Consider the following 56605-nt stretch of genomic DNA (forward strand, 5'->3'; position numbering starts at 1 on the left):
CAGGGCCGAGGAACTCGGTTTCGACGTGGTCGGAGTGGCTGATCACCTGGAGTTCTCCGCTCCGTTCCCGGCAATGGTGCTCGCAGCCGAAATGACCGAACGGGTGCGGCTGAGCACGTTCGTGTTGAACACGCCGTTCTACAACCCCGCCCTCCTCGCGCGGGACGTGGCGAGCACCGACCAATTCGTCGACGGGCGTATGGAACTCGGGCTCGGCGCGGGCTACGTGAAGGCCGAGTTCGACACCGCGGGGATACCGTTCCGCAGCGGCGGAAGACGGGTCGAACAGCTGGAACAGACCGTCACCACGTTGCGCCGCCTGTTCGCGGACACGGAATACCAGCCGCGTCCGGCCCAGCCGTCCGGGCCGCCGCTGCTGATGGCCGGCTGGGGCGACCGGCTGCTGCGGCTGGCCGCCGCGCACGCCGACATCATCGCCTTCCCCGGAGGCTGGGCCAGCAGCACCGGTGACGAACTCCATCTGGCCGGAGTCGCGCAGACGGAAGAACGGGTCGCCTACGTGCGCGGTCTCCTCGGTGACCGTGCCGACGCCGTGGAGCTGAATCTCCTGGTGCAGCAGGTGATTCCGCCCGCCGAACGCGCCACGGTACCCGACAGGTTCGAGCCGCTGCCGCCCGACGCCGAGCACAGCCCCGAGGAACTGCCCAGTGTGCTGATCGGCACCCCGGCGGAGATGGCGCAACAACTCAAGGAACGCCGCGAACGCTACGGCTTCACCTACTTCACGGTCATGGAATACAACATGGAGAACTTCGCGCCGGTCATCGCCGCACTTCGCTGAACCACACATTTCGCCCCAGTGCCGCCGGCGACGGGGGCTCCGATCGAAAGGGGTGACCCGATTCTTATCGGCTCCGGAACCGGTCGTGAAACGGTCGGCGTGAATTGCGCGCGCGCCGGACAGGCCACCCCCACGACCCTTTTCCTGCTACGCCACGGTGAGACGGCTTTGACACCGGAGAAGCGGCTGTCCGGCAGCGGCGGCTCCGACCCGGAATTGTCGGAGACCGGACGACGGCAGGCGGAGGCCGTCGCGAGAACGCTCGTGGCGCGTGGCGCGGTGCAGGCGGTGGTGTCCTCACCGCTGCGCCGAGCCCGGCAGACGGCCGAGGCAGCGGCACGGGGGCTGGGCCTGGAAGTCGACATTGACGAAGGGCTCACCGAGGCTGATTTCGGCGTCTGGGAGGGGCTTACGTTCGCCGAGGTGGGCGAGCGCTACCCGGACGAGCTGGCAGCGTGGCGCGCCTCTCCGGCGGCGGTTCCGGGCGGAACCGGGGAGACCTTCGCCTCGGTTGCGCGCCGGGCCGCACTCTCGCGGGACCGGCTCCTGGCGCGGCACGCGGGACAGGCGGTGCTGGTCGTCTCGCATGTCGGGGTGTTGCGGACGCTGGTCCGGCTGGCGCTGGGCGCGCCGCCCGAGTCGCTGTTCCGGATGGAGCTGTCGGCGGCCTCGCTGTCGGCCGTGGCCTATTACGGGGACGGGAATGTGTCGGTGCGATTGCTGAACGACACGTCGCACTTGGCGGACAACCGGTGACCCCGGCAGCCGAGGAGGGCGCTGCCCGGCGCAGCGCCCTCCTCGGTCAGCGTCGAATCGTCTTGGTGCGCATGAGGAATTCGGCGAGGTAGCCGTCGTGCGGCAGTCCGTGCTCCATCCACGGGGTCGGATGGTCACCGACGTAGACATTGGCGATGGTCGGCTCGGCCACCAATTCCTCGATCAGGTTTTCGTCGGTGGTGACGGCAGTGAGGACGAGGGTGCCGCGCAGCGGCCGGATTCCGGCGTCGCGGTCCCACGGCGCGACCCACGCGCAGGGGAAGCCCAATTCCATCCCGAGCTGTTCGGCGAACGGGCTGTCGAGCTGGTGCACCGCCGGCCTGAGCACCGCGGAACCGTCACCGAGATCACCGACGATTCCGTCACCGCCGAGCCACGCCCTGGTGCCTTCTGCCCGCTGCCGCAGGTACTTCTCCCACCGGCGGGCGGGATCGACGGGCATCACGGGCAGGACCGCGCGTTCGTCCGTCGCGGGAAGGCTGGGCAGCGCGGCGAGGCGTTCGGCGATCGCCGCGGCCACGGGGGAAGGGTCGCCCTCGACCAGTACGCCGGTGGCGTTGACGCAGCCGACGCCCCCGCCGCCGCTGATCGACTCCACGATGGTGTCGACGATCGGCTCCCAATCGGTTTCGGCGGTGACGAGTATCTTCGAGCGCCCGGGGCCCTGCGGCAGAATGCGTCCGTCGCCCGCATATTTGCCCACGACATCCGCACCGCCGTACACCATTCCGAAGTCGGCGTGCCTCAGGATGTCGTCGGCCACCTTGTGGTCGGAGGGCAGCAACGCGATTCCCTCGTCGCCGAAACCGGCCTCGCGCAGGGCAGTGATCAGCCGGTGCGGGGTGAACGGCTCACGCCGGGAGGGGCGCACGGCAACGCGGTAACCGAGCGCGAGGGCATCGAACCAGCCCTGGTGCACCGCGGGGTGATTGCCCGCCGCGTGGACGGCGAATACCTCACCGCGCCGCGTCCATACCGCCGCACCGCCCCGGGTCCGCGGGTCGCGCCACGAACCGACGGCGGCGGCCGGCCGCGCGTTCTCCACGGTGCGGTGGACCTGCCCGGCGGCCCGCGCTATATCCTCGGTGGCATTGCGCACCACCGTGATCGGTATCCCGGTGGTCGCGCTGACGGTGTGCTGGTATTCCTCCGGTGTCAGTCCCGCGACCGGCTGCGTGGCGAAAGCCCGGCCCGCCGCTGCGAACGCCGCGATCCGTGTGTCGACGGGTAGCGCCGGCGCTCGGCGCAGGGCTTTTATCGCGCGGGTGATGTAGAGCGAGGGTGCGAGACTCAGCGTCGCGACCGGGTTTCCGCCGATATCTCGAATGCTCTCCTGGCGCCGGGACCGGTAGGGACCGCCAGGGCCGAGAACGTCCAGGGACAACATCAGTACACGCCCTCGATCACCTTCGTATCGCCGAAGGACGCCACGGGTGCGACGTCCGCGACCGAATCGCCGAAGCCGCCGTCCACCGGCGCGCTCCGGGTTGCGTAATCCCGCTCGACATTGTTGACCAGCAGGGCGGTCCGGCTCATGTGATGCACGACGATCTGACCGCGCTCGCCGTACGGAACGGCCTGGCCGGTGTCGGGGTCGATCACCCGGAACGTGGTGTACGGAGCGAAGGGGTCGAACACGCAGGGCTCGTCGTCACCGAGGCCGGGCCGCTCCACCGATGTCCCCAGCATCATCGTGCCGCCATATCCGCCGACGAACTTGGCGCTTGGGAACACCTCGTCGCGCAGCAGGTCCCGGGTGTCGGCGTCCAGGTGCGTACCGCCCCAGATGATTGCGCGTACCTTCCGGTACACCGACTCGACCAGGTCGTCGTGCTGTGCGAGGCGCTCCAGCATCGGCGGGGTGGCGAAGAGGACGCCCACATCCTGGCTGGTGAGGATGTGCCCGACCTGTTCGATGAGGTGATCGGTGTAGGCGTCGGCCACGTCCGTCCGGCCGTCCGCGAGCAGCTTCTTCACCCATCGCGGGTCCAGATCGATGCTGAAGTTCAGCCCGCCCCGGATCATCGCGGTGTCGACCGCCATCGCTCCGACATTGTGCGGCCCGGTGGGCACCGCGCTGAGCCAGTCGACGTTTCGGGGCACGCCGTGGGCGTCCAGTCGCTCACTGAACCATTCGACGCTGCTCCGGTGCCATTCAGCGGCGTACGTCACGCGCTTGGGCTGCCCTGTGGTGCCGCCGCTCTCGTAGACGGACGCCTTGTGCTCGTCACCGTAGCCACGCGGGATCAGCTCACGGACGCCGACATCGCGCAGCTCGTCCACCACGTTGGGAAACAAGCCGAGATCCTCGAATTCCCGGACGTCGGTCAGCGGGTCGAAGCCGAGGCGCTCGGCCCGTTCCAGCCAGAACGGTGACCCGGTCTCCGGACTGAAGTGCCACCGCATCATCTCCCGAACGAACTCTCCGCCAGTGCGCTCGACCATGGATTTCCCTCCCGAATGAATGGAACAAATGCGTTGCAGCGGCGCCACCGCACCGCCGGCACGAGCTACCCGGTCTGCGCCGAAAGACCGGGGCAGCGGGCGGTGGAGAGGCCGGCCGTTTGGGTCCAGGACTCCTTGCCGAGCACGAGGTCTCGGATGATCTCTCCGGCGGCAGGTGCCTGGCACAGTCCCTGGCCGGAGAAGCCGGCCGCGTAGAGGAACGGACGGGAGTGATCGCGGCCGATGAACGCCATACCGTCCGGACTGACATCGAGGTTCCCGCTCCACCCGTGTTCAAGGCGATTGCCGGCGAGGGCCGGGAAGGCCGTACCGAGGTGGTCCGACACTCGTTGCAGCCACGCCTGCCGGGTTTCGTCCGGAGCGGGGCGGCCCATCCCGACCAGGATGCGGTCTCCCCAGCTTCGAATCCGCAGGCTGGACGGGTGCATGGTCATCGGCAGCGGGGTGCGCGGGGCACCGTCGGGTGCGCCGGTCAGGAGCATTTCGACGGGATACGTGGTCACCGGCAGGCGCACGTCCGCCATGGCGGCGACCGTGCCCGCCCAGGGGCCTGCCGCGCAGACGATGGTGTCGGCGCGGATGCTGCCCGCGGGCGTGTGGACCCGCCCGTCCGGGTCGATGCCGGTGACGGGTGTTTCCGTACGCAGGACGGCGCCGGCCTGCCGGGCGGCTGTGGCATAGCCGCGCACGATCGCGGCGGGATCGCAGGCATAAGCCTCGGGCGACCAGGCTGCCGCCAGGATGGCTCGCTCGTCCACCAGCGGGTTGAGCCGCGCCGCCTCGGCAGCGGTCACGAGTTCGACGTCCACTCCGGCCGCATGCTGGGCGGCTTGGGTGTGCCGGAAGTCCCGCACTTGCTGTTCGTCGGTGAACAGCACGAGCAGGCCGATACGCCGCAACCCGAGGTCGGTTCCGGTCCGTTCGGTGAGCGCCTGGTAATCCGCCAGGCTCCGGACGGCAAGGCCGCTGATGAGCGCGTTGCCGGGGAAGTAGGTACGCACAACGCCCGCGGTGGTCCCGGACGATCCCGATCCGAGTGCGCCACGCTCCAGCAGGACGGTACCGACGCCCGCCTCGGCGAGCCGGCACGCAGTCGAGGCGCCGATGACGCCCCCGCCGATGACGACGACGTCCGTGCGTTCGGGCAGTCGGCTCACGACTGGCCGACCGTTTCGTCGGGGCGCAGCTGGCGCAGGTGGTCTCCGGCGTCCCATGGGTACAGATGCAGGTTCCAACCACCCAGACAGTTGACGTAGAGCGCCAGTTGGCTCGTCACGCTCAGGAAATCGTCGCGGTCGAGCCGGTCGAGGCAGGCCAGGAAGCGCTGGGTGAAACTCCACAGCTGCTCCAGGCCGCAGTAGCCCAGGAACTCGGCCGGAATACCGACCAGCAGGCGCGTCATGTGACGCAAGGAATCGATCGGCATGCCCTGGACGGCGGCCCGGACCAGACCGCCGTAGGTGGCATACCCCAGCGGACGGGTCTCACCGTTGACGAACAGCAGCGTGGGCAACACCGTCTCGAAGCTCCCCGCCCCGGAGGGAATTACCCCCTCGTGGAGATCGGCGAGCTCCTGTGGCGGGGACAGCCAAGCCCGCTCGGTCGCGGTGTACACGTCGTGGATGAGACGGTTCGCTTCGGAATCCGCGGCGGTCAGCCGCGGAATACGGTGGCCGCCTTCGGACCCCGCCTTGCGTACCTCCACCAGGATCGGCTTCTTCGTCGAATAGACCGAATCCCAGACCGCCTGCCCGGCCTCCAGCAGTGCGGACATATCCTCCTGCCGGATACGCCCCACCGGGGATGCCGGCATCGGCTCGGTCAACGTGCCGTACTTTATGCCTAAGTGCTGTAGCGCGGAGCAGAATACGGTCCCGTCGGGCGCCTCGCGCCGGTCCGCGATCCGGGTGGACGCGGACAGGTGCAGCAGCGACGGGATCGGTGCCGCGTGATACAGGTGCTGTCCGGCCACCAGCGCGTGTCCCTGCAGACTCTGGTAGGGCAACGCCTCCCACAGCGCGTCGGCGAGTTCGGCGTTGCGACCGTCGAGTTCCGCGGTCACGGTGATACCCAGGTCGGGCCAGACGATCTCTACATTCCGACCGGAAAACGTCTCGGTCAAGATTTTCCCTTTCGTTCAGTAAGCAGATCTCAGCTGCGTCGCACCAGCTTTTGAGCAGGACAAAGGGCCGCTCTGCGGGGGGGGGCTCGCAGGCGTGCAAGGGCGGTGCAGACCGACGCGGCGAGGGCATCAACACCCTAGGCAATGCGCTAAAAAGCACGAACGTAAAACACCTCAGCGAGTCTCACCGCGCCCCGTTCACGCGAGAGCGGTCACGGCAAATTCCCGTACTCCACATTTCCTGGGCACATCTGTGCACGACCACCCCTCAGATATACCCACCGAAGCCGTCCATAACGATGCCGTCTCACCATGGGAGACTACATGCCACTGCCAACGGGTCAACCCTTTACATCGGGTTCACCCCAAGGGCACACGCAACACTGGTGAATTCATGAAAGAAACCGTCCGGCAGGCCGCGGCGACTGCCGTGGTGCCGTACCCGGCGCGGCGTCCCGGCGTACCGGCTGTGCACACCACTGCCCCGACCGGGCAAGCTCAACTACGCTGCCAGGTATGCCGGGTCTGCCACAGCACCCCAATGTCGAGACAGCCGTCCGCTACCACGAGGCGGTCTCCCGAGGAGCCGTGGGCGAGGAACTCGCCCGCTACTTCCAAGAGCACGTGGTGCAGGAGGAGTTCCCCAACGCCCTGTTTCCCGACGGCGTACGACGCGATCTGTCCGACGTACTGGAGAGCGCCGAGCGGGGCCGGGCGCTCCTCGGACACCAGCAGTTCGAGGTCCACAACGCGGTCGCGGCCGGCGACCAGGTAGCCGTGGAGGTGACATGGACCGGAACCCTTGCCACCCCGATGGGCAACCTGCCCGCCGGCCATGTGTTGCGCGCTCACATCGCGGTCTTCCTTGAGTTCCGCGACGGCAAGATCTGCGCCCAGCGCAACTACGACTGCTACGAACGGCTGGTCAGGGACTAAGGGGCTGTCCCCTATGGGCCTCGGAGTCACGGGGCCGGTCCCGCGCCTCATCGTCCGCTCCGGATGCGTCAGCTGGTCAGGCCCGCACTGGTCAGCCAGATGTGTTCGCAGGTCGAGGATGCCTTCTGCAACTCGTCGCGGGATTTCTGTGAGGCGTGGTAGAAGGTCCGCTCGATCATCCAGCACAGGGCGCGTGCCATCGCCGACGCCTGGTCCGGTGCGGCACCGGCCTGGATGCCGGCGCGTTCCAGGACGGCGGTGATGGCCGCGATGAACAGGTCAGCCGTGTGATTCCACAGCTCGCCGATCTCCGGCACGGTCAGGGAGAGGTCGATCGCCGTACGCATGACCAGGCCGTGCTCGTTCCACAGTTCGACCGTGCGCTGCATGGCTGCCGCGATGGCCTGGCGCGGCTCGTCGGTCTGCGCGGTGGCCCGGGACCGTTCCCACAGGTGCTCGACGGTCCGGGCCACGAGCGCCGTGACCGCTTCTTGTTTGGAGCCGAAGTAGAAGTACAGGGCGCCGCGTGTGATGCCGGCGCCCCGGGCGATGTCGCCGACGGTTATGGCGTCGTAGCCCTTCTGCGCCAGCAGGGCTTCGCAGGTGTCCAGGATGGCCCGCTCCCGGACATCGCCCTTGCGTTCGGTGCCGCGCCGGCTGCGCGCGGGGTGCTGGCTGGGCATCAGAGCTGAGCGCCCTCGGCGAAGTCGGTCGTACGGGAGAGGGGCTCCCATGCGCGGATGTCCTCGTCCACGGCCGTGCGCGCGGCGGTGACCAGTCGCAGTGCGTCCGAGCCCAGGACGAGGTGGGCCGGCGGCTGATCGACCGACGTGATGTGCACGACGGCGTCCCCGGCCTTGGCCGGGTTGCCCAGTTGGTTCCCGCTGGCCTTCTGCCGCGCTTCGCGGATGGGGGTGAACAGCTCGTCGTAGTCGTCGGCCAGCGGGGTTTCCTCGAAGGTGCCCTCCAGGCCGTAGCCGGCGTTGGCGATGACCACGTCCAGCGGACCGACGCTGCTCTCGACCTCCGCGACCACGCCGGAGACGGCGTCATCGTCCGTCACGTCCAGGATTCGGCTGTGAGCGCGCCCGGGGCCGAGCTCTTCGAAGGAGCGCAGGTCCGCTTCGGAGCGGACGGTGCCGACGACGGTGTGCCCGGCGGCCAGGGCGGCCTGGGCGAAGGTCCGGTCGCCCCTGCCTGGAAGGTGCGCGCGGGTCAAGGCTTGGACGAGTGGTTCCGATGTGGCTTAGGGGGAGAAGGCGGACCGCAGTGGGTCAGAGTGGGCCGGGCTGAGGAGAGTGGTGGGTGGGGTGTGCTGGCTGAGATTGCGTAGCTGCCCAGGTGGCGAGGGCTTTGAGCCGGTCCTCGGATGCGGTGCCGGGTTCGGCGGTGTAGATGATCAGGTCGTGCACGGCTCGGCCCGGCAGGGGCAGGTCGAGGGACTGGAAGGCCAGTTCCAGGTGGCCGGCGTCGGGGTGCCGGAGCCGCTTGACGCCGTCGTGGCGCATCAGGACGTCGTGCGCGGTCCAGCGGCTGCGGAACTCCAGTCTGAGGGTGGACAGTTCGCCGACGAGTTCGCGCAGGGCCCGGTCACGGGGCTCGCGCCCGGCCTCGGCGCGCAGCAGGGCGGCGGTGGCGGCGCCGGCGGCGTCCCAGTCGACGAAGAAGTCGTGTGCACCAGGGTCGAGGAAGATGTAGCGGGCGATGTTGGGGCGGCCGCGCTTGTCGGTGGTGGCGCTGTCGAACATCGGCGCGAGCAGGGCTCGGGCCAGGGGGTTGCCGGCGACGATGTCCGTACGGCCGTTGCGTACGAACGCCGAGGACATCGTCATGGAGTCCAGCAGCCACTGGACCCGGGGCGGGACCTCGACGTCCCTGCGACGTGACGGTGTGCGGTTCGCGTGCCGCGACGACCGGGCCAGGTCGAACAGGTAGGTGCGTTCGTCGTCGTCCAGTCGCAGGGCACGGGCGACCGCGTCGAGGACGTCTTCGGACACGCCGCCGATGTGTCCCTTCTCCAACCGCGTGTACCACTCCGTGCTCACGCCGGCGAGGACGGCGACCTCCTCGCGCCGCAGCCCGGGGACCCGGCGACGGGTGCTGGTCGGCAGTCCGGCCTGCGCCGGGGTGATCCTGGCGCGTCGGTTGGTGAGGAAGTCCCGGATTCGCCGCGGTTTCCGGGCTGCTGGTCCATGCCGTGGATGGTAATCGCCGGTCACGGCGTGAAGGGGGTTGAGGTTGTACCCCCCATGGACGCGGCCTTTTCCGGTGGCGGTGATCGCGGTCTCCTGGGGTTCGATCGTTCCGACACGATCCCGAGAACAGACACCGACATACAGACAACGGAGTCATGACATGACGAGCAAGGCGCTGACGGTGCCGGCGGTGGCGTTGGGCACCTGGGCCTGGGGAGACAGCGGCGAGGCGGGCGACGGGTACTTCGGCAGCCGGCTGAGCGAGTCCGGCCTGCGAGAGGTCGTCGAGAAGGCGCAGGCGAACGGGCTGACCTTGTGGGACACCGCCGTGGCGTACGGCATGGGCCGCTCGGAGACCGTCCTCGCCCGGGCTCTGACGGGTTATGACCGCAGCGAGTACCAGCTGTCGACGAAGTTCACCCCGCAGCTCGCGGGCGACGGCGACGATCCGGTCGCGGACATGCTGGAGCAGAGCCTCGACCGACTGCGTACGGACTATGTGGATCTCTTCTGGATCCACAACCCCGCCGACGTGGCACGGTGGACTCCGCCGCTGATCCCGCTGCTCAAGAGCGGCAAGATCAAGCATGTCGGCGTCTCGAACCACAACATGGAGCAGCTCGCTCTCGCCGATCGGATCCTCGGCGAGGCCGGCTTCCGCGTGGAGGCGGTCCAGAACCACTACAGCCTCCTGTACCGGAGTTCCGAGCGCGCGGGCATCCTCGGCCACTGCCGCGAGCACGACGTGCGGTTCTTCTCCTACCTGGTCCTCGAACAAGGGGCGCTGACCGGCAGGTACAGCCCGGCGAATCCGTTGCCGGAGGGGAGCAGCCGGGCGACCGTGTACAACGCCGTCCTGCCGCAACTGCGGGCGCTGACGGACCGGATGGAGGCGATCGGCAAGGACCGGGGCGCGTCCGCCGCCGAGGTCGCCATCGCCTGGGCCATCGCCAAGGGGACCACCCCGATCATCGGGGTCACGAAGGCGGACTACGTCGACGGGGTGGTCCGCGCTCGCGGCATCGGGCTCGCCGACGAGGAGATCGCGGAGCTGGAGGCGCTGGCGGATGCCGCAGACGTCGACACGCGCGGCTGGTGGGAGCACGAAATGTAGCAGTGGCCGGGTGCGAAGAAACCGGAGAAGGGGCCGCGTCCGTTCCGGGCGCGGCCCGCGAAGTCGGTCATGGTTGCCGGCTTGCCTCACGGTCGCCGCAACGCGCGCGCTCGGCATGCGAGTGGTGCGCGCTCGGCTTGCGGGTGGTGCGCGGGCGCCGGCCTCGTACGGTCAGGCTGGTGGCCGAGCGGTACTTCACCGGCTTCGCGTGCGCCGGGCCGTGGCGTCGTCGCGGCGGCAAGTCGGCGCGGAAACGCCGACACGGATAGCCCGTGGGCCATTGCCGAGTGCGATGATGGGTTCAGGGGAAGAAGGTCTGTGATGCCGCCCAAGCGGAAGTTCCCTGAGACCGTGCAGCATCCCGTCGTCGCCTTGGTGGCCTCCGCCGGAGGAATCGAGGCGCTGAGCCGCGTCTTGGAGCCGCTGCCGGCCGGTCTGCCCGCGACGGTGCTGGTGGCGCTGCATCAGGACCCGCGGCGGGGCAGCCTGTTGTCCGAGTTGCTCGGCCGGCGTACCGCGCTTCCCGTCAAGCAGGCCGCCGACGGGGACGCGCTGGTGCCGGGCACGGTGTTCGTCACGCCGCCGGGTCATCACATGCTCATCACGTCGCCGACCCGGCTGGCGCTGATCGCCTGCGGGGCTATTCCCCCTGCCCGGCCCTCGGCGGACCTGCTACTGGCCACGCTGGCGGTGTCGTGCGGACCGTCGGCAGTGGCGGTGGTCCTCTCGGGGTCGGGTACGGACGGGCAGGCCGGCATCCGGGCCGTCGCCCGCCAGAAGGGCACCGTCTTCGCCCAGGATGTGGCCAGCAGCAAGCACTCCGCGATGCCGCACGCCGCGGCCGAGACCGGTGTCGTCGATGCCGTACTGCCGCTCTCCGCCCTCGGTACCCGGATCCGGGACCATGTGTGCGGGGTGCTGCCCCGGCCCACCGGCACCGCCTGACCCCGGGCCGCCGTCCCGGGGGAACCGGCTCTTTCAGCGCGCGGTCTGCCGCCGGGTGGCGGCGAGGGTGCCGAGGAGGGCGAGCGCCTCGGCGGCGGGGCTGCCGGGTTCCGCGTGGTAGATGACGAGCTGCTGGCCCGGCGCTTCGCGTACGTCGAAGGACTGGTAGGTCAGCTCCAGGGCGCCCACCTCGGGGTGGATCAGTTCCTTGGCGTCGCGCGTCTTGCCGCGCACGGTGTGGGAGCGCCACAGCGCGTCGAACTCGGGGGCGGCGCAGGTCAGTTCCCGTACGAGCGCCGCCAGCCGCTGGTCCCGCGGATCGTATCCCTCCGCATATCGCAGGTGAGCCACCGTCGCCTGAGCCGCCCGCTCCCAGTGTGCGTAGAACCGTCGTCCCGCGGGGTCGGCGAAGACCATCCTGGCGAGGTTGTCGGACCGCTCGAAAGGGGAGAACAGCGCGTCGGCGAGCGCGTTGGACGCCAGGAGGTCCAGGGTCCGGCCGAGCACGAAGGCCGGGGTGTGGTGGTAGCCGTCGATCAGTTGCCGCAGTGCGGGGGCGACGGTCTCCTCATGGTGCCGCGGGCGCTCCCCCGGTACGAGGCCGACGAGGCGGTACAGGTGGTCGCGTGCGTCGTCGTCGAGCAGCAGTGCGCGGCCCAGGGCGTCGGTCACCTGGTGCGAGGGGTTGCGTTCACGGCCCTGTTCGAGCCGCGTGTAGTAGTCGGCGTTCATGCCGGCCAGGACCGCGACCTCCTCGCGCCGCAGCCCTGCGACCCTGCGCTGCCCGTAAGTGGCCATGCCGACGTCCGCCGGCCCCACCTGTGCACGGCGGGCCCGCAGGAACGTACCGAGTTCGTTGCCGGTCATGCGGCCAGGGTAGGCCGTGGCGCCGGGCCGAGGGTGGGTGCGGTGCACCCAGGCACGGGCCGTCCTGGTGGGGAAGCACGGCGCGGCGCAGCCTCTTGGGTGAGCACTTGAACGCCTGGGAGGCACAACATGAGCACGGATAAGCACACCAACGAGAGCGGTCGTCAGGACGCACACGCGGCGGCCTCCAAGGTCGTTCTGATCACCGGTGCGAGCAGCGGCATCGGCGCGGCCACCGCCCGGCTGCTGGCCGCCGGCGGGCACCGCGTCTTCCTCGGCGCGCGCCGCACCGACCGGCTGGAGGCACTGGTGGGCGAGCTCGTCGCCGCCGGCCACTCGGCGGCTTACCGGCGCCTCGACGTCACCGACGCGGCCGACGTGCAGTCCTTCGTGGACGTGGCGCGCGCCGTCCACGGGCGGGTGGACGTCCTGGTGAACAACGCCGGAGTGATGCCGCTTTCGCCGTTGGAGGCGCTGCGGACGGAGGAGTGGGACCGGATGCTGGATGTGAACGTACGCGGGGTGCTGCACGGCATCGCCGCCGCGCTGCCCGTGATGCGGGTCCAGGGCGGTGGGCACTTCGTGAACATCGCCTCGGTCGGCGCGTACGAGGTGTCGCCCACCGCCGCGGTCTACTGCGCCACCAAGTTCGCGGTGCGCGCCCTCTCCGAGGGGCTGCGCCAGGAGTCCGCCGGCGACATCCGCGTCACCGTCGTCTCCCCCGGTGTCACCGAGTCCGAACTGGCCGACGGCATCGGCGACCCGTCGGCGCGGCAGGCGATGCGGGACTACCGCTCCGTCGCCGTTCCGGCGTCCGCGATCGCGGACGCCATCGCCTACGCGATCGGCCGGCCCGCCGACGTCGACGTGAACGAACTGGTGGTCCGCCCGTCCGCGAGCGCGAGGTGAGGCCCACTGGACCGCATGACCGCCGTGGGGCGAGGGTGATCGCGGCACTCACCCTTGGAGGTCCGGACCATGCAGCTCAGCCGTGCCCGGCGCGCCGTTGTCGGGGCGCTCGCCACGCTCGTCCTCGTCCCGCTGACGGCCTGCGGCCCAGGCGGTTCCCCTGCCTCGGCGTCACCGCCTGCCGGGAAGACGCGGCCGGGCGCGGCCGAGAAACCGTTCGCCCCCGAGTTCGAGAAGCTGGAGCGCGCGTACGGCGCACGGCTGGGCGTCTACGCCGTCGACACGGGCACCGGGCGCGAGGTGGCCTACCGCGACGGCGAACGGTTCGCCTACAACTCCACGTTCAAGGCGCTGGAGGCCGCGGTCGTCCTGAAGAAGTACACGCTGGGCGGGCTGGACCGGCGGATCACGTACTCCGCCGACGACCTGATCGCCAACTCCCCCGTGACGGAAAAGCACGCCGGGACCGGGATGACACTCGGCGAACTGTGCGACGCCGCCGTCCGCTACAGCGACAACACCGCGGCCAACCTGCTGTTCGACCAGCTGGGCGGGCCCAAGGGCCTGGACGCCGCGCTCGAAGGGATCGGTGACCACATCACCCGTATGGAGCGCTACGAGCCGGAGTTGAGCCGTTGGGTCCCGGGCGAGCAGCGGGACACCACGACGCCGCGGGCCCTGGCCGAGGACCTGCGCGCTTTCGTGCTGACGGACGTGCTCGGCAAGGGCGAGCGCGCACGGCTCACGAAGTGGCTGCGGACCAACACCACCGGGGACGAGCTGATCAGGGCGGGGGTTCCCGGGAGCTGGGTGGTCGGCGACAAGACGGGCACCGGCAGCTTTTATGGTGCCCGCAACGACATCGCCGTGGTGTGGCCGCCCGGCGCCGCCCCCATCGTGATCACGATTCTGTCGCACCGCGGGAAGAAAGACGCCCCGGTCGACAACAAACTGGTCGCGCAAGCGGCATCCGTGGTCGCCGGCACGTTGTCCTGACCGGCGGACAGCGCCCGGGTACGGAGGCGTCGCACGCGGTGTGCGGCGCCCCCGTACCGTACGGTCGGCGGGCGTTCCGGGACCGTACGGTCAGCGGCCGGCCGCGGCCGTCCCGACTTCCGGCAGCGCCTTCAACGCCGGCGGCAGCGCGCCCGCGTATATGACGCCCAGTCGCTGGGTCGCCCGGGTGAGCGCGACGTACAGGTCGCTGGCGCCGAACGCGTCCGGCTCCACCACGAGCACCGTGTCGAACTCCAGGCCTTTGGCCTGCCGGGGGTCGAGCAGGACGACCGGGCGGGTCAGGTCGGGGGCGTCGCCGGCGGACGCGTCCGGCAGCGCGGCGGTCAGGGCCCGGTGGTGGGCCCGCGGCGCGATGACCGCGAGCCGGCCGCCGTCCGCGCCGCGCTCCGCGTCCGTCTCCCGGGCGACGGCGTCGGCGACCGCTTGCGGCTGGGCGCCCTCGGCGACCCCGAGCGCCCAGGGGCGTACGCCCGTGGAGCGGATCGAACTCGGCGGTTCGAAGGAGGGGTCGGTGGCACGCGGCACCGCCGCGGCGATCTCCATGATCTCGGTCGGCGTCCGGTAGTTGACGCCCAGCCTGACGTGCTCCCAGCGGTCGCCGACGTGCGGCGCGAGGATCGCCTCCCAGGTGCCGCAGCCGCCCGGCTCCGCGGTCTGCGCCGGGTCGCCGACCAGCGTCATCGAACGGGTCGGGCAGCGGCGCATCAGCAGCCGCCACGTCATCGCGGACAGCTCCTGCGCCTCGTCCACGATGATGTGGCCGAACGCCCAGGTGCGGTCGGCGGCGGCCCGTTCGGCGGCGCTGCGGTGGTCGGCCTCCTCGTGGCGGTCGGCGAGCCGGTCCGCGTCGATCAGGTCGTGCGCGGCCAGCACCTCGGAGTCCTCGTCGTCCTTGTCCTCGAACTCCTGGGTGCGGGAGCCGTAGGAGAGGTCGAGCACGCCCTGCGCGTACTTGATCCGCTCCTGGCGCTCGGCCTCCTCGGCGGCGCGGGCCGCCGAGTCGTCCTCGCCGAGGAGTTCGGCGGCCTCGTCCAGCAGCGGGACGTCCGCGGGCGTCCACGCGTCCGCCTCGGGCCAGGGGCCGCTGTGGCCGTTGGACCGGCGGATGGCGTCCGCGTCGGCGGCCGGGAGGTGGACGGGGTCGGCGAGGAAGTCGGCGACCAGGCGCTGCGGGGTGAGTTCGGGCCACAGTTCCTGGATCGCGGCGTGCACGTCGGGGCTGGCCGCGACGGCCTTGCCGAGCTGGGCGATGTCGTCCGGACCGAGCAGGTTCGGGCCGCCGTACGGGTCGGCGCCGATGCGGTCGGCCAGCTGCGCGGTGAGCGCGTCGACGACGTGGAAGGCGAAGTACGGGCGGGCGAGGTTGTGCGGCAGCCGCGTGGCGCGCGCGTGGTCGCGGGCGGCGGCCGCGATGTCCGCGTCCAGCAGCAGTTCGCCGTCCTCGTGGTCGATGACGAGGGCGGGCTCGGGCAGGGCCTGCCGGTCGCGTACGTACGCCGCGAGCGCGTCCGCCATCGCCGCGCCGCCCTTGACCTCGGCGGCCCTGGCGGTGTCGGTGCCGGTCGCGGTCACGCCGGGGAACAGCTCGGCGGGCGTGGCCAGCAGTACTCCGGTCTCGCCGAGCGAGGGCAGCACCTCCTCGATGTAGCCGAGGAACGCGGGGTTGGGACCGACGATCAGCACGGCGCGGCGGGCGAGCCGCTCGCGGTGCGCGTACAGCAGGTACGCGGCGCGGTGCAGGGCGACGACGGTCTTGCCGGTGCCGGGGCCGCCCTCGACGACGAGGACGCCGTGGTGCGGGGCGCGGATGATCTGGTCCTGTTCGGCCTGGATGGTCTGCACGATGTCGTGCATCCGGCCGGTGCGGGCCGCGTCCAGGGCGGCCAGCAGCACCGCGTCGGCGTCGGTGCCCTCGTGACCGGTGCGTTCGGTGTCGGCGAGGTCCAGGATCTCGTCGTGCAGTGCGGTGACCCGCCGCCCCTCGGTGGTGATGTGGCGCCTGCGGCGCAGCCCCATGGGCGTGTGGCCGGTGGCGAGGTAGAACGGGCGCGCGACGTCGGCCCGCCAGTCGACGACCAGCGGCGTACGCTCCGCGTCGTCGCGGCGGATGCCGATGCGGCCGATGTGGTGGTCGCTGCCGTCCCGGAACGCCAGCCGGCCGAAGCACAGGCCGTTCTCGCCCGCGTCGAGGGCCGCCAGCAGTCCGGACTGCTCGGCCACCCGCACATCGCGTTCGAGCCGTGCCTGGAAGTGGTTCCCCTCCAGCGGCAGTGCCTCCAGTACGGCCGTTTCGGCTCCGGTCCGCAGTTCGGCGAGGCGCTCGTAGAGCAGATCGGTGAATTCCTGCTCCTGCCGCAATTCCTCGTTTGACAATTCAGCTCCGCTCGGATACCGTGTCCTGTATTGGTGGGCCATGTTTTGAACTCCTCAAGACATGGAAACGCCCAATATACCCAGAGAAATGCCCCGGCCGTCAATCGGTCCGGGGCATTTCTTTTTGTCCGAGCGAGGTGCTCGCCAACGGGGCGTGGTGGCCGGCCATGTGCTCAAGGCCGGTTTCCAGCAGCGCTACCGCCCGCGGCGGCCCCTTGTTCCGTACCCGCCCGCACCGACTTGGTCCAGACCTATTGACGGCCCACCGGGGTCACCCTACGGTTCGGGCAGCGTGACGCGCGGGTTTTGGCCATCGTCCCCGCGCGTCACCCCCACCCATGCTCCACCGGGCCCCCTCAGTCACCGCCGGTCACGGCCGGAAAGGAGCACACCATGTTCGGTCGAAGATCCCGCCTGCTCGGCATCGGCCTGGCGACGGCATTCGCCGCGCAACTGCTGGTCGCAGCGGCACCGGGCACGCCACGGGACACCACGTGCGCACTCAAGCCGAAGCCGGCGGGCAAGGTCCTCCAGGGCTACTGGGAGAACTGGGACGGCGCGGCCAACGGCGTACACCCGCCGTTCGGCTGGACCCCGATCACCGACTCCCGCATCCGCGAGCACGGCTACAACGTCCTCAACGCGGCCTTCCCCGTCATCCGCTCGGACGGCACGGTGTTGTGGGAGGACGGGATGGACGCGACCGTGAAGGTCGCGACACCGGCCGAGATGTGCGAGGCCAAGGCGGCGGGCCAGACGATCCTGATGTCCATCGGCGGCGCGGCGGCCGGCATCGACCTCAGCTCCAGCACCGTCGCCGACCGGTTCGTGGAGACGGTGGTGCCGATCCTCAAGAAGTACAACTTCGACGGCATCGACATCGACATCGAGACCGGCCTCACCGGCAGCGGCAACATCAACACCCTGTCGGCCTCGCAGGCCAACCTCATCCGCATCATCGACGGCGTGCTCGCCAAGATGCCGCCCGGCTTCGGCCTGACGATGGCGCCCGAGACGGCCTACGTCACCGGGGGCAGCGTGACGTACGGCTCGATCTGGGGCGCGTACCTGCCCATCGTGAAGAAGTACGCGGACAACGGCCGCCTCTGGTGGCTGAACATGCAGTACTACAACGGGAGCATGTACGGCTGCTCCGGCGACGCGTACTCCGCCGGTACCGTCCAGGGCTTCACGAAGCAGACGGACTGCCTGAACAAGGGGCTGGTCATCCAGGGCACGACCATCAAGGTCCCCTACGACAAGCAGGTCCCCGGGCTGCCGGCGCAGACGGGGGCGGGCGGCGGATACATGTCGCCCGGCCTGGTGGGCCAGGCGTGGAACACCTACCGCGGCGGCCTGAAAGGGCTGATGACCTGGTCCCTCAACTGGGACGGCTCGAAGGCGTGGTCGTTCGGCAACAACGTCAAGGCGTTGCAGGGACGCTGATCCGGTACGCGGGCGGAGCCGCGCAGGTGGCCGGCTCCGCCCGCGTACCGGATCAGGCGTCGCCCTCCTGGGACGGGTGCAGGCCCAGCATCTCCAGGAGCATCTTCAGCTCGTCGGCGTCGCGGGCCTGACCGGCCAGGGTCAGCCGGGCCTGGTGCCGTACGGCGTTCGCCTCGTCGTCCTCGGTGGCGGCCGGTTCTGTCTGGTTCTCGGTGCGCTGGTCTTCCTTAATCATCACCGCCATTGTCCCATCACCCGCAGGCGTGCCGGTGCCCCGGGGCCCGTCCCGGCCGGAAACGGGCGCGGGGCCGCGCCGCCGTACCGGAGAATTCGAGGAGACGGTCGTTGTGCTCTGCGGCGATCCTCCCGGTCTCGCTTGCCGCCGCTCCCGCTGACCGGACCCAGCGGCCCGCAGCCCCCCCCGCCGGGCAGTGACCCCGTGGCGGCCGCGCGGGTCTTCGCCTCCGGACCTGCACGGCCGAATGCCGTGTTTGTCCGGTCGCGTCGCCGGACACCCAGTGTGCGTACCCTCTCCCCACGATCTTCCAGGAGGCGTCCATGACAGCGCAGGTCGGCGACGAGCTGTGGGACGAGTTCCACAAGGCCGTCAACATGACCTCACGCGAGCTGCGGGAGTGGCTGAGCGTCGAGGCCGCGGGCGAGGACAGCGAAGAGGTCCCCGACCGGGCCGGGCGGCCCGTCGGGCGGCACGTCCTGGAGATCCTGGGCAAACGCCGCACCGACCTCACCGACGGTGACGCGGAGGTCATGCGGCGCGTCGTCGAGATCGTCCGGGACCAGCGGGCGGACGCGAGTGACCCGAAGGCCGGTGGCGGGGACTGGCGCCGCGGTCTGATGGACATCGGGCACGACCCGTTGAAGCCGGAGTGACGGCACGGCCGCACCGCCGCGCGGCCGGCCCGCTCACCTGCGCAGGGCGCGCGTACGCAGCGCCAGCAGGGCCTCGAAGCGGAAGCCGGGGTCCGCGAGCCGGCCGTCGAAGAGCGCGTCCAGCTGCCGCAGGCGTTTGCGGGCCGTCTGCGGATGGATGCCCAGCGCCCGCGCGACCTCGGGGGCGGTGCGGCCCCAGGACATGAGGAGCGCTTCGAGCGTCTCCGCAAGCCGCGCCGCCCGGCCCGCGGGCAGGCCGTCGAGCGCGCCGAGCACACGGTCCCCCAGCAGGCGCCCGATGTGCGCGCCGCCGAGCAGGTGGACGTCGGCCAGCCGGTCGCCGACGACCAGGAGGCCGTCGTCCGGCGCGCCCGTGTCCCGGTGGTGGTTCAGCGCCAGGCGGGCGCACACCAGGGACAGCCAGGCGTCGTGCGGCGCGGCGGCCGGCCCCAGCGCGGCGGTCCGGCCGCGTACCGCCGCGCGGATGTCCTCGGTCCCGGCCTGCCCGCCGCTGTCCGGTTCCGGCAGCACCACCACGAGGTCCGCGCCGCGCGGCAGCGTCAGGAGGTCCCGGCCCTGCCCCGGCAGGGCGAACCGGCCGCCGGCGGCATTGCGTACGAGGAGGCAGGCGACCCGGGCAGGCAGCGGCCAGCGGGCGCGCGCCGCGAGGGTTTCCAGCGGTTCCCTGGGCGTGCCGCGCGGCTGCTCCAGCAGGGCCTGCGCCAGCGCCCGCCGGTTGCGCTGCATCTCGCCCTCGGCCCGGGCCTGGGCGGCGACGAAGCCCTTGACCGACTCGTTGGCCAGGGCGTTGATGTGCGTCAGTACCGCTTCGTGCAGCGGCAGGACGATCTCGGTGGGCAGTGCGGCCGTACGGGCGACCTCCGCGTAGCGGCGGCTGCCCACCCGCGCGCCGACCCGGAAGGCGGCCTGGATGCCGTCGGTGGTGCGTCCGTTGAGGAACTCCACGCGTCCCAGGTGCCGGAAGTGGCTCACGTGGTGGTCCTGTGCGCTCTCCGGTGCCTCCGTGAGCTCAGCGAACTGGCGCATCGCGCGGCACACCGCGTCGACCAGGTCCCGGCCCATGGCGGAGTCGAGCGGGCTCCGGTAGGCGGGCACTTCCTGGTGGATGGCCTCGACCATGTCGGCGGCGATGGCGTCGATCCGGGTGCGTATCAACGTGCCGAGCGCCGCGGGCAGTTCGTGCCACGGGCCGCGCGCGAACGTGTCACCCGGTGAATTCTGCATCGCGTGACTCCTCCGCACCGTGGGCAACGGGACACACGTGTGTCCCCGGGCCGGGAATCGTGCCCCCTGGGAGCCCCGCGGGTCCAGCCTCGTGCAGCCACCTCGGGCGCCCGCCCTGGTGAGCGCCCCCGTCTCCGCACCGCCCGCCGGGGCTGCGCCGGCTGACCCGGCGGGCCTTCCAAGTGTCACGCGCGTGACACATTTCCCTTGCGTTCGCCCCTCCCTCTGGTGCGCCGCGGTCACGTCGAGCGAGCGTTGGTCCCGACGTTACGCGCCGGTAGCATCCCGGACCCGGCCCGGCAACACGCGGCCCGGGGCCCGGTCCGGCGCGCTGACGTCCGCCCTTCTTGTGTCCGTACCGGAACAACGGCAAGAGGAGAACCCTTCATGCGCAGCAACGGGACCAAGCGCGAAAGACACCGGAGACGGCCGGTCGCCTTACTCACCGGACTCGCCGTGGCGGCCTGCCTCGGCCTGGCCGGAGCGACCGCGGCACCGTCACCGGCAGCGGCAGCGGCACACCCGGCGGCCGAGACGCGGGCCGGCTCCACCACCTCCGCCGACCCCGTCGGCCCTCCGCAGACCAACTTCCTGTCCGCCTTCCTCTACTCCGCCACCAGGCCGTCCGTCGTCCCCACCGGCGCGAACGACTGGTCGTGCAAGCCGGACCGCGCGCACCCCCGCCCGGTCGTCCTCGTCCACGGCACCGCCGAGAACCGGTACGCCAACTGGGCCGCCCTCTCCCCCACACTCAAGGACGCCGGCTACTGCGTCTTCGCCCTCGACTACGGCGGCACCCAGGGCCCGATGCTGGCCACCGGCGACATCGCCAAGTCGGCGGCGCAGCTCGGCGCGTTCGTCGACCGGGTGCGGGCGGCGACCGGGGCGGCCAAGGTCGACGTGGTCGGCCACTCGCAGGGCGGCATGATGCCCCGCTACTACATCAAGAACCTCGGTGGTGCGGCGAAGGTCGACAAGCTGGTCGCCCTCGTCCCGTCCAACCACGGCACCACGCTGATCGGCATCGGCCTGCTGGCCCGGCTGATCCCCGGCGCGGACGTCGTCGTCGGCGCCGGCTGTCCCGCCTGCGAGCAGCAGGTCGTCGGCTCGCGCTTCCTCAAGGACCTCAACGCGGGCGCCGAGACGCACCCGGACGTCACCTACACGGTGATCTCCACCTGGTACGACGAGGTCGTGACCCCGTACACCTCGGCCTTCCTGGACCCGGCCCGCAACGTCACCAACGAGACCCTCCAGGGCCACTGCCTGCTCAACACCACCGCCCACATCAACATCACCTACGACAGGACCGCCACCGGGCTCGTCATGAACGCGCTCGACCCGGCGCACGCCCAGCGTCCTCCCTGCTGAGGCGGCACGGCCCCGGGCGCGCGGCCGGGGGCCGCGCGCCCTCGGCCGGTTTACCGCTCCGAACGGTGGTGATGGCAGTATCGGGGGATGGCAGAACAGATCACAGCCGCGTGCGACGGGGCGTCGAAAGGCAATCCCGGGCCCGCGGCCTGGGCGTGGGTCGTCGGGGACGCCGAGGGCGCGGTGGAGCGCTGGGAGGCCGGCCCGCTGGGGACCGCCACCAACAACGTCGCGGAACTGACCGCGCTGCAAGAGCTGTTGGCGGCCACCGACCCCGCCGCGCCGCTCCAGGTGCGGATGGACTCCCAGTACGCGATGAAGGCGGTCACCACCTGGCTGCCCGGCTGGCGGAAGAAGGGCTGGAAGACCGCGGCGGGCAAGCCGGTGGCCAACCGTGACCTGATCGTCCGGATCGACGAGCTGCTGGCGGGGCGGGCGGTGGAGTTCGTCTACGTCCCGGCGCACCAGGTGGACGGCGACCCGCTGAACGCGGCGGCGGACGGGGCGGCCAGCGCCACCGCCCGCACCCAGCAGGCCGCCGGCAGCTCCCTGGGCTCCGCCCTCCCCGCGCCGGAGCCCGCCGGCGCGGCGGCCGGCGGGCGGACGCGGCAGCCGGGCGGCGCCCGGGTCCCGGCGGCGCGGGCGGGCAAAAGCTCGCGTCCGCGCGGCTCGGTCAAGGCGCGGTTCCCCGGCCAGTGCCGCTGCGGGCAGCCCTACGGAAAGGGCGAGACGATCGCGAAGAACCCGGACGGGTGGGGTCACCCTTCGTGCGCCGCGGACGCCCAACCGGCCGGCTAGTCCCGTACGCGCCAGACCATCCCGTACGCGCCAGACCATTCCGTACGTGGCAGTCCATCCCATACGCGTCGCCCCCGTGGAACATCCGCGGGGGCGGCACGCCTTTCCCGCATAACCCCGTCCGCCCCGCCCACCAATCCACCCAGTACGCCAAGTACATAAACAGCTCAGCACACTTGACGGGCGAGAACGTGGCAGCACCGGCGTGAACTCCGCTCCGTATCCCTCAACCGAGTGAAGTACCAGCCTGTTGACGCTGATGTACTCCTATATGGCCGCCGGGCAGTGCCATTCTCCATTCCTGTGAATCAGGGAGCTGCCAATCGGGGAGCCCCGTGACTCTGCGCCTCCCGCACCCCGCCACGCGCCGGCGCGCCGCCGTGCGCGGCCATTCCGGGGACGGAGGTGCCGAAAGAGTGGCTGGTAGAATTGAAGTTTTCTCGGTGTACGGCATTTGTGGCCGCCGTGGGCTCCCTGGCGGCCGCCCTCACGGTCGGCGCCCCGGCGGCAACGTCACAGGAGCCGCCGTCGGCCGCCGCCGCGGACTCGCTCCGCTACTCCCACGAGGGTGAGCAGCGCGCCTTCCGCCACGAGCAGCGCCCGCAGAGCGCGATGCCGGGCGGCAGGTCCAGGAGGGTCATCACGCCCATCGGCCACCAGGGCTTCCGGCTGCGCTACGACGGTTCGGACCGCGGGCGCGTGCTCGCCAACGAACGGCGCCACCCGGCGCTGCGTCCCGCCGGCCTGACGTCCTGGCTGAGCAGCGGCCCGCGGCACGCGGTCCCGCTGTCGCAGTGCCCGACCAGGGTGCCGCTCAGCGGTGCCGACGGCTTCTGCTGGCAGCGCAGGTCGGCGGACGACCTGGGATGGGAGTACGTCCCGCAGGGGCTGACGGGTTCGGGCGAGGCCGAGCCGCGTTCGGGCCGCTGGCAGGGGCGGCGCATCGTCGCGGCGAGCTGGGCGTCCAGCTACAGCCACCCGAGCGCTCCGCGCAGCCCCAACAACCGCCCCTGGCGCGGCGCCAAGCAGATCGACCAGTTCATGAAGGTGTCCTTCACGGACGTCACCGACAGCGGGCGCCCGCGCTACCGCAGCGCCCTGCTCGTCATCCCGCGGAGCAACGGCGGTGGTTTCACCGCCCTCAAGGGGCACGGCGACACCCTGTCCTGGTACGGCCCCTACCTGTTCCTCTACAGCAGCGAGCGCCTGCGCGTCTTCGACGTGCGGCACCTGTGGGCCACGAACAGGTCCACCGGCCGCGTGGGGGTGCACCGCGGCGCGGTGAGCGCCAACTGGCAGGAGGCCGCGCTGCCGCAGGTCGCCAAGTACACCTTCGTCGGCCGCCACGGGTGCGGGAGCAGTTCGGGCGAGACGCCGTGCTTCAGCGGCGCGTCCATCGACCACAGCTCGTCGTCCGCGCCGTCCCTGGTGACCGTCGAGACCAGTTCGCCCAGTTCCCGGGTCGTGCGGTGGCCGCTCAACCCGTCGACCTCGCTGCTGGACGGCGACCGCAACGGCCTGGTGCACGCCCGCGCCGGCTACCGCGTACCGCTGGCCGGCCCGCAGGGCGTGGTCCAGCTGGAGCAGCGGTTCTACTTCTCCGCGATGTGCCCGGACGCCCGCCGGCGGTTCGGCGAGCCGTACTGCCTGTACCGCGGTGACTCCGGCGGCCCCGTCAGCGTGTGGAGCCGCACGCCGGCGGCCGCCGAGAACCTCTCCTACTGGCCCTCGACCGAGCAGCTCTGGGTCGCGAACGAATCCCCGTACCGCAACTACGTCCGCCCCCGTCCCGAGCTGAACGGACGCGTCGTCTACAACGTGCCGCTCGACGACTGACGCGTCGGCCGTCACCTTCCCCGGCCGGCCGGCCCGAGCGACCTCCGCGCGGCAGCAGTCCCGCGCGGAGGGCGCGTCGGGGTCCGGCCGGCGCCGGAGGGTACCGAGAACTGTGGAAGGCTCCGACCGAGGATTGGTATGGCATGAGCGAATACGAACGTTCCCGCACGATGCCCGCACTTCCTGAGCACGTGTTCGACCAGGCGGGCAACGTCGGCCAGCTCGACACCTGGCTGCCGCGCGACCTGCACGTCCAGGCGCAGGAGCTGCCGGCCGTGACCGTGCACGAGGACCGTACGGGCGAGGACGCCGCCGCCCTGTTCCGCGCCCAGCGGGAGCAGATGCGGCTGGAGTGGGGCACCCGGGACGACGGCAGCTACGCCGGCTGGCTCCAGGTGTCCGGCATCGGCAGCGGCGCCAGCGAGGTGACGGTGCACCTGTCCTTCTTCAAAGAGGAGCACGACCCCGGCAAGGAGTCGGTGGAAGCCGAGCTGGACCGCAGTCTGGAGCGTCTGGACGAGCTGGTACGGCTGCGCATCGACGACGGGGCCGCCGGCTGACGCACGTACGCGCAGGGCACCGCGTCCACGGCCGGACACGGTGCCCTGCGCGGCGCCGGTCAGCGCTTTAGCCGGAAGGTCTCGCCCTTGTGCGCGCCGGCGGAGCACGACGCCTTCTCCGAGGCCGTCATCTTCCTGGTCTTGACGACGACCGCGTTGGCGACCCCGTCCGTACCGTTGGCCGCGGGCCCGGTGACGGTGTCCGGCACGAACCAGTAGTAGTGGCCCCACTTGGGGCTGTCGTAGTGCGTCTGCCAGGTGCCCGACACGGTCTGCATCACCTGGGCGCGCGAGACCCAGCCCACCTCGCCGGGCTGCACCGTCATGTTCAGCGAGCTGTCCTCGGTGTGCGAACTCGACCAGGTGTGGCTGTACTGGGCCGTGACGCTGACGTCGACGATGCCCGCGAGCTTCCCGCCCGCGGTGACCGAGACGCCGGCCGAGTCGGTCGAACCCACCGTGTCCGACCAGCCCATCGACTGGGTGGCGGGAGAGGTGGTGCAGTTGTAGAGCGAGTTGGACACCTGCCGGAAGCCGCCCAGGTACGCCTTGCCGAGGACCGGGTCGTTGAAGCTGCACCGGCCTTCGCCGGAGGCGCAGTCGGCTATGAGCTGCTTGCGGTCCGGGCCGTCGGCGGCCGCGGCGGACGCGGCCATCACCGCCGTCAGCCCCGCGGCGGCCGCCGCGAGTACCACCATGCGTCCTCCGTGCCGCACGGCGCGGTTCTTCGCCATATCGCTGCGTCCTGCCTCTCGCCTTGCCTTGTGGGTGCGGCCGGGCCTTGGCCTGCCAACCGGCCTGGGGCCGCCGCTTGTTGTCTGAGAGGCTGGTGTAAAACACTGTTACAACAACACCAAGCGTCGGCAAAGTTGTAGTTGATCCTGAAACGTACCAATTGGTCTGGATCAATGGCCCGGCATCCGGTACAGGCCGGTGTCAGCAGCCCGCCGTACGCACCAGGAGAAAGACGGAACCCATGCGTGTCATCGCCTTCGACCACCTGGTCCTCACCGTCGCGGACGCCGAACGCGCCCTCGCCTTCTACTGCGGCCCGCTCGGCCTCGAACCGGTGCGCGCCGAGGAATGGCGCGCGGGCAAGGCCCCGTTCCCCTCCGTCCGCGTGAGCCCGGAGACGATCATCGACCTCGTCGAAGGAGAGCGCGGCGAGTCCAACGTCGACCACATCTGCCTGGTCGTCGAGCCGCTGGACTGGCAGCAGGTCGTCGACTCCGGCGTCTTCACGGTCACCGACGGCCCCGGGCAACGATACGGCGCCCGGGGCGACGGGCAGTCCCTCTACGTACTGGACCCGGACGGCAACACGGTCGAACTGCGCTGGTACCCGCAGGACACGGACGCCTAGGCGCTCCGGCCTGGAGCACAGTCCGGCCCGTCCCGGCAGATGGACGGGCGGTGGCCCGGCGGGGGTTCCGCCGGGTCACCGCCCGGGACTCCGGAGTGAGTGCTTCACCTGCGTCGGAGACAGTGCAGAGGACAATCGCGGATTACGTCCGGGACGTCACCGCTTGAAAGCGTCCTTGGCCTTCTGGCCGGCCTCGCGTATATCGCCCTTGGCGCGTTCCGCGCGGCCTTCTGCCGTCATCTGTTCATTGCCCACCGCGCGGCCCACGGTTTCCTTCACCGCGCCCTTGGCGCGCTCGACCTTCGTGGAAGGCTTCTTATCGGCAGTCATGGTCGCGCTCCTTCGCTGTTCGAGCCGTTTCCTTGACAGTCGGTCGCGTGCCCGCACATCCGGCCCTTAAACCGGTGCACGGCATGGACAACGCGATTCGGAGCCTTACCGCAGGGCACCCGCTATTCGCCGGCCGCCGCCCGCTCGCGGGGCGCGCCAGTGGTCGGAGTAATGAATCCGGACCGGCACGGAACAGGGGTGTACTCGGACGGTGAACTGGTATCCGATGCGATTGACCACCCCGGTCAAGCAGCATGTGTTCGGCGGCCGGGACATTCCCGGGCGGCTCGGCCGGACCGCGCTGCCCGACGGCCCGGTGGCGGAGACGTGGGAAGTCAGTGACGTCGAGGGCGAGGCCGCCCACGTGATGAACGGCTCCCTGGCCGGCCACACGCTGCGGCAGCTGGCGCTGGACCACCCCGACGAGCTGGTCGGCCGCGGCTGGCGCGGCCCCCGGTTCCCGCTGCTAGCCAAGTTCATCGACGCCCACCGGCCCCTCCCCGTCCATCTGCACCCCGACGACAGGGCCGCCCGCGACGAGGAGGGCGAGCCGAACGGCAAGACCGAGGCCTGGCACATCCTGCACGCCCCGCCGGGCACCACCGCCCTGGCCGGCGTACGGCCGGGCGTGGACCGCGACCGGCTGCGGCAGGCGCTGCTGGACCAGGACTTCGACGCCGTCCTGCGGCGGCTGCCCGTACGCCCCGGCCAGACCCTGTACGTGCCGGGCGGCACGCCGCACTCCTTCGGTCCCGGAACCCTCGTGTACGAGATCGAGCAGACCTCCGACCTCCAGCAGCACGCGATGCGCCACCGCATGGAGGACGGCGCGCCGATCGACGACGCCGAGTGGCACGCCAACGTCGAGGCCCTGCTGCGGCAGTGGCGGCCGGAACACCGTCCGGACTTCCACTCCGGTCTGCGGCTGCCGCCGGAGAGCGGCGCGGAGCGGCGGATGCTGTGTGCCGGGCCGTACTTCGCGCTGGAGAACTGGCGGGTACGGGCGCCGGGGTCGGCCGTACCCGCTTTCGACACCTGCGTGGTGCTCAGCAACATCGGCGCCGGCACCGACGTGACCTGCGGGGCGGTGCGGGAGACCCTGGGCCCGGCCGAGACCCTCCTGCTGCCGGCCGCCGCCCTCGGCGGCATCCGCATCCACGGCCCCGCCGACGTGCTTCTCGGCTACCTCCCGGACCTGGAGCGCGACGTCCGCGCCCCGCTGCTCGCCGCGGGCCACGACGCGACCGCGATCGCCGCTCTCGGGGAAGGGCTGGGATAGCGGCCGGGCGCAGCGCTGGCACGGTCAGTAGCTGACCGTGACGACGCCGGTGAGGAAGGCCAGGAGGCAGGCGAAGAGGGCAACCCCGATGCTGACGAACGTCCACAGCTTCGCCTTCTTCGCCGCCTGCTCGGCTCCGGCCCAGTCGCCCGAGCCGGTCTTCGCGTTGGCCTGCGTGGCGTAGACGATGGCCGCGATGCCGGTGGGCAGGAAGCAGAAGAGCGTCACCAGGATCGCCGGGATCAGGTGGCTACGGGGCGGTTTGGCGTACTGCTGGTACGCGGGGGCGTAGGGCGACGGCCCGTGCCGGTACTGCGGTGGTGGTCCGGCCGGTGGCGGCTGGGCCTGGCCGCTCCAGGGGGCCTTGTCGCCCCAGTCCTCGCCGGGCGGACCTTGCGGGTAGGCCATGACGGCCTCCTTCGGTGGGTGCCGTTACGAGCCTCTCGTCAGCGCCTCCAGGGCGCGCCGGGTCTTGGTTTCCTGTCCGAGGTCGGGTTGCAGGTCCAGCTGCCGGAGCAGGGCCAGCAGCGAGGCCCGGACGACTTCGGCGCCGTCCGGCTCCACCCGTTCGGAGATTTCCAGCCAGTCGAGCGGCGGGCCGGCAGGCGGGGCCAGTGTCCAGCGCTCCACGGTCAGCTCGTGGTGACGGCGGCGGACGCCGCGCCAGCGCTCGGCGCGCACCGGCCCGTGCACGGTCAGCTGCCGGAAGTCGACCGTCAGGTCAGCGCAATCGGCCAGGAAGCGTTCCTGGGCGTGCGAGAAGGCGGTGCGCAGGGGCCGGTGCCCGGCGGCCACCGCGTCGATGTCGCGGCGGTCGCGGGTGTGCGTCAGCGCGGCCGACAGGACCCTGCGCTCCCCCGACCAGTCGCTTTCCAGGCGGAGTTCGTCGTTGCCGTGCTTGCGGAAGTCCAGCCAGTGGCCGGGCACCCGGGCGCGGCGGCAGGGCCGGAGCCTGACCGTGGCGTCGCCCGTCCCTCCCTGGCGTGTCCTGAGCCGCAGGATCAGCCCGGCTTCCAGCAGCGGCAGCTCGCCCGGGCGGTGCTGGCGGGGCGGGCCTTCGCAGAAGAAGACCTGGCACCAGACGCCCCCGTCGTCCGGTGCCAGAGCCTTGGCGGCCACCTCCGCCCGCGCGCCGGAGAACGTGGCCTTGATCTCGACCGCGTCGAGCCGAAGTGCGGACCCCGCGGAGCTGGTCATGACGCGCCCCCCAAGTCCTCCGTCCGCGCGTGGTGCCACTCAACTCCTCTTTGCGCGGCGCCGCTTCGGGGATCTCCCCACACCTGCCCGCGGAACGCGCGGAGCCCTTTGGGGGCGCACTTCGGGGGAGCATGATGGTCCCGGCGCCTGAGTACGAGCCGCACACGGCACCTGCGAGCGCCCAGGGGGCGACATGGACGGCAGGCAACGGACTTCCGGCTGGTCCCGGCTCCCCCGCCCGGCAGGTCCGGGCCTCGTGGGCCGCGGGCGCGAACGGCGGCTGATCGACGACCTGCTGGCCGCCGGCTCGGACGGGGGCGCGGCGCTGCTGCTGTGGGGCGAGCCCGGGGTGGGCAAGACGGCGCTGCTGGAGTACGCCGCCGAGCAGGCCGGGGACGCCGTGCTGTGGGCGCGCGGCATCGAGTCGGAGACGGTCCTGCCCTTCGCGGCCCTCGCCGACCTGTTGCTCCCGTTTGGTTCGGAATTCAGGGAACTCCCCGGGGTGCAGCGCGCGGCGCTGGAATCCTGCCTGGCCCTGTCCGGGGAGCCGCTGGCCAACCCGTACGCCGCCTGTATGGGCGCGTTGAACGTGCTGGCCGCGCTGGGCGAGAAGCGGCCGGTGACCGTCCTCGTCGACGATCTGCACTGGGTCGATCCGTCCTCGCAGCGGGTGCTGCTCTTCGTGGCGCGGCGGGTGGCGGGCGAGCGGGTCGCGCTCGCGTTCACCTCGCGGGAGGACCACGGCGGGCCCGGCGTACCGCACAGCCTGCCGTCCGTCGAGGTCACCGGCCTGTCGCGCGCCGAGTGCGGGCAGCTGCTGCGGCAGCGGGGCGTCGTGGCCGCGCCGGCGGTGGTGGCGGACCTGGTGAAGGTCAGCGGCGGCAACCCCCTCGCCCTCCTGGAGGCCGCGCGCTCCCTCACCCCGGGGCAGGCACGCGGCGAGGAGCCGATGCACGACCCGCCGTCGCTGGGCCGGCACCTGGAGCGCGCCTGGTCCGCCCGTATCCGCGGGCTCCCCGAAGCCACCCGCCAGGCGCTCACGGTGCTCGCCGCCCACCGGTCGACGGCGCTGTCCGGGCTGTGCGAGGCGCTGGCGGTGCTCGGCCTGTCGCTGGAGGCCCTGTGCCCGGCCGAGGAGGACGGCCTGGTCACGGCGACCGGCGACGGGCTGGACTTCCGCCACCCCGTGCTGCGCCCGCTGGTGCTCGGGCGGGCGCCGCTGGCGCACCGGCTCGCCGCGTTCGGCGCCCTCGCCGAGGTCACCCGCGGGCCGCTGCACGCGTGGTACCGGGCGGCGGCCGCCACCGGCCCCGACGAGCAGGCCGCCGCCGCGCTGGCCGAGGCGGCCGAAGAGGCCCGCAGGCGCAGCGCGTTCGAGGAGTCCGCGCTCGCCTGGCGGCGTGCCGCCGAACTCACCGAGGACCGCGCGGACCGCGCCGGCCTGCTGCACCGCGCCGCGTCGGACGCCTTCCTGGGCGGTTCGGCCTCCAGCTCCCAGTGGTGCGAGGAGGCGCTGCGCACCACGGCCGACCCCGCCGTACGCGCCGACATCGAGCTGCTGTTGGGCCGCATCCACACGTGGAACGGCGAGCCCGCTCGCGCCTACGAACTCCTCGTCGAGGCGGCGCGGGCCGTCCGCCGCACCGATCCCGTACGGGCGTGCGTGCTGCTCGCCGAGGCGGTGGTGCCCGCCAGTATGGACGGCCGGGTGGCCTCGGCGGTGCGCACCGCCGAGGACTCGTTCCGCCTGGCCTCGGCGGAGGGGCCCGACCGCTGGCTGAGCATGGCTCTGCTCGGTACGGCGCTGACGCTGGCCGGGCAGACCGGCAGAGGTGTGGCCATGCTGGGCGCCGCCGACGGCCACTGCACCGGCGATCCGGTGCGCAACCAGCAGTTGTACGCGCTGGCCGGGCAGGCGTGGAACTGGGTGGAGGACCGCGACCGCAGCCGCCGGCTGCTCGACTCCGCCGTGGAGTCGGCCCGCCGGCACAGCGCGCCGGGCGTACTGCCGTTCACCCTCGCGGTGCGCAGCGCCCTGGAGGCCCGCGTCGGCCACTGGACCGCCGGGTACGGCGACGCCACCGAGGCGCTGCACTGGTCGGAGGAGCTGGGCCAGATCAGCTGCGTCGGCTACAGCCTGGCCTGCCTGGCGCGGCTGGACGCGCTGCGCGGCGACCGGGTGCGGTGCGAGGAGCAGGTGAGCCGGGCCCGGCGGGAGACCGGCGGGTACGGCATCGGCTGCCTGGAGATGCACCTGACCGCCGCGCTGGGGCTGGCGGCGCTGGCGCACGGCGACCACGGCGGCGCGGCGGACCAGTTGGAACAGAGCTTCGCGCTGCTCACGGCGCAGGGGGTGGGCAATCCGCTGGTGGTGCCGTGCGCGGCGGACCTCGCCGAGGCGCAGGCGCGGGCGGGCCACGCCGCCCGCGCCGCTGAGGTCACCGGCTGGCTGGAGGAGCGGGCGCGGGCGACCGGGCTCGCGGCGCCGGCGGCCGCCGCCGCTCGCTGCCGCGGCCTGCTGGCCGGGTCGTACGAGGAAGCGCGGGCCGCGTTCGCCGCCGCGCTCGCGGCGCACCAGCGCGTACGCGACCCGTTCGAGCAGGCCCGCACGCTGCTGTGCGAGGCGGAGCTGCTGCGCCGGTACCGCCGTCCCGCCGCCGCCCGCGGGCCGCTGACCTCGGCGCTGGCGCGCTTCGAGAGTCTGGGCGCGGTGCCCTGGGCGCGGCGTGCCGCCGGCGAGCTGGCCGCCACGGGCGCGCCGCTGACGGCTCCGGCCGCGCGGGACGGCGTCTGGCAGCAGCTGACGCCGCAGGAATTCCAGGTGGCCCGCGCGGTGGCCCGCGGCCTGAACAACACCGAGGCCGCGGTCTCCCTGTTCGTCTCCCGCAAGACGGTCGAGGCGCACCTCACCCGCGTCTACCGCAAGCTGGGGGTACGCTCGCGGACCGAGCTGACGCGGCTGATGGCCTCCGGCGAAGTGGTCGACTGAGGCGGTCCCGGGCCGGGCCTGTGCCGGGCGTCCCGTGCATGGGTTAGGTTCACACTGCGGGGCGTCGAGAGGAAACCATGCACGAATCAGCGGACTCGCCGTCGGCAGGGCGGGACGAGGAGCAGGCCGCCGGGCCGGACGGAGGCGGCGCGCGGGACGCCCGGGAGGAGGAGCTCGATCGGCTTCGCCGGGAGGTGCGGGACCTGCGGGGCAAGTTGCTCGCGCACCCGCTGATCTCCCATGCGCAGGGCATTCTCCAGGAGCGCTATCTGCTGCCGGACGCGCAGACGGCGTTCGAGCTGTTGAAGCGCAGTTCACAACGGCACAACCTGAAGCTGCGGACCCTGGCGTCCGGTGTGGTGTCCGTCCCACGGCCCGACGACGAGCGGGGGCCGTGGTTTCCCTCCCGCAAAGGCCGCACGCCGCCCGCGCTGCGCTTCCTGCCCGGCCACCGGCCGGACAAGGTCAACCGCAGTACGGTGTTGAAGCGGGTGCTGCACCAGGCGCTGGCGTGCACCGACGCGGAGATGGGCGACCTCCAGTCGGCCGAGCCGTCGGCGGGCCTGCGGATGGAGCACCACTACGGGCTGAGCCAGGAGTTCCGGGACTTCTTCGCCCTGGTCGACGCGGACAACACCTCCTGCTCCCAGGCCGCCCGGCACCAGGAGCGTGTCATGGCCGACATCGCCACGGACCCGGTGTTCACCGAACCGGCCCGGGAGATGATCCTCTCCGTCGGCAGCCGCACCGCGCACAGCATGCCGATGGTCGCCGCTTCGGGCCGTACCGTCGGCGTCTTCTCCCTCCACCTGCCGCGCCGCAAGCAGGCGTTGACGCGCCCGCAGGCGGCGGCCCTGGACGGGATGGCCGCGCAGGCGGGCCGGTGGCTCGAATGGCATGAGCGCACGGTCCTGCTGGACGCCTTGGAAGACGTCCACCGCGCGGGCACGGCCCTGCGCGCCACCCGGGCCCGGCGGCTGCCGGACTAGGGCGTCACCAGCGCACGAAGCTGACCACGAGCACGGCCAGGGACAGCAGCAGCATGCCGAGGCAGTTGATCCAGAACGTGGAGTTCAGGGCTTTGGCGCGGAGGTGGGCCGCGGTGACCGCGAGGAAGTAGACGACGATCGCCGCGGTGGTCGTCATGGCGACTCCGGGTACCCGGAGTCCGACGGCGAGCCCCGCGACGGAGGCCGCCTTGGCGGTGGTCAGCACCCACCACCAGTCGCGCGGGAACCGTACGCCTTCCAGGCAGTCGGCTATGAACTTCGGCGGGCGGAGCATCATCAGGGCGTCGCCGGCCTGGATGACGAGCAGGACCAGGACCGGCCAGGCCGGGGACGGGAGTTCGGAGAGAGTCATCGGTCACGGCCTTTCGTGCGAGGTGACGAATTCGGCAGTGCGCCGGATCCTGGCCGCCGCCTGGCGGAAGTCGGTGGTTCCCGCGGCGAGCAGCACCAGTTCGCCCAGGTAGCCGGCGACCATCACCTGCGCGCCGAGCCTGGCGCGGTCCTCCGGCATCCCGGTGTTGACCAGCGCGGCGGTGAGGTTGTTCTCGGCCAGCGTGCGCAGGCCGCCGAGGGCCGCGTTCTCGGGGCGGCCCCGGGTCAGGGCGCGGAAGTAGGCGCGCGCCAGTTCCTCGTTGCCGGCGAACAGGTCGAGGAACGGGTCGAAGTACCGGGCCAGGTAGCCGGCCGCGGACGTCGTGGACCCCGCCGCCGGCGGCGGGGGGATGCGGGCGGCGATGGCGTCGTCGTAGACCAGGCTCAGCAGGGACTCCTTGTCCCCCACGGCCATGACCGCGCCCACGGAGACGCCCGCCTCCGCGGCGATCTGCCGCACGGTCGTGCCGTGGAAGCCGTGCTCGCGGAAGAGCCGTGCGGCGGCCTCGGTGACGCGGGCGGTGGTGCGTCGTTTCTGTTCGGCACGGGTTGGCTGAACGTGTTCAGCGAACATGTTCAGAATATAGGGCGTGCCGCCGCGTCACGCTAGAGACAGACCGCCCCGCCCTCCCCCGTGCCGTGTTCGACGAGCATCGCGCTCCACGCCGCCGCCGGGCTCATGTTGAGGACCACGGCCAGCCCGCCCTCGGGGAGCTGGCCGCGGTCCACGGCGGTGGCGAGGTTGAACAGGGCGTCGTTGGGGCCGAGGTGGCCGTTGTCGCGGAGGTTGTCGGCGCAGGCGTCGGAGAGTTCGACGTCCAGCGACTCGGCGACGATCCGCAGGGCGGCGGTCGACAGGTTCTGCCCCACGTAGCAGGAGACCGCCTCCCTGTCGACGCCGTTGCGCTCCAGCAGCCGGCGGGTCAGCTCCGCGATCCGCTTCCTGGACTCCACCGCGAGCCGGAAGGCGTAAGTGGGGATGTCGGTGCACTCCTCGCGCCACCGGTCAGGTTCCCTGCCGCGGTAGTCGACCCGGAACAGGTCCCAGTACGCGCCGCTGGTCTCCAGCAGGATGTCCCGGACGCGCAGCGGCCCGTCCCTGGACACCAGGACCGCCTGGCCGCTGTCGCCGTTGACGGTCACCGGGTGCCGGTAGCGGCGGGCCGCCACCGGCTTGCTGCCGTGGACGACCAGGACGTCGGCCGCGGACGGGTCGGTGGCCAGCTGCCCGGCGGCGGCCAGCAGGGCGGGCACCACCGAGGCGCACCCCAGGCCGCCGACCGAGAACGCCCAGGCCCGGTCCGCGCCGACGAGTTGCTGCAGCCGGGTCGCCTCCGAGGTGGAGAACGCCTCCGGCGCCCGCGGCTCGATCATGATCAGGCCGGCCAGCCGGTCCGGGGCCAGCCCGGTGGCGGCGAGCACCTGCCGCCCGGCGCGGGCCGCCAGGTCCACCGCGGACAGGCCGGCGCCGACCGCCACCCGCTCGATGCCGAGGCCCAGGCACGCCGCCCGCTCCCCGGCGGGCAGCGCGGCCAGTTCGGGCAGGTCGGCCAGGGCCGTCCGGCCCGGCAGGTGGGTGGCGGTGGCGCGCAGGGCGATGTTCATTCCCCGATCCCCGCTTCCAGCTGCTCGATCTGCTGCTGGCTGAGCGCGACCAGCGGGAAGTCGGAGGGGACGTGCCCGCCCGCGCCCGGCCGGTCCGCGTACGCCGCCAGCCCGGTCGACAACGCCGCCCAGCCCTCGCACAGTTCGCGCAGCGCGCTCTCGTCGATCAGGTGGCGCGAGCACCACAGGGACAGGTGCAGCTCCGGCCCGTCCGGGCCGTGCCGTACCGATCCCGCCGCCTCCAGGGTGTGGGCGAGGGCCGTGTCCTCGGCCGTCTCGCCGCCCAGGCCGAGCAGCCGCCAGCCGTCCGGGGACGCGCCGTTGCGGCCGGGGCCGCCGTCGGCCAGGCCGCCCACGTAGTTGAACCCGATGGACGCGGTGGGCAGCGCGGCCAGCGCGGGGCCGGTGCCGGGGTCGAGGTGGCGCAGGACGCCGTAGCCCAGGCCGTTGCCGGGTACGGCGCCGAGCTGTTCCTTGATCCGCTTGACGAGGCGCCCCGCGGCGGGCCCGCCGGCCCGTATGTCGCCGGTGTCGGCCGGGCCGGGGTCCAGCCGTACCGGATACGCGCAGGTGAACCAGCCGACCGTGCGGGACAGGTCCATGTCCTCGGTGAACGGCTCGCGGCCGTGGCCCTCCACCTCGACCACCACAGGGCCGGGGCCGGTGCCACGCGCCGCCCGCCATTCGGCCACCGCCGCGGCCAGGGTGGCCAGCAGGAGGTCGCCGGTGCCGGAGTAGAAGGCCGCCGGCACCTCCGTCAGCAGCCCGGCGGTCACCGGGGGCGGCAGCGTCGCGGCCACCTGTACGGCGTTCGCCGGGGTGTCGCGGTCCGGGTCGAGGGGCCGCCCGCCGAGCGGCGGCTCGCCGGGGGCGAGGATCTTCTCCCAGACCGGGAGTTCGGCCCGGCACGAGGAGGTGCCGGCGGTCGCCGCCAGGGTCCGTGCCCACTGCCCGAAGGAGGTCGGCACGGGCGGGAGTGCCGCGGGCCGTCCGGCGGCGAGTGCCGTGTACGCCGCTTCGAGGTCGCGCAGCAGCGCCTTCCAGGACAGGACGTCGACCACGAGGTGGTGGACGGCGAACAGCAGCCTGCCCTCCTCGGCCGTGCCCCGGTCCAGCAGGACGAGCTGGGCGGTGACGCCGGCGCGGGGGTCGAGCCGCCCGGCCGCCGCCCGGCTCTCCCGCTCCGCGAGGCCGGCCAGCTCCCGGTCGTCCAGCCCCGCCGCGTCCACCCGGCGGACCTCGGCGCCCGTACCGTCCGGCGCGGCCTCCGGCAGCGTCAGCGACCAGGTGGCCGGATCGGTGCCCGCGTCACCCGAGAGCCGGGCCCTGAGCATGTCGTGCCGGTCCAGTACCGCCTGGTAGGCGGCCGTCAGCGTGGGGTGGTCCAGCCCTGCCGGCACGGCCAGGGCCGCCGACTGGGTGAACCGGCCCGGCATGCCCGAGCGTTCGGCGAACTCCCGCATCACCGGGGTGAGCGGGATCCGGCGGTCCGTCCCGGTGTCGGCGGCCGGTGGCTGCGGCACGGACCGGGCGCCGGCCGCCGCCGCGATCGCCGCGGCCGTCCGGTGCTCGAAGACGTCGCGCTGCGAGATCGGCACGCCGGCCCTGCGGGCGCGGGCCACCAGCTGGATCGACATGACCGAGTCCCCGCCGACGGTGAAGAAGTCGTCGTCGGCGCCGACCGTGTCCGTGCCGGTCAGCTCGGCGAACAGCTCGCGCAGGATCGTCAGCGCGTCGGGGTCCGCCGCCGGGGCGGCGTCCTGCGCGTCGGGCGTTCCCACGGCGGCAGGAGCGGGCGCCTCCTTCTCCGGGCGTGCCGCTTGCCCACCGGAGGCGTCGAGTTCCCCGATCGTGCTGCCCGGCGCGGCCATCGCCGCCGCGACCAGGGCGGGGAACCACCGTACGAGACGGTCGGCGGTGGCGCGGCCGAACAGGGCGGTCGCGTAGTCGAGTTCGCCGGTCATCGGCCCGTCCCCGGCGTCCACGACGGCGAAGGACAGGTCGAACTTCGCGGTGCCGGGCACCACGCCGCCGACGTCGGTGTCGGCGTAGCGGGAGATCCGGACACCGGCCAGGCCGCCTTCGTACTGCGGCACGTTCTGGTAGGTGTACGTCACGTCGTACAGCGGGTGCCGGGCCAGGTCGCGCCGGGCGCCGCTCGCCGAGACGATCCGGCTGACCGGGATCTCCTCGTGGTCCAGGACGCCCGCGACGGTGCGGGCACACCGGCGGACCAGCGCGTCGAAGGACAGGTCGGGCGTGGTGGCGGTGCGGAACGGCGGGAGGTTGTTGAAGTAGCCGACGAGGTCCTGGACGTCGGGGTGCACCCGCCCTGACGTGGCGACGCCGATGACGATGTCGCGGTGCCCCGACCACAGGTGGACCAGCGCGTCGAGGGCGGCAAGCATGGTGACGAAGGTCGTGACGCCGTGCCGGCGGCTGTAGCGGCGTACCTGTTCCGCGGTGGCGGCGGCGATGAGGAAGGGGAGCACTTCGCCCTCGTACGACTGGACTTCCGGGCGGGGGTGGTCCAGCGGCAGTTCCCTGCGGTCCAGCCCGTCGAGTTCCGCGCGCCAGAATTCCAGGCTGCGCTGCCACCGCCGGCCGGCCGGCAGGGTGCGCTGCCAGGCCGCGTAGTCCTGGTACTGGACGGGCAGTTGGGGCAGCCTGGCCTCGGTGCCGGTGCTCCGCGCCCGGTAGAACTCGGCGAGGTCGCGGGCGAACAGCGCGGTGGAGCCGCCGTCGAAGACGGTGTGGTGATAGGTGAGGACCAGGATGTGGTCCGCTTCGGCCCGCTTGATCAGGAGCACCCGCAGCAGGGTGTCGCACGTGAGGTCGAAGGGCTGGGCGACCGCGTCCCCGATGAGGGTGCGGATGCGGTGGCCGCGCTGCTCCTCGGGGATCCGGCTGACGTCCATGACCGCCATGAGCGGTTCGGGGGCGGTGAACGCCACGTACGGTGCGCTGTCGTCGTCGGTCAGGAAGACGCTGCGCAGCACCTCGTGCCGCCCCGCCATGTCGGCCAGCGCTTCCTGGAGGGCGGCCGGGTCCAGCGGCCCTGTCAGGTGCAGTTGCGCGGGGACGTTGTAGAGGGGGCTGCCCGGGTTGACCTGGTCGAGGTACCACAGGGGTTCCTGGCCGAACGAGAGCGGCAGCCGGATGTCGCGCCCGGCCGGCGGGATCGGCCGGTCCGCGGGATCGGTGGCGGCTTTCTCCGCCTCCCTCGCCTGCCCCGCCTCCTCGGTGAGGGCGTGCAGCCGTCCGGCGAGGGCGCGGACCGTGGAGTGGGCGTAGAGGTCGGCGAAGGTGACCTCCACGCCGAAGTCCTGGTGGAGGCGGCGGAGCAGGCCGACGCCCACGAGCGAGGTGCCGCCGAGCATGAAGTAGTCGGAGTCGGGGCCGGTGCCGGGCTGGTCGAGCAGGTCCGTCCACACCTCGGCGACGCGCCGTTCGATCTCCGCGGGGCCGGGCGCCGCGGTGACCGGTGCGGCGGGGGCGGTGGCGGGCCGTCCGGTACGGGGGCGGCCGAAGCTGCACCGGGTGGGCTCGAAGGGGTACGTCGGTGCCTCGATGCGCCGGATCCCGGCGCCGCGGTAGCGGCGTTCCCAGTCGAGGGTGGCGCCGAGCGCGTACAGCCGGGCGATGCCTTCCAGGACACCGCTCCTGGACCCGTCCCCCGCCAGGTCCACCACGGGCCGTTCGGGGGCCGCCGCGCCGATCTCGCGCGTGAGGACGCCGCCCGCGGCGAGTTCAGCGAACAGGGCGCCGTCGCGGGCGAGCCCGGCCACCACCGTCTCCAGCCGCGCCCGGTCGGGTACCGGGTCCGGCTGCTGCCGGACCGCCTCGGCGACGGCGTCGGCGAGCGTGAGCTTGCCCCGTACGGCGCGGACGGCCAGGTTGCCCGCCCCGGAGCCGATCAGGGCGACGTCCGTCAGCCCCAACGCCTCGGCCACGCGGTGGAGGGCGTACTGCCGTACGACGGTCCGGCCGGCCCGGTCCGGGGTCGCGGCGTCCAGTTCCGCACACTCGGCGGGCACGGGGAGCTGCGCGCACAGCCGCGCCCACGCCGCGTCGTCCAGGAGCGCGTCCCCGGAGAAGAGCAGGACCGGCCGCGGCGCGTCGGGCGCCGGGGCCTCGGGGACGGCCGCCGTCCGCAGCCGCGCGGCCAGTTCACCGGTCGTCCCGGCGGTCACCGCGAGCCGGTACGGGTGGTCGTCGCGGCCCCGGTTCAGCACGTGCGCGACGGCTCGCAGGGGCTGGTCGGTGTGCTCGGCGAAGTCGGCCAGCCGGGTGCGGTAGCGGTCCAGGGCGCCGGCCGACCTGGCCGACACCGTGACCAGTTCCGCGTCCGGCGCGGCGGTCTCCGGCGCGGGGGCGTCGGGGGCCTGTTCCAGTACGGCGTGCACATTGGTGCCGGTCATGCCCCAGCTGCTCAGCCCGGCGCGCCGCCGGGAGGGCGCGTCCGGCTCCCAGGAGCGCGGCGTGTCGTTCACGTACACCGGCCCGTCGAAGTCGATCAGCGGGTTGGGGGAGGTGAAGTTGACGGCCGGGTAGTGGGTGCCGTAGCGGAGCGCCGCCATGACCTTGAACAGGCCGGCGATGCCGGCCGCGTTGCCGAGGTGCCCGATGTTCGCCTTGACCGAGCCGATGGCGCACTGCGGCCCGGCCACGCCCGCGCCGGCGAACGCCCGGCGCAGCGCGTCCACCTCGACGACGTCGCCGAGCGGCGTGCCCGAGCCGTGGCACTCGACGTAGCCGATCGTCTCGGCCGCGACTCCGCCGTCCCGCCAGGCCGCGGCCAGTACGTCCGCCTGGGCCGCCTGGCTCGGCGCCGCCATGCTGGCCGCGCGGTAGCCGTTGTGGTTGACGGCGACGCCTTTCAGCACGGCCAGCACGTGGTCGCCGTCGGCGACCGCTTCGGACAGCGGCTTCAGCACGACGACGCCGCCGCCCTCCCCCGCGGTCATGCCGTTGGCTTCGGCGTCGAAGGGGCGGCACCGCTCGTCGCTGGACTCCAGTCCCGGCAGCGGCACCCAGTCGGCCCGCCGGACCGGCGGGGGCAGGACGTTGACGCCGCCGACGATCGCCAGCGGCACTTCGCCGTGGCGCAGTTGCCGGACCGCGAGGCTCAGCGCGGTGAGCCCGCTGCTGCACGCGGTGTCGACCACCAGGGCGGGGCCGCGTAGATCGAAGAGGTAGCTGAGGCGGGCGGCGAGCGCGGCCGACGAGGTGCCGAGCATCCGCTCCACGTCCCGGTCGGCCTCCGCCGCCTCGCCGGGCCCGGTGCCCACGGAGGCGAGCAGCACCGAGGCGGCCGAGCCGCGCAGCGCGGCGGGGGCGTATCCGGCGGACTCGATGGCCTGGTGGGTGAGCTGCAACAGCAGCCGCTGGTGCGGATCCAGCAGTTCGGCCTCGCGCCGCGGGATGCCGAAGAGCTCGTGGTCGAAGAGGTCGACGCGGTCCAGGTAGCCCATGGAGACGTACCGTTCGCCGGGGTCGTCGCCGGCCGGCAGCCGTTCGGGGCCCGGCTTGCCGACGCTGTCGCGCCCCGTGCGCAGGTTGTCGTGGAAGGTCTCCAGGGCCGCCGCGTCGGGAAAGATCCCGGCGGCCCCGATGATCGCGACGTCGCCCGTCCTCATCCGTCTTCTCCGATTCCGCCGCTGCCCGGGCCGGCCCGGGCTACAGCTCGTAACTGTGGTCGGCGGTGGCGGTGACCGGCCGGCGCCGGTCGACGGTCTCCGCCATCGCCTCGATGGTCGAGTGTTCGAAGAACAGGGCGACCGGCAGGTCGTGGCCGCAGTACCGGGCGAGTTCGCTGCGTACGGTCATCAGCTTCAGCGAGGTGCCGCCCGCGTCGAAGAACTTCTCGCGCATGCCGAACCCCGCGTGCCCCAGCACCTGGCGCCAGATCCGGTGGACGGCGGCCTCGGTCGCCGTGCGGGGGCCGCGGTCGGCCGGCGGGCGTGCGCGGCCCGGGGCGGGCAGGGCCGCCCGGTCGATCTTGCCGTTCGAGGTCAGCGGCAGCGCCGCGAGGGGCACGATCACGGACGGGACCAGGTGGGCGGGCAGGACCCGGGCCACGTGCTCGCGCAGGAGCCGCGGGTCCGGGGCGCCGTCGCCGTCGTGGCGCCCGCCGGGGACGACGTAGCCGACCAGCTGCCGGTCGCCGGCGCCGTCCTCGCGGGCGGTCACCGCGGCCTGGGCGACCGCCGGGTGCGCGGCGAGCACCGCCTCGACCTCGCCCGGCTCGACCCGGAACCCGCGGACCTTGACCTGGTCGTCGGAGCGGCCCTCGAAGTACAGCCGTCCCCCGGCGGTCCAGCGGGCGCGGTCGCCCGTCCGGTACATCCGCTCCCCCGGGGCGAACGGGCAGGCCACGAACCGTTCCGCGGTCGGTCCCTGTTGATTGGCGTAGCCGCGGGCCAGGCCGGGGCCCGCGATGAACAGCTCGCCCGTCACCCCCACCGGGGCCGGCCGCAGGAAGCCGTCGAGCACGAAGAGCCGGACGTTGGCGACGGGGCGGCCGATCGGCGGCGCCTGGTCGCCCGGTGCGATGTCCGGCTCCACCCGGCCCGTCGTGGTGACCACGCTCGCCTCGGTGGGGCCGTAGGTGTTCCACAGCCGCGTCCGCCCGGCCCACCGGCTCGCCAGGTCCGCGGTCAGCAGCTCGCCGCCCAGGACCAGGTTCCGTACGCCGGGCAGGGCCGCCGGGCCCAGCGCGCTCAGCAGCGAAGGGACCAGGGACACCGCGCTCACGCCGCAGGCCCGGACCATCTCCTCCAGCGCCTTCGGGTCGGCCCGCTCCTCGCTCGTGGCGATCGCCAGGGTGCCGCCGGCGGCCAGCGCGACCGCCACGTCCAGCACCGCCGCGTCGAACCCGAACGACGCGAACTGCAGCCCCACCACGCCCTCGCCCGCGCCCAGCGCCGGCCGCAGCGCCTCGGCCAGGTTCACCACGCCCAGGTGCGGTACCGCCACGCCCTTGGGCCTGCCGGTCGATCCGGACGTGTAGATCACGTACGCCGACTGCTCCGGCACCGGGCGCGCTCGCGGCGGCGCGGCGGACTCGGCGGCCACGGCCTCCGCCGCCCCGTCCAGCGCCACCACGAGCGCCGGGTCACGGGGCAGTCCGGCCGACACCTCCGACGTGCTCAGGACGACGGCCGCGCCGCTGTCGGCGACCATGAAGGCGAGCCGGTCCGCGGGGTACTCGGGGTCCAGCGGGACGAACGCGCCACCGGCCTTCCACACGGCCAGTATTCCGGCGACCATGTCCGTCCCGCGCGGCAGGCACAGCCCCACCCGGCTCTCCGGGCCCACCCCGAGCCCGGTCAGGTGACGCGCCAACCGGTTGGTGCGGGCGTCCAGTTCGGCGTACGACACGGCCTCGGGGCCGCAGCGCAGCGCCACGGCGTCCGGTGTCTGTGCAGCCCGGGCCTGGAACAGGTCCACCAACGTGCCCTCGGGCAGCGGCTGCGCGGTGCCGTTCCACTCGTGCAGCAGCAGGGACCGTTCGGACTCGGCCAGTACGTCGATGTCGCCGAGCCGTACCTCCGGGTCGTCCGCGACCTGGTCCAGCACGCGCACCAGGCGGTCGGCCACGGCGCGTGCCGTGTCCTCGTCGAACAGGTCCGTGGCGTACTCCAGATGGCAGGCGAGGCCCGCCGGGGTGCCGTCGGGGTCGTGCAGCTCCCGTATCAGGAAGGACAGGTCGAACCGCGTCGAGGAGATGCCGAGCGGCTCGTACCCGGTGGTCAGCCCGGGGAAGGAGAAGGCGGCGTCGGGTGTGTTCTGGAAGGCGAACCCGACCTGGAACACCGACTGCCGGGACAGCGAACGGTCGGGGTTGAGCACTTCCACCAGCCGGTCGAACGGCAGGTCCTGGTGGGCGTAGGCGGCCAGGTCGGCTTCGCGGACCCGCCGGAGCAGCCCGGCGAACGTGGGGTTGCCGCTCACGTCCGTACGGAGCACCAGCGTGTTCAGGAAGCAGCCCGCCAGGTCGTCGAGGGCCTCGTCGACGCGGCCGGCGACCGGCGCGCCGAACGGGATGTCGTCGCCCGCGCCCAGCCGGGAGCAGAGCGCGGCGGTCGCCGCCTGCGTCAGCATCGACATGGTCGCGCCGCTGTCCCGGGCGGTCTCCAGCAGCCGCCGGTGCGTGTCGGGCCGGGTACGTGTCGCCAGCATCCGGCCGCGGTGGCTGGCGACCGCCGGGCGCGGGCGGTCGGTGGGCAGGGCGAGTTCGCCCGGCAGGTCCGCGAGGGCCTGCCGCCAGTACGCCAGTTGGCTGCCGAACAGGCTCTCCGGGTCCTCCTCGTCCGCCAGCAGCTCCCGCTGCCAGAGGGTGAAGTCCGCGTACTGGACCGGCAGGGGCGCCCAGTCGGGCGCGCGCCCCTCGGTACGTGCGGTGTACGCGGCCGCCAGGTCCTTGGCCAGGACACCGAGCGTCCAGCCGTCGGCGGTGATGTGGTGCAGCACCACGAGCAGCACGTGTTCGCCGGGCCGGGTCGCGAACAGGGTGGCGCGCCAGGGCGGCGCCGCCTCCAGGTCGAAGCCCCGGCCCGCCTCGGCGGTGAGCGCCCCGGCGAGTTCGTCCTCGCGCACGTCCACCGTCGGCAGCCGTACGGGGGTGCTCGCCAGGACGCGCTGGTAGGGGACGCCGTCCACTTCCCCGTACACCGTCCGCAGCGTCTCGTGCCGCCCGACCGTGTCGCCCCAGGCGGCCGCCAGCGCCGCCGTGTCCAGGTCGCCGCTCAGCCGCAGGCCGAGCTGGATGTTGTTGACGCTGTCCGGCCCCTCCAGCCGGTCGAGGAACCACATCCGCTGCTGCACGGACGACATCGGCAGCGGCGCGGGCCGCTCGGCCGCCCGGACCACCGGCGGGCGGGCCGCGCCGAGCCGGTCCAGCCGCCGGGCCAGCAGCGCCGGGGTCGGGCACTCGAACAGCATCCGGTTGGACACCTCGACGCCCAGCACCGACCGGATACGGCTCGCCAGCCGGGTCGCGAGCAGGGAATCGCCGCCGAGCCGGACGAAGCTGTCGTCGGCGCCGACCCCGGGCGCCTCCAGCACCTGGGCGAACAGCGAGCAGAGGATGTCCTCCTGCGGCGTGAGCTCCTGGCCGCCGGGGGCCGCGGGCGCCGGGCCGGCGGCGGGCAGCGCGGCCCGGTCGACCTTGCCGTTCGGCGTCAGCGGGAGCCGTTCCATGACGACGGTCGCCGCGGGCCGCAGGTACTCCGGCAGGTGCTCGGCGGCGAACCGCCGGACGGCCCCGGCCACGGGCGCCCCCGGGTGCACGGGCACGACGTACGCGACGAGCCGCTTGTGCCCCGGGGTGTCCTCCCGTACGAGCACCGTCGCCTGGGCGAGGTCGGGGCAGCGCGCCAGGACGGCGGCGGTCTCGTCCGGTTCGACGCGGTAGCCGCGGATCTTGACCTGGTCGTCGGTGCGGCCGAGGAACTCCGGTAGCCCGTCGTCGTTCCAGCGCACGAGGTCGCCGGTGCGGTACATGCGTCCGCCGTAGGGGCAGGCGACGAACCGTTCGGCGGTGAGCGCGGGCCTGTTCAGGTAGCCGTGCGCGACACCGGGGCCGGAGATGTAGAGCTCGCCGGGCACGCCGGCGGGCACCGGCCGCAGCAGCTCGTCCAGGACGTACAGGCCGGCACCGGCGCGCGGGCCGCCCAGCGGCAGCGGGTCCGGCGGGGCCGCGCCCGCCGGCAGGACGTGGACGGTCGCGCACATGGTGGTCTCGGTGGGCCCGTACAGGTGGCGGATCTCCACGTCCGGGCAGGCTCGGGCCACCTGCGCCACCGCTTCGGCGGGCACCACGTCGCCGCCGGTCAGCACGTGCCGCAGGCCGGCGAAGCAGTCCGGGGTCTCCTGCGCCAGCACGCGGAACAGGCCGGCCGTCAGGTGTACGGAGGTCAGGCCCGCCCCGGCGACCAGAGACGTCACCAGGTCGGAGTCGGGGACGCCCTCGGGTGCCACGACGACGCGGCCGCCGTTCAGCAGCGGCACCCAGAGCTCCAGCAGGGAGGCGTCGAACGTGTGCGGCGACTGGAAGAGCATCCGGCCGGTGGCACAGCCGCCCCAGCAGGGGTCAGCCGCCAGCGCCGCGACGCCCCCGTGGGTCACCGTCACCCCCTTCGGCACCCCGGTGGAACCCGAGGTGTACATCACGCAGAACGCCGAGTCCGGCGCCACCCGGACCGGTCCGGACTCCGCTTCCGCGGCCGCGCCGGACAGGGCGTCCCGCGCGACGGCCGCGGTCACCTCGAAGACCGGGGCGGCGTTCCTGATCACCAGCTTGGTGCGCTCCGCCGGGCCGCCCGGGTCGACCGGCACGTACGCCGCCCCGGCCTTGACGACTCCCAGCAGCACCGCCGGAAGTTCGAGGGACCGGGCGAGCGTCACCGCCACCCGGTCCCCCTCCCCCACCCCCCGGGACCGCAGGAAGCGGGCGACGGCGTCCGCCCGGTCGCCCAGCTCCCCGTACGTCAGGCCGGTGTCCCCGCGCACGACCGCCGTCCGGTCCCGGAAGCGCTCCACCACCCGCGCGAACACGCCGGTCACCGTCTCCCGTGCCGCGCCGCGCGGGCCCAGGTTCACCCCGGACGTCAGCCGGTCCCGTTCGCCGTCCAGCAGGGCGTCGACGTCCGCCACCCGCAGGGCGGCGCCGGCCGCGAGCTGGCCCAGCACCCGGGCCAGGCGGCCCGCCAGCGCCTCGGCCGCCGACCGGCCGAACAGGTCGGTGCGGTAGGTCAGCCGGAAGTCGCCGGGCTGCGCGTTGAGGACCAGGGGGTAGTGGGCCGCGGCCCGGCCGGTGGACTCGCCGACCCTGGTCCCGTTGCCGAGGTCGGCGGCGGGCAGGCCCAGCGGGTAGCTCTGGTAGACCATCAGCGTGTCGAACAGCGCCGGGGTCCCGGTGAGCCGGTGCAGTTCCGGCAGGCCCAGGTGTTCGTGGGCGAGGAGCGCGGCCTGCTCGTCGAAGAGCCGCCGGAGGAAGTCCGCCACCGGCTCCCGCTCGTCCCAGCGGGCGCGTACCGGCAGGGTGTTGATGAACATTCCGACCATGTTCTCGATGCCCGGGACGTCCGGTGGCCGGCCGGACGTCGTCGCGCCGAACACCACGTCGTCGCGGCCGGTCAGCCGGCCGAGCAGGAGGCCCCACGCGCCGCGCACCAGGGTGCTCACGGTCACGCCGAGGCCGCGCGCCCGCCGCTCCAGCCCGGCGGCCGTCGGCGCGGCGAGGGTGACCGGGACCCCGTCGGGGTCCGTGGGCGTGCGGGCCGGCTCACCCGGCGCGACCAGGGTGGGCCGCGCCTCCGCGAGCGCCTGCCCCCAGGCCGCGGCGGCGGCTTCCCGGTCCCGGTCTCCGAGCCAGGAAACGTAGGTGGAATAAGGCGTCACGGGCGGCAGGGAAACGTCGTCGCCCGCGTGCTTGTACAGCGTCATCCATTCGTCCAGGAGAATGGCGACCGACCAGCCGTCGCAGAGAATGTGGTGCAGCGCCAGCACGATACGGTGCCGGTCCGCCGCCTGCCGGATCACCAGGATTCGCACCAACGGGGCCTCGCCGAGATCGAAGCGGCGCAGCCATTCCCGGTCCAGCACCCGCTGCAGTTCGGCTTCGTCCGCGCCGGTGCGGTCGATTTCCGTCCACGGGATTTCCACCTCGCGCAGCACGAACTGCACGGTCTCCCCGGATTCCAGCGTACGGAAGCCCGCCCGCAGGGGGGCGTGCCGGCGCGTCACCTGCTGGAAAGCGGACCGCAGCAAAGAGAGGTCGACCGGGCCCTCGAAATCCAGAACCGTCTGGCTGCGGTAGACGTCGGTTGCCTGCGGGTCGTAACCCGCGTGGTAGAACATTCCCATTTGCATGGCCGTCAGCGGCCAGACATCTGCTAATTCGGGCTTTCGCATGGGCGCGGCCCCCGCTCCGCTCGGTGCTCGAATAGCACCACGGCACGGCCATGTTATCCGGCACCGCGCCGCGAGCGGGGTCGTCCAACTGTGCAGTTGCTTATGCCGATGCGCCGGGGCACCGGCGCCCGCGCGCCGCCGGTGGCACCCCGCTCGCTCAGCGCGCTCTGGTGGGGGCCACGGTCACGCCGTAGAGCCGGATCTTCCGGTAGATGGTGGCCCGGGAGATGCCGAGTTGCCTGGCCGCCGCGTCGCGGTTGCCCTCGGCGTCGTGCAGCGCCCGTACGATCGCGTCGCGTTCGACGGCTTCCCAGGGCGTGAGCGTACGGCGGCAGGAAGTGTGGCACTCCGGCGCGAGATCGTGCGGCCGCAGGTCGGCCTGCCGGCGGCCGCGCGCCGCCTGTTGGAGCACCCGGCTCAAGTGCCGTACGTTCTCCGGCCAGTCGTAGCGGGTGAGCACCTGCATCGCGGCCGGCGAGCAGGACACGGCGCCGCCGCGTCCGTGCCGGGCCAGCAGCGCGGGAACCAGGTCGCGGATGTCGTCGGGGCGGTAACGCAGCGGCGCCACCGGCACCGTGCACGGGAAGACGGGGCTGTCCAGGGCCGGGAGTGCGGCGCCCGCCGACGCGGTCAGCGGCGGCGGGCCCTGGCCGGTGACCGTGTACAGGCCGGCCACCCACGGGCCGGTGCCGCGGTTGCGGCGCGCGCCGGCGACCAGCGCCTCCAGCCGGGCCATCAGTTCGGGGCCCGCCAGTTCGAGGTGCTGGAGCACCACCGTGCCGTCCTCGTCGCGGAGCGCCTCCTCCAGGCGGGCCAGTACGTGCGGGGCCCGCCGGCCCGCGGACAGGTCGAGGGTCCGCAGCCGGGCCTCGGGCCGTACCCACTGGTGGGCGGCGCGGACCAGCGCCAGTTTGCCGACGCCCGCCTCGCCCACCACCCGCGTCGGCAGCCGCTGCCGGCAGGCGGCGGCGACGTCCCGGCTCGCGGCACGCCAGGACGGGGAGCCGCCGGCCAGCCCCGGCAGGAGCGCGGGCAGCGGCGGCGGGGACGTGCGCGACGCGGTCCGCGGTCCCGGCACCCGGCCGGCCGGGTCCGCGGCGGCCCGGTCCCCCGGCGTCGTCAGGGCGACGAGGCAGGCGATCGGCCGGTCGGCGGGGCCGACCAGCGTGCAGCGTGCCCGTACGTCGAGGCCGCCGGCCAGGCGCAGCGTGGTGTCGAGGCGCTGCCGGCGGTTGCCCGGCGGTGCGGCCAGCAGGTCGGCGGCGAGTGCCCCCAACTGGCGCAGGTCCAGGGGCTCCAGGAGGTGGACCGCGTCGGCGTTGGCCGTGCGCAGCGTGGGGGTCACCATGAGCACCGGGCCGCGGGAGCGCCGGCCGGCGGTGAGGAAGGCGTCGAGGGCCGCGCGTTCGTTGCCGGAGTAGCGGTCGAGCAGCCGTTCCTCGATGTCGGCGGCCGCCTGCCGTACCAGCGCGGCCATCAGCGGTGAGGCGTCCTGCCGCAGGCACGTCAGGTTGACCACGCCTTCCTGCCGGCCGGTGAAGGGGTTGCGGACGGGCACGCCGGCGCACGCGGCGCGCTGCAGCGGTTCGGCGAAGTGCTCGGGGCCGAAGACGGTGCTCAGGCGCCGTTCGGCCAGCGCGGTGCCGATCCCGTTCGTGCCGACGGCGTCCTCGGCGTAGCTGAATCCGGGCGCCAGGTGCACCCGGTCCATCAGGCGGGTGACGGCGGGGTCGCCTCCCCTACGGGTGAGGACGCGGGCCTCGGCGTCGGCGAGGACCACTCCGGCGGTGCAGTCGGCGAGGTTGCGCTCGAAGCGGTCGAGCACCGGCGCCGCCGCGGTCAGGAAGCGGCTGTCCCAGTCGATGTGTTTCTCCACGTGCGGGACGTGCAGCCGGTCGGCGTCGACCGCGTGCAGCCGGCAGCGTTTCCAGGAGGAGAGGATCGGGTCCCTGGTCCGCGGGTGCGGGACGCCGGGTGTGAAGGCGCCTGCCGTGCCGTGCCCCTCCGGCCCGCGCGCCGCCGTCTCCTGGGCACCGCCGAGCATGCGCTCCCGTGCTCGCGTGACCGCCCGTTCTGGGGTCTTCCGGAAATCCATGGTGCAGACATGCCCCGGGCGCCGAACCGCGATCCCCGCGGCCGGGCTTAATCGTTCCTCCGGCGCCGTCCTCCGCGCAGGAGCGGCGAAAGTCCGCCCAGCGCAGGGCAGTTACCGCCGTACCGTCTCAGAGTGAGACATCACGCCCGACGGGGAACATGCTGTAATTCTGAGCGCCGCACACCGACAGAACAGACATTCACCCCACTCCACGCAAGGACCGCCCATGCCGACCAGGCCGCAGGAGCCGACCGTGACGCTGTGCTGGGACGGACGCCGGATCTCCCTCGACCCGGGCCGGCCGCTGGACCAGTACGCGCTCAAGCTCACCGAGACGAACCGGTCCGCGCTGGCCGACCTCTTCGCCGCGCTGGACATACTGGAAAACCTGATCGGCCAGATCCGCGACAACGCGCACGACACCGTGTCCGGCGCCAACGCCTGTCTCGCGCAGTCCCTGCACCACGTGCAGACCAGCCTGGCGACCGTGGAGGCGCTGAACGACCTGACGCGTCATCTGCTGCCCCGGCTCGTACCGCCGCCCGAGAGCGACCGGGGCTGAGAGCCTGCGCCGTGCCCCGGCCGCCCCGCGCGGCGAGCGGCCGGGTCAGTCCCGGCCGGAGCGGAGTTCGCTCCAGTCCAGCAGTTCGTTCGCCTCGCGCTCCGTCTCCTTGGCCAACTGGCGGACCTGAGTCAGCACGTCGCCGTGCTCCTCGATGAGACTGTCGTAGATCGGGGGGCCTGCGGGCAGGCGGGCAGCGGTCATCTCGGGTCAATCCTTGAACGGTTCAGCCGCAGCGTCCCGCCCGTGGCGGGAGCGGATGCGGTAACTACAACGGGTCCGGAACTGCGAGGGCTGTGCTTCAGGCGGACAGGAGGGAGTCCTCCCGTACGCCCGTGCCGGGCAGCCGGTACCTGGCCGCGACCAGTGCCGCATCAACATCCTTCGTTCCGGTGGATATGCACAACGAGTAAGCGAGATCGTCCATCCGCTGGCGCAGCTCAGGACTGCCGTCCTCAGCGCGCAGCACCCGCAAGGTCTCGTACTGCTCGACGAGGTTACCCAACACCACCGGGTGCGCCAACAGCATCTTCTTCCCCTTCCGTCACACCAGAACTTCCGCTGCAAGACAGCAGCTACCCGCCCCACGAGTCCTCATGCGCCTCGCGAAAGAGACGCATCACACGCACCACGCACCCATCGGCTCCCGCGCGCCCCGCACATCGGGCCCGTCGTCCGCGCCATGCTGGCACCGCACACGGCAAGGGGGACAGCGAAGGGAGCTTCCGCATGCACATCGATCTACTGGGCCGCACCGCCGTGGTGACCGGCTCCTCCCAGGGCATCGGCCACGCCATCGCGACCGGCCTCGCACAAGCGGGCGCGAGTGTCGTGCTCACGGGGCGCGACACCGCGAGGCTGGACGACGCGGCCGAGCAGCTGCGGGAGGCGGCGCCCGGCGCCCAGGTTTCCGGCGTCACCGCCGACCTCGCCACCGAGGACGGCGCGGCACGGCTCCTGGCGGCCGTGCCGCACACCGACATCCTCGTGAACAACCTCGGCATCTTCGGCTCGCGCCCCGCGCTCGACATCACGGACGCGGAGTGGCGCACCTACTTCGAGACCAACGTGCTCAGCGCCGTGCGCCTGATCCGGCAGTACCTGCCGGGCATGACGGAGCGCGGCTGGGGACGCGTGCAGAACATCGCCAGCGACTCCGCCGTGGCCGTGCCCGCCGAGATGATCCACTACGGCATGTCCAAGACGTCCCTGCTGGCCGTCTCGCGCGGCTTCGCCAAGGAGGCCGCGGGTACCGGCGTCACCGTCAACTCCGTGATCGCCGGGCCGACGCACACCGGTGGCGTCGAGGACTTCGTATACCAGTTGGTCGACCGCGATCTGCCGTGGGACGCTGCCCAGCGGGAATTCATGCGCGTGCACCGCCCGCAGTCGCTGCTGCAACGCCTCATCGAGCCGGAGGAGATCGCCAACATGGTCGTGTACCTCAGCTCTCCCCAGGCGTCGGCGACCACGGGCGGCGCGCTGCGCGTGGACGGCGGCTACGTGGACGCGATCCTGCCCTGACAGGCCGTCACCCGCTGCTCCGCCCGCCCCACGAGAAACGAGCCTCCGGCATGCCCAGCCACGCCCCCGACCAGCCGAACGACCCCGCGCAGCGGTTCGCCGACCGGCTCCGCGAACGGGCCACCGTCCTCGGCACCGTCGACCCCGAAGCCCCGCTCGACGACCTGGAACCGCTGCGGGCGCTCGTCGGCGACGCCCGCGTCGTCGCCCTCGGCGAGAACTCGCACTTCGTCCGGGAATTCGGGCTGGCCCGCGAACGCGTGCTGCGCTTCCTCGTCCAGCGCTGCGGTTTCACCGCCCTGGCCTTCGAGTTCGGCTTCAGCGAGGGCTTCGCGCTGGATGCCTGGGTCCAGGGCGCCGGCGACGAGGAGGACTTCGCACGGCAGACCGCGGCGGCCATCCCCATCGGGCTCTCCGGGCCGCTGCACTGGCTGCGCCGGTACAACCGCACGGCCACCCTGCCCGTACGGTTCGCCGGCGTCGACGTCCCCGAGGCCGGGGGCTCGCTCCTCCCCGCGCTGGCGCCGGTGGCCGAGTACCTGCGCGAGGTGGACCCGGAGGTCCTGCCGCTGGCCCGGAAGGTACTGGAGACCGCCGAGCGGTTCGCCGGCGCGTCCATGGCGCTGTCCGCGCCCGCCTGGGCGCGGCTCGGCACCGCGGAGCAGGACGCGCTCAGCGCCGGGCTGATGCGCCTGCGCACCCGGCTGCGTTCCCTGGAACCGCTGTACGTCGAGCGCGGCGGCCGGTACGCGTACGACACCGCGCTGCACCGTGTCGAAGCGGCGTGCCACACCGACTACCACTTCCGCGCCATGGCCGAGCTGTACGCGGGCGGCGGCATGGCCGCCGACACCTCGGCCCGCGAGGTGTTCATGGCCGACTCGGTCCGGTGGCTGCTGGACCACGGCGCGCCCGGCACCCGCGTCGTGCTCCCCGCGCACAACGCCCACATCCAGAAGACGCCTGCCTCCTTCGACGGCCGGCTGACCGGGCTGCCCATGGGCCACCACCTGCGCCACACCCTCGGCGACGACTACTTCGCCCTCGGCATGACCAGCGTCGGCGGCCGCACGGCGGAGATGCGGCTCGACGAGAACACCACCTTCGGCTTCCGGGTCGAGGACACCGGGCTCGGCGCACCCGAGCCGGGCAGCGTCGAGGCGGCCTTCGTGGACGCCGGGCTGGGGTCGGACATCGCCCTCGCCGGGCTGCGGGGGTGCGGCCCGGCGGAGGCGGGGCCGGACCGTGTCCGGTTGCACAGCGGCTACCTGCACACTCCCGTCCTCGAAGCCTTCGACGGCATGCTGAGCGTGCCGGCCTCCACCGTGGTCGACGACCTCGGGTTCTGACCGCCGCCTCCGGGGCGCCGGGCCTCCCGCTGTGCAATGCCGGGACAGGGACCGGCGGGGACGGCACAGTGGGAACCGGGACTCTCGCAGGGTTCGTCGGGGAGTGAGGCCGTCATGACGTACCGGCTGGTGATGACCAAGGAAGCGCGGACCCGGCTGGACGGGCTGCGCCGTGCCGACCCCCCGGCGGCCCGGCGCGTCGGGGAGGCGGTCACCGCGCTGCTGGACCAGGGCCTGTGCCTGGGGCTGCCGCTGGTGGTCCCGGTGGGGCCCGCCCTGCGGGCCGGCGAGCCCCGGGAGGCGCTGGACTACTGGTACCAGCGGCAGCTGACGCTGCTGCTGAGGGTACGGCAGGCGGTCGTCGACGTGACGATCTCGCGCAAGAAACTCGACCGGCAGATCAGCGAGTTGGGGCGGCAGGCGCGGCGGCTGGCCGAGCTGGGGGCGCAGTCCGCCGAGGCGGGCCGCAAGGATCTCGCCCAGGAGGCGGACGACCGGCGCTCGGCGGTGAAGCAGCAGCAGGTCCTGCTCGGCGCGTCCTGTGCCGACGTACGCAGGCGGGAGGCCGCCCTCGCCGGGATCAGCCGGCGGGTGCAGGACCAGGTGGACGCCTTCCGTTCCCGCAGGGCGGGTGTCGAAGCGGTCCAGCGTGCCGGGCACGCCCAGCAGGACGCCCACGACGCGATCACCGCTACGGACGCGGCGGCCGGCGAGCGGGAGGCGTTGCGCGCGGACGCGGACGGCGCGGTCGCCGCGGCCCGTGCGGAGGCCGGCGAGCTGGCCGCCGGGGCCGAGCGGCTGGAGCACGAGGTGAGCGGCCCGGTGGGTGCCGGGCCGCCGGCCGCGGAGCTGTACGAGCTGCGGCTCGCCGCGCTGACGGGCCGGGACCTGCGGGTCCTGTTCGCCGTCGAGGGCGGCGCGGGTGACGGGAGCGGCCCGCGCCCGCAGGCCGTGGTGCTCCTCGCCGTGGCCGCCGACCGCACGCAGTGGTGGGAGTGGTACGAGCAGGCCCTGCCCCTCGCCAGGGAGCGCCTGGCCGACCGGGGGCGGCGCGGCCCTGGGCCCGGTGCGGAGGACGAGGTGTTCTGCGCCGACCCCGCTTTCCTGCGCGGCTGGTATCCGGGGGAGGACGAGGAGCGGCGCGGTGGCGCGGCCGTGCTCGTGGCCCGCAACCGGGGGCAGCGGCTGGCGGCGGTGCGCCGCCGCCGGGGGCTGACGCAGGGGCAGTTGGCCAGGCGCATGGGGGTGCCCGCCACCCGTGTGGCGGAGATCGAACGCGCCGAGCCGGGCGCCGTCGAGGTGCGTGCCCTCGCCGCCTATGTCGAGGCCGTCGGCGGACGGCTGGAGATCGTCGCGGATTTCGACACGGAGCGGCTGGTCCTCGGCTGAGGCCCGGTCACATACCGGAGAACGGGCCCGCCCGGTGGGAGAACGGGTGGGCCCGCCGTCGCACGGCCCGTGACAGCGTGGCGGGCGCGGGCAAAAACGGGCGGGTTTCTTGCCGTTACGGGCAGCGGAACGGGCGCCACCTCTTGCTATAAACCTGGTGCCGGGCACAAACGGGCAGGACGATGACCGAACGGATCGCCGTGGAACCGACGGAACCGAGCAGGAGCACGCCGTGAGAGCCGAGGAACGACAGCACCGCATCCTGGTGCTGGCCCGCCAGGCAGGCCGGGTGGACGTCACCGACGTCGCCGGCGAGTTCGGGGTGGCGCGCGAGACCGTCCGGCGCGACCTGAGCGAACTGGAGCGGCGCGGCCTGGTCCGGCGTACGCACGGGGCCGCGTACCCGGTCGAGAGCGCCGGTTTCGAGACCACGCTGGCCCGGCGCGAGACGCAGCAGGTGGCGGAGAAGCGGCGGATCGCGGCGGCCGCCGCGCAGCTCGTCGGCGAGGCCGAGACCGTGTTCGTCGACGAGGGGTACACGCCGGAGCTGCTGGCGATGCTCCTGCCGACCGACCGGCCGCTGACCGTGGTGACCTCCTCGCTGCGCACCGCTTCGCTGGTCTCCGCGTCCGACACGACCACCGTGCTGCTGCTCGGCGGGCGGGTACGGGCCGGGACGCAGGCGGCGGTGGGGTCCTGGGCCCGGGACATGCTCGCCGGGTTCGTCATCGACCTGGCGTTCCTGGGCGCGAACGGGGTGTCGAGGGAACACGGCCTGACCACGCCCGACCCGGCCGTCGCCGACGTGAAGGCGCAGGCGGTGCGGTCGTCGCGGCGGCGGGTGCTGATCGGGGTGCACAGCAAGTTCGGGGCGAGCAGCTTCTGCCGGTTCGCCGCCGTACGCGACCTCGACACCATCGTCACGGACACCGGGCTCTCCGCGCCGGAGGCCCACCGGTACACGCTGCTGGGGCCGCAGGTCCTCCGCGTCTGACCACGACCCGCACAGCGCAGGCCCGTACACCGGCCGGTGTACGGGCCGTGATCCGCCGTGCCCGCGTCCGCGGGCCGCCCCGTTCCCCGCATTCCGCGGCAGTCCAGCAGAGAGGTGTCGATCCGTGCGTGCACGATCTCCAGGGCGGGCCGGCCGCCCCCCACGTCCCCGGCGCGGCGGCGCCCTGCGGCTGCCGGCCGCCGCCCTCGCGCTGTCGCTCGTCCTCGGCGGCTGCTACCGCGGCGCCGGCGACACCGGCAACGAGGGCGAGAACGCCATCAACGTCCTGATGGTGAACAACCCGCAGATGGTGGACCTGCAACGGCTGACCGCCGAGCACTTCACCCGGGAGACCGGCATCAAGGTCAACTACACCGTGCTGCCCGAGGACGACCTGCGCGACAAGATGAGCCAGGACTTCTCCAGCCAGGCCGGCCAGTACGACGTGGCCAGCCTCAGCAACTACGAGACGCCGATCTACGCCCGCAACGGCTGGCTGACCCCGCTCGGCGAACGGGCCGCGCAGGACACCTCGTTCGACCAGGCGGACCTGCTCGCCCCCGTACGCAAGTCGCTGACCGCCGCCGACGGGAAGGTCTACGCCGAGCCGTTCTACGGGGAGTCGTCGTTCCTGATGTACCGCAAGGACGTCTTCCGGGAGCTCGGGCTGACGATGCCGGCGAAGCCGACCTGGCGGCAGGTCGCGGCGCTCGCGGCGAAGCTCGACGGCGCCCGCGCCGGCATGAAGGGCATCTGCCTGCGCGGCCAGCCCGGCTGGGGGCAGCTCGCCGCCCCGCTGACCACGGTGGTCAACACCTTCGGCGGCACCTGGTTCACCAAGGACTGGCAGGCCCGGGTGGACAGCTCCGAGTTCACCGCCGCCACCCGCTTCTACGTGGGCCTGCTGCGCGCGCACGGACAGGCGGGCGCGCCGCAGGCCGGGTACACCGAGTGCCTCAACGACATGCAGCAGGGAAAGGTCGCCATGTGGTACGACGCGACCGCCGGCGCCGGATCGCTGGAGAGCGGCGACTCCAAGGTCGCGGGGAAGGTCGGCTACGCCCCCGCGCCGGTCGAGCGGACCGACAGCGCGGGCTGGCTCTACACCTGGGCGTGGGGCGTGCAGAAGGCGAGCACCCACCAGGACGCGGCGTGGAAGTTCGTCTCCTGGGCCTCCGGCAAGGGGTACGAGCGGCTGGTGGGCGAGCGGCTGGGCTGGTCGAAGGTGCCGGCCGGCAAACGCGCCTCCACCTACCGCGACCCCGACTACCTGCGGCAGTCCCACGCCTTCGCGGCGGCGACCAGGAACGCGATCACCTCGGCCCGCCCCGACGACCCCGGCGTCCAGCCGCGGCCCGCGCCCGGCATCCAGTTCGTCGGCATACCGGAGTTCTCCGACCTGGGCACCAAGGTCTCCCACGAGGTCAGTTCGGCCATCGCGGGGCGGCAGAGCGTGCCCGAGGCGCTCGGCAAGAGCCAGCGGCTGGCGGAGGAGGTGGCCCGTGCCTACGCCGAGCGTTGAGCTGCGCGGCGAGCGGGACGCGGTACGGCGTCCCCGCGCCACCGCCGCCCGCACCCGGGGCGGGCCCCGTACCCCGGGGCGCGCCGCGGCCTGGGCACGCCGCGCCCCGCTGCTGCCCGCCCTGGTCTTCCTGGTCGTGGTGACCCAGCTGCCCTTCGTGGCCACCGTCGTCGTCTCCTTCACGCGGTGGAACGCGCTCGCACCCGACAACCGCGGCTTCGCCGCCTTCGACAACTACAAGGCGGTCTTCACCGACCCCGCGATGCGCTCGGCCATCTGGACCACGGTCCTGCTCACCGTGACCGTCGTGCTGGTCAGCCTGCTGCTGGGGCTGGGCCTCGCGCTGCTGCTGGACCGCAAGTTCTGGGGGCGCGGCATCGTCCGCACGATGCTGATCACCCCGTTCCTGGTCGTGCCGGTCGCCGCCGCGCTGCTG

Annotated in this window: 46 protein-coding genes and 1 pseudogene (2 of these 47 running past the window's edge); 24 read left to right on the top strand and 23 right to left on the bottom strand. The window is 72.8% G+C overall.

All coding sequences use genetic code 11. The features are described 5' to 3' along the window. Both ACH4OW_RS17275 and ACH4OW_RS17280 read left to right on the top strand, forming a co-directional pair. Positions 1–802, top strand: the 3' portion of a protein-coding gene (locus ACH4OW_RS17275) for an LLM class F420-dependent oxidoreductase (protein WP_398028545.1). It extends 80 nt beyond the left edge of the window; the window shows 802 of its 882 coding nt (coding positions 81–882); the start codon falls outside the window, past its left edge; its stop codon occupies positions 800–802. A gap of 129 nt (positions 803–931) precedes the next feature. Beyond that, a pseudogene (locus ACH4OW_RS17280) lies at positions 932–1558 on the top strand (histidine phosphatase family protein); the annotation flags it as partial. A gap of 46 nt (positions 1559–1604) precedes the next feature. Here ACH4OW_RS17280 and ACH4OW_RS17285 read toward each other — a convergent pair. From ACH4OW_RS17285 to ACH4OW_RS17300, 4 genes are all read right to left on the bottom strand, one after another. Continuing rightward, complete coding sequence (locus tag ACH4OW_RS17285; RefSeq protein WP_398028547.1) at positions 1605–2966, bottom strand: aldehyde dehydrogenase family protein; 1362 nt, start codon at positions 2964–2966, stop codon at positions 1605–1607. Continuing rightward, a complete protein-coding gene (locus ACH4OW_RS17290) occupies positions 2966–4024 on the bottom strand; it encodes an AMP-binding protein (RefSeq protein WP_398028680.1) in 1059 nt (352 codons plus the stop codon). The genes ACH4OW_RS17285 and ACH4OW_RS17290 overlap by 1 nt, the downstream gene beginning before the upstream one ends. Positions 4025–4089: 65 nt before the next feature. Beyond that, complete coding sequence (locus ACH4OW_RS17295; protein ID WP_398028549.1) at positions 4090–5202, bottom strand: NAD(P)/FAD-dependent oxidoreductase; 1113 nt, start codon at positions 5200–5202, stop codon at positions 4090–4092. Then, complete coding sequence (locus ACH4OW_RS17300) at positions 5199–6167, bottom strand: hypothetical protein (RefSeq protein WP_398028552.1); 969 nt, start codon at positions 6165–6167, stop codon at positions 5199–5201. The genes ACH4OW_RS17295 and ACH4OW_RS17300 overlap by 4 nt, the downstream gene beginning before the upstream one ends. Before the next feature lie 516 nt (positions 6168–6683). Between ACH4OW_RS17300 and ACH4OW_RS17305 the strand changes: the two genes are divergently transcribed. Continuing rightward, positions 6684–7103 carry a nuclear transport factor 2 family protein gene (locus ACH4OW_RS17305; RefSeq protein WP_360137136.1) on the top strand — a complete coding sequence of 140 codons (420 nt, stop codon included), beginning with the start codon at positions 6684–6686 and terminating at the stop codon, positions 7101–7103. Positions 7104–7171: 68 nt separating this feature from the next. Here the strand turns inward: ACH4OW_RS17305 and ACH4OW_RS17310 are convergent, their stop codons facing one another. Genes ACH4OW_RS17310 through ACH4OW_RS17320 form a run of 3 tightly spaced genes read right to left on the bottom strand, consistent with a single transcriptional unit; the run spans position 7172 to position 9148 of the window. Then, the gene (locus tag ACH4OW_RS17310) at positions 7172–7786 is read right to left on the bottom strand and encodes a TetR/AcrR family transcriptional regulator (RefSeq protein WP_398028554.1); all 615 of its coding nucleotides are present in this window, start codon (positions 7784–7786) and stop codon (positions 7172–7174) included. Continuing rightward, on the bottom strand, positions 7786–8322 hold the full coding sequence (locus ACH4OW_RS17315) for an SDR family oxidoreductase (RefSeq protein WP_398028555.1): 537 nt from the start codon (positions 8320–8322) through the stop codon (positions 7786–7788). The genes ACH4OW_RS17310 and ACH4OW_RS17315 overlap by 1 nt, the downstream gene beginning before the upstream one ends. A gap of 55 nt (positions 8323–8377) precedes the next feature. Beyond that, positions 8378–9148: a helix-turn-helix transcriptional regulator gene (locus ACH4OW_RS17320; protein ID WP_398028557.1), complete on the bottom strand. Its 771-nt coding sequence runs from the start codon at positions 9146–9148 to the stop codon at positions 8378–8380. A gap of 310 nt (positions 9149–9458) precedes the next feature. Here ACH4OW_RS17320 and ACH4OW_RS17325 point away from each other — a divergent pair, with 310 nt between their 5' ends. Together ACH4OW_RS17325 and ACH4OW_RS17330 are read left to right on the top strand one after the other, a co-directional pair. Next, on the top strand, positions 9459–10412 hold the full coding sequence (locus tag ACH4OW_RS17325; RefSeq protein ID WP_398028560.1) for an aldo/keto reductase: 954 nt from the start codon (positions 9459–9461) through the stop codon (positions 10410–10412). A gap of 321 nt (positions 10413–10733) precedes the next feature. After that, complete coding sequence (locus ACH4OW_RS17330; RefSeq protein ID WP_398028562.1) at positions 10734–11357, top strand: chemotaxis protein CheB; 624 nt, start codon at positions 10734–10736, stop codon at positions 11355–11357. Between the two features lie 33 nt (positions 11358–11390). Here ACH4OW_RS17330 and ACH4OW_RS17335 read toward each other — a convergent pair whose 3' ends face one another. Continuing rightward, positions 11391–12224, bottom strand: a complete 834-nt coding sequence (locus ACH4OW_RS17335) for a helix-turn-helix transcriptional regulator (RefSeq protein WP_360137154.1) — start codon at positions 12222–12224, stop codon at positions 11391–11393. Between the two features lie 129 nt (positions 12225–12353). Between ACH4OW_RS17335 and ACH4OW_RS17340 the strand changes: the two genes are divergently transcribed. Beyond that, positions 12354–13133: an SDR family oxidoreductase gene (locus tag ACH4OW_RS17340; protein ID WP_398028566.1), complete on the top strand. Its 780-nt coding sequence runs from the start codon at positions 12354–12356 to the stop codon at positions 13131–13133. 69 nt (positions 13134–13202) lie between these two features. Continuing rightward, complete coding sequence (bla, locus tag ACH4OW_RS17345; RefSeq protein WP_398028568.1) at positions 13203–14129, top strand: class A beta-lactamase; 927 nt, start codon at positions 13203–13205, stop codon at positions 14127–14129. Between the two features lie 90 nt (positions 14130–14219). Here bla and ACH4OW_RS17350 read toward each other — a convergent pair whose 3' ends face one another. After that, positions 14220–16508, bottom strand: a complete 2289-nt coding sequence (locus ACH4OW_RS17350; RefSeq protein WP_398028682.1) for a HelD family protein — start codon at positions 16506–16508, stop codon at positions 14220–14222. Between the two features lie 408 nt (positions 16509–16916). On the opposite strand from ACH4OW_RS17350, the gene ACH4OW_RS17355 reads away from it, so the two are divergent. Continuing rightward, positions 16917–17969, top strand: a complete 1053-nt coding sequence (locus tag ACH4OW_RS17355) for a chitinase (protein ID WP_398028570.1) — start codon at positions 16917–16919, stop codon at positions 17967–17969. Positions 17970–18021: 52 nt separating this feature from the next. Here the strand turns inward: ACH4OW_RS17355 and ACH4OW_RS17360 are convergent, their stop codons facing one another. Then, positions 18022–18204 (bottom strand): hypothetical protein, encoded by a 183-nt coding sequence (locus ACH4OW_RS17360; protein WP_360137163.1) that lies wholly within the window; start codon positions 18202–18204, stop codon positions 18022–18024. 323 nt (positions 18205–18527) lie between these two features. Between ACH4OW_RS17360 and ACH4OW_RS17365 the strand changes: the two genes are divergently transcribed. Next, complete coding sequence (locus ACH4OW_RS17365; protein ID WP_360137166.1) at positions 18528–18860, top strand: DUF3140 domain-containing protein; 333 nt, start codon at positions 18528–18530, stop codon at positions 18858–18860. A 33-nt stretch (positions 18861–18893) separates the two neighbouring features. Here the strand turns inward: ACH4OW_RS17365 and ACH4OW_RS17370 are convergent, their stop codons facing one another. Further along, positions 18894–20105 carry a helix-turn-helix domain-containing protein gene (locus tag ACH4OW_RS17370; protein ID WP_398028572.1) on the bottom strand — a complete coding sequence of 404 codons (1212 nt, stop codon included), beginning with the start codon at positions 20103–20105 and terminating at the stop codon, positions 18894–18896. Positions 20106–20492: 387 nt separating this feature from the next. Here ACH4OW_RS17370 and ACH4OW_RS17375 point away from each other — a divergent pair, with 387 nt between their 5' ends. The 4 genes from ACH4OW_RS17375 to ACH4OW_RS17390 all read left to right on the top strand — a co-directional run bounded on the left by ACH4OW_RS17375 (position 20493) and on the right by ACH4OW_RS17390 (position 24670). Further along, the gene (locus ACH4OW_RS17375; RefSeq protein ID WP_398028574.1) at positions 20493–21476 is read left to right on the top strand and encodes an esterase/lipase family protein; all 984 of its coding nucleotides are present in this window, start codon (positions 20493–20495) and stop codon (positions 21474–21476) included. Positions 21477–21563: 87 nt separating this feature from the next. Continuing rightward, the gene (locus ACH4OW_RS17380) at positions 21564–22274 is read left to right on the top strand and encodes a ribonuclease H (RefSeq protein WP_398028576.1); all 711 of its coding nucleotides are present in this window, start codon (positions 21564–21566) and stop codon (positions 22272–22274) included. 456 nt (positions 22275–22730) lie between these two features. Next, the gene (locus ACH4OW_RS17385; protein ID WP_398028577.1) at positions 22731–24110 is read left to right on the top strand and encodes a hypothetical protein; all 1380 of its coding nucleotides are present in this window, start codon (positions 22731–22733) and stop codon (positions 24108–24110) included. 143 nt (positions 24111–24253) lie between these two features. Then, positions 24254–24670, top strand: coding sequence for an SRPBCC family protein (locus tag ACH4OW_RS17390; RefSeq protein WP_360132849.1), 417 nt, complete (start codon positions 24254–24256; stop codon positions 24668–24670). Between the two features lie 59 nt (positions 24671–24729). Here ACH4OW_RS17390 and ACH4OW_RS17395 read toward each other — a convergent pair whose 3' ends face one another. Beyond that, entirely contained in the window at positions 24730–25368 is a 639-nt protein-coding gene (locus ACH4OW_RS17395; protein WP_398028579.1) for a hypothetical protein, read from the bottom strand. A gap of 278 nt (positions 25369–25646) precedes the next feature. On the opposite strand from ACH4OW_RS17395, the gene ACH4OW_RS17400 reads away from it, so the two are divergent. Then, a complete protein-coding gene (locus tag ACH4OW_RS17400; RefSeq protein WP_360132855.1) occupies positions 25647–26033 on the top strand; it encodes a VOC family protein in 387 nt (128 codons plus the stop codon). A 156-nt stretch (positions 26034–26189) separates the two neighbouring features. Here ACH4OW_RS17400 and ACH4OW_RS17405 read toward each other — a convergent pair whose 3' ends face one another. Beyond that, on the bottom strand, positions 26190–26363 hold the full coding sequence (locus ACH4OW_RS17405; protein WP_360132858.1) for a CsbD family protein: 174 nt from the start codon (positions 26361–26363) through the stop codon (positions 26190–26192). A 226-nt stretch (positions 26364–26589) separates the two neighbouring features. Between ACH4OW_RS17405 and ACH4OW_RS17410 the strand changes: the two genes are divergently transcribed. Continuing rightward, positions 26590–27642: a type I phosphomannose isomerase catalytic subunit gene (locus tag ACH4OW_RS17410; RefSeq protein ID WP_398028582.1), complete on the top strand. Its 1053-nt coding sequence runs from the start codon at positions 26590–26592 to the stop codon at positions 27640–27642. A gap of 24 nt (positions 27643–27666) precedes the next feature. Here ACH4OW_RS17410 and ACH4OW_RS17415 read toward each other — a convergent pair whose 3' ends face one another. Both ACH4OW_RS17415 and ACH4OW_RS17420 read right to left on the bottom strand, forming a co-directional pair. Continuing rightward, a complete protein-coding gene (locus ACH4OW_RS17415; protein WP_398028585.1) occupies positions 27667–28050 on the bottom strand; it encodes a CD225/dispanin family protein in 384 nt (127 codons plus the stop codon). Between the two features lie 24 nt (positions 28051–28074). Beyond that, complete coding sequence (locus ACH4OW_RS17420) at positions 28075–28839, bottom strand: hypothetical protein (protein WP_360132867.1); 765 nt, start codon at positions 28837–28839, stop codon at positions 28075–28077. A gap of 193 nt (positions 28840–29032) precedes the next feature. Here ACH4OW_RS17420 and ACH4OW_RS17425 point away from each other — a divergent pair, with 193 nt between their 5' ends. Together ACH4OW_RS17425 and ACH4OW_RS17430 are read left to right on the top strand one after the other, a co-directional pair. Next, positions 29033–31828: an AAA family ATPase gene (locus ACH4OW_RS17425; protein WP_398028587.1), complete on the top strand. Its 2796-nt coding sequence runs from the start codon at positions 29033–29035 to the stop codon at positions 31826–31828. A 77-nt stretch (positions 31829–31905) separates the two neighbouring features. Beyond that, positions 31906–32817: an ANTAR domain-containing protein gene (locus tag ACH4OW_RS17430; RefSeq protein ID WP_398028590.1), complete on the top strand. Its 912-nt coding sequence runs from the start codon at positions 31906–31908 to the stop codon at positions 32815–32817. Between the two features lie 4 nt (positions 32818–32821). On the opposite strand, the gene ACH4OW_RS17435 is transcribed toward ACH4OW_RS17430, so the two are convergent. The 6 genes from ACH4OW_RS17435 to ACH4OW_RS17460 all read right to left on the bottom strand — a co-directional run bounded on the left by ACH4OW_RS17435 (position 32822) and on the right by ACH4OW_RS17460 (position 48829). After that, a complete protein-coding gene (locus tag ACH4OW_RS17435; RefSeq protein ID WP_398028593.1) occupies positions 32822–33190 on the bottom strand; it encodes a DoxX family protein in 369 nt (122 codons plus the stop codon). A 3-nt stretch (positions 33191–33193) separates the two neighbouring features. Continuing rightward, positions 33194–33784, bottom strand: coding sequence for a TetR/AcrR family transcriptional regulator (locus ACH4OW_RS17440; protein WP_398028595.1), 591 nt, complete (start codon positions 33782–33784; stop codon positions 33194–33196). Positions 33785–33816: 32 nt separating this feature from the next. Continuing rightward, a complete protein-coding gene (locus ACH4OW_RS17445; protein WP_398028597.1) occupies positions 33817–34815 on the bottom strand; it encodes a 3-oxoacyl-ACP synthase in 999 nt (332 codons plus the stop codon). Next, positions 34812–40454 carry a condensation domain-containing protein gene (locus ACH4OW_RS17450; RefSeq protein ID WP_398028599.1) on the bottom strand — a complete coding sequence of 1881 codons (5643 nt, stop codon included), beginning with the start codon at positions 40452–40454 and terminating at the stop codon, positions 34812–34814. Before ACH4OW_RS17450 ends, ACH4OW_RS17445 begins: the two co-directional genes overlap by 4 nt. A 40-nt stretch (positions 40455–40494) precedes the next feature. Further along, complete coding sequence (locus tag ACH4OW_RS17455; RefSeq protein ID WP_398028601.1) at positions 40495–46734, bottom strand: amino acid adenylation domain-containing protein; 6240 nt, start codon at positions 46732–46734, stop codon at positions 40495–40497. 157 nt (positions 46735–46891) lie between these two features. Further along, positions 46892–48829 carry a sigma-54-dependent Fis family transcriptional regulator gene (locus ACH4OW_RS17460; protein ID WP_398028603.1) on the bottom strand — a complete coding sequence of 646 codons (1938 nt, stop codon included), beginning with the start codon at positions 48827–48829 and terminating at the stop codon, positions 46892–46894. Between the two features lie 226 nt (positions 48830–49055). Between ACH4OW_RS17460 and ACH4OW_RS17465 the strand changes: the two genes are divergently transcribed. Beyond that, entirely contained in the window at positions 49056–49391 is a 336-nt protein-coding gene (locus ACH4OW_RS17465; RefSeq protein WP_360132891.1) for a hypothetical protein, read from the top strand. Positions 49392–49436: 45 nt separating this feature from the next. On the opposite strand, the gene ACH4OW_RS17470 is transcribed toward ACH4OW_RS17465, so the two are convergent. Then, complete coding sequence (locus ACH4OW_RS17470; RefSeq protein ID WP_360132894.1) at positions 49437–49595, bottom strand: hypothetical protein; 159 nt, start codon at positions 49593–49595, stop codon at positions 49437–49439. Between the two features lie 97 nt (positions 49596–49692). Next, positions 49693–49920 carry a DUF5133 domain-containing protein gene (locus ACH4OW_RS17475; protein WP_360132897.1) on the bottom strand — a complete coding sequence of 76 codons (228 nt, stop codon included), beginning with the start codon at positions 49918–49920 and terminating at the stop codon, positions 49693–49695. A 200-nt stretch (positions 49921–50120) separates the two neighbouring features. Here ACH4OW_RS17475 and ACH4OW_RS17480 point away from each other — a divergent pair, with 200 nt between their 5' ends. The 6 genes from ACH4OW_RS17480 to ACH4OW_RS17505 all read left to right on the top strand — a co-directional run. Then, positions 50121–50915 (top strand): SDR family oxidoreductase, encoded by a 795-nt coding sequence (locus tag ACH4OW_RS17480; RefSeq protein ID WP_360132900.1) that lies wholly within the window; start codon positions 50121–50123, stop codon positions 50913–50915. A gap of 50 nt (positions 50916–50965) precedes the next feature. Further along, on the top strand, positions 50966–52264 hold the full coding sequence (locus tag ACH4OW_RS17485) for an erythromycin esterase family protein (RefSeq protein WP_360132903.1): 1299 nt from the start codon (positions 50966–50968) through the stop codon (positions 52262–52264). 114 nt (positions 52265–52378) lie between these two features. Next, positions 52379–53653 (top strand): helix-turn-helix domain-containing protein, encoded by a 1275-nt coding sequence (locus tag ACH4OW_RS17490; RefSeq protein WP_398028607.1) that lies wholly within the window; start codon positions 52379–52381, stop codon positions 53651–53653. A gap of 232 nt (positions 53654–53885) precedes the next feature. Beyond that, positions 53886–54647 carry a DeoR/GlpR family DNA-binding transcription regulator gene (locus ACH4OW_RS17495; RefSeq protein ID WP_360132909.1) on the top strand — a complete coding sequence of 254 codons (762 nt, stop codon included), beginning with the start codon at positions 53886–53888 and terminating at the stop codon, positions 54645–54647. Between the two features lie 124 nt (positions 54648–54771). After that, complete coding sequence (locus ACH4OW_RS17500; protein ID WP_398028610.1) at positions 54772–56169, top strand: ABC transporter substrate-binding protein; 1398 nt, start codon at positions 54772–54774, stop codon at positions 56167–56169. Continuing rightward, positions 56150–56605: the beginning of a carbohydrate ABC transporter permease gene (locus ACH4OW_RS17505; RefSeq protein ID WP_398028612.1), read on the top strand. It continues 534 nt past the right edge of the window; the window shows 456 of its 990 coding nt (coding positions 1–456); it begins with the start codon at positions 56150–56152; the stop codon falls past the right edge of the window. The genes ACH4OW_RS17500 and ACH4OW_RS17505 overlap by 20 nt, the downstream gene beginning before the upstream one ends.

This window comes from Streptomyces sp. NPDC017056, assembly GCF_044332485.1.
Classification (GTDB): Bacteria; Actinomycetota; Actinomycetes; order Streptomycetales; family Streptomycetaceae; genus Streptomyces.

Coding starts and splice junctions, on each gene's coding strand:
- ACH4OW_RS17285 (WP_398028547.1), bottom strand. CDS start 2,966: ATGTTGTCCCTGGACGTTCTCGGCCCTGGCGGTCCCTACCGGTCCCGG.
- ACH4OW_RS17290 (WP_398028680.1), bottom strand. CDS start 4,024: ATGGTCGAGCGCACTGGCGGAGAGTTCGTTCGGGAGATGATGCGGTGG.
- ACH4OW_RS17305 (WP_360137136.1), top strand. CDS start 6,684: ATGCCGGGTCTGCCACAGCACCCCAATGTCGAGACAGCCGTCCGCTAC.
- ACH4OW_RS17310 (WP_398028554.1), bottom strand. CDS start 7,786: ATGCCCAGCCAGCACCCCGCGCGCAGCCGGCGCGGCACCGAACGCAAG.
- ACH4OW_RS17325 (WP_398028560.1), top strand. CDS start 9,459: ATGACGAGCAAGGCGCTGACGGTGCCGGCGGTGGCGTTGGGCACCTGG.
- ACH4OW_RS17330 (WP_398028562.1), top strand. CDS start 10,734: ATGCCGCCCAAGCGGAAGTTCCCTGAGACCGTGCAGCATCCCGTCGTC.
- ACH4OW_RS17335 (WP_360137154.1), bottom strand. CDS start 12,224: ATGACCGGCAACGAACTCGGTACGTTCCTGCGGGCCCGCCGTGCACAG.
- ACH4OW_RS17340 (WP_398028566.1), top strand. CDS start 12,354: ATGAGCACGGATAAGCACACCAACGAGAGCGGTCGTCAGGACGCACAC.
- bla (WP_398028568.1), top strand. CDS start 13,203: ATGCAGCTCAGCCGTGCCCGGCGCGCCGTTGTCGGGGCGCTCGCCACG.
- ACH4OW_RS17355 (WP_398028570.1), top strand. CDS start 16,917: ATGTTCGGTCGAAGATCCCGCCTGCTCGGCATCGGCCTGGCGACGGCA.
- ACH4OW_RS17360 (WP_360137163.1), bottom strand. CDS start 18,204: ATGATTAAGGAAGACCAGCGCACCGAGAACCAGACAGAACCGGCCGCC.
- ACH4OW_RS17365 (WP_360137166.1), top strand. CDS start 18,528: ATGACAGCGCAGGTCGGCGACGAGCTGTGGGACGAGTTCCACAAGGCC.
- ACH4OW_RS17370 (WP_398028572.1), bottom strand. CDS start 20,105: ATGCAGAATTCACCGGGTGACACGTTCGCGCGCGGCCCGTGGCACGAA.
- ACH4OW_RS17375 (WP_398028574.1), top strand. CDS start 20,493: ATGCGCAGCAACGGGACCAAGCGCGAAAGACACCGGAGACGGCCGGTC.
- ACH4OW_RS17380 (WP_398028576.1), top strand. CDS start 21,564: ATGGCAGAACAGATCACAGCCGCGTGCGACGGGGCGTCGAAAGGCAAT.
- ACH4OW_RS17390 (WP_360132849.1), top strand. CDS start 24,254: ATGAGCGAATACGAACGTTCCCGCACGATGCCCGCACTTCCTGAGCAC.
- ACH4OW_RS17395 (WP_398028579.1), bottom strand. CDS start 25,368: ATGGTGGTACTCGCGGCGGCCGCCGCGGGGCTGACGGCGGTGATGGCC.
- ACH4OW_RS17400 (WP_360132855.1), top strand. CDS start 25,647: ATGCGTGTCATCGCCTTCGACCACCTGGTCCTCACCGTCGCGGACGCC.
- ACH4OW_RS17405 (WP_360132858.1), bottom strand. CDS start 26,363: ATGACTGCCGATAAGAAGCCTTCCACGAAGGTCGAGCGCGCCAAGGGC.
- ACH4OW_RS17410 (WP_398028582.1), top strand. CDS start 26,590: ATGCGATTGACCACCCCGGTCAAGCAGCATGTGTTCGGCGGCCGGGAC.
- ACH4OW_RS17415 (WP_398028585.1), bottom strand. CDS start 28,050: ATGGCCTACCCGCAAGGTCCGCCCGGCGAGGACTGGGGCGACAAGGCC.
- ACH4OW_RS17420 (WP_360132867.1), bottom strand. CDS start 28,839: ATGACCAGCTCCGCGGGGTCCGCACTTCGGCTCGACGCGGTCGAGATC.
- ACH4OW_RS17425 (WP_398028587.1), top strand. CDS start 29,033: ATGGACGGCAGGCAACGGACTTCCGGCTGGTCCCGGCTCCCCCGCCCG.
- ACH4OW_RS17430 (WP_398028590.1), top strand. CDS start 31,906: ATGCACGAATCAGCGGACTCGCCGTCGGCAGGGCGGGACGAGGAGCAG.
- ACH4OW_RS17435 (WP_398028593.1), bottom strand. CDS start 33,190: ATGACTCTCTCCGAACTCCCGTCCCCGGCCTGGCCGGTCCTGGTCCTG.
- ACH4OW_RS17440 (WP_398028595.1), bottom strand. CDS start 33,784: ATGTTCGCTGAACACGTTCAGCCAACCCGTGCCGAACAGAAACGACGC.
- ACH4OW_RS17445 (WP_398028597.1), bottom strand. CDS start 34,815: ATGAACATCGCCCTGCGCGCCACCGCCACCCACCTGCCGGGCCGGACG.
- ACH4OW_RS17450 (WP_398028599.1), bottom strand. CDS start 40,454: ATGAGGACGGGCGACGTCGCGATCATCGGGGCCGCCGGGATCTTTCCC.
- ACH4OW_RS17455 (WP_398028601.1), bottom strand. CDS start 46,734: ATGCGAAAGCCCGAATTAGCAGATGTCTGGCCGCTGACGGCCATGCAA.
- ACH4OW_RS17460 (WP_398028603.1), bottom strand. CDS start 48,829: ATGGATTTCCGGAAGACCCCAGAACGGGCGGTCACGCGAGCACGGGAG.
- ACH4OW_RS17465 (WP_360132891.1), top strand. CDS start 49,056: ATGCCGACCAGGCCGCAGGAGCCGACCGTGACGCTGTGCTGGGACGGA.
- ACH4OW_RS17470 (WP_360132894.1), bottom strand. CDS start 49,595: ATGACCGCTGCCCGCCTGCCCGCAGGCCCCCCGATCTACGACAGTCTC.
- ACH4OW_RS17475 (WP_360132897.1), bottom strand. CDS start 49,920: ATGCTGTTGGCGCACCCGGTGGTGTTGGGTAACCTCGTCGAGCAGTAC.
- ACH4OW_RS17480 (WP_360132900.1), top strand. CDS start 50,121: ATGCACATCGATCTACTGGGCCGCACCGCCGTGGTGACCGGCTCCTCC.
- ACH4OW_RS17485 (WP_360132903.1), top strand. CDS start 50,966: ATGCCCAGCCACGCCCCCGACCAGCCGAACGACCCCGCGCAGCGGTTC.
- ACH4OW_RS17490 (WP_398028607.1), top strand. CDS start 52,379: ATGACGTACCGGCTGGTGATGACCAAGGAAGCGCGGACCCGGCTGGAC.